The sequence below is a fragment of the Marinobacter alexandrii genome, assembly GCF_005871205.1.
Classification (GTDB): Bacteria; Pseudomonadota; Gammaproteobacteria; order Pseudomonadales; family Oleiphilaceae; genus Marinobacter; species Marinobacter alexandrii.
In genome coordinates, this window is record NZ_SWKM01000011.1 from 566,864 (window position 1) to 624,534 (window position 57,671).

The 57,671-nt window shown below is 57.9% G+C and carries 48 protein-coding genes, 1 tRNA gene and 1 other RNA gene (1 of these 50 cut by a window edge); 31 read left to right on the plus strand and 19 right to left on the minus strand.

Features of this window, described 5'->3' with window-relative positions; all coding sequences use genetic code 11:
- Positions 1–47: 47 nt before the first annotated feature.
- The 4 genes from FCS96_RS02945 (at position 48) to FCS96_RS02960 (ending at position 6,053) form a co-directional block, all read left to right on the plus strand.
- A complete protein-coding gene (locus FCS96_RS02945) occupies positions 48–1,280 on the plus strand; it encodes an ATP-grasp domain-containing protein (RefSeq protein WP_138438735.1) in 1,233 nt (410 codons plus the stop codon).
- A 54-nt stretch (positions 1,281–1,334) separates the two neighbouring features.
- Positions 1,335–3,359 carry a hypothetical protein gene (locus FCS96_RS02950; RefSeq protein ID WP_138438736.1) on the plus strand — a complete coding sequence of 675 codons (2,025 nt, stop codon included), beginning with the start codon at positions 1,335–1,337 and terminating at the stop codon, positions 3,357–3,359.
- A gap of 81 nt (positions 3,360–3,440) precedes the next feature.
- Positions 3,441–5,114, plus strand: coding sequence for an acetolactate synthase large subunit (locus tag FCS96_RS02955; RefSeq protein ID WP_138438737.1), 1,674 nt, complete (start codon positions 3,441–3,443; stop codon positions 5,112–5,114).
- Between the two features lie 57 nt (positions 5,115–5,171).
- Positions 5,172–6,053 (plus strand): SNARE domain-containing protein, encoded by an 882-nt coding sequence (locus tag FCS96_RS02960; RefSeq protein ID WP_138438738.1) that lies wholly within the window; start codon positions 5,172–5,174, stop codon positions 6,051–6,053.
- Here the strand turns inward: FCS96_RS02960 and FCS96_RS02965 are convergent, their stop codons facing one another.
- Positions 6,054–6,941: a chemotaxis protein gene (locus FCS96_RS02965; protein ID WP_138438739.1), complete on the minus strand. Its 888-nt coding sequence runs from the start codon at positions 6,939–6,941 to the stop codon at positions 6,054–6,056. It abuts the gene before it with no gap.
- A 198-nt stretch (positions 6,942–7,139) separates the two neighbouring features.
- Positions 7,140–7,736, minus strand: coding sequence for an exopolysaccharide biosynthesis protein (locus FCS96_RS02970; RefSeq protein WP_138438740.1), 597 nt, complete (start codon positions 7,734–7,736; stop codon positions 7,140–7,142).
- 427 nt (positions 7,737–8,163) lie between these two features.
- Here FCS96_RS02970 and FCS96_RS02975 point away from each other — a divergent pair, with 427 nt between their 5' ends.
- Entirely contained in the window at positions 8,164–9,858 is a 1,695-nt protein-coding gene (locus FCS96_RS02975; protein WP_138438741.1) for an EAL domain-containing protein, read from the plus strand.
- Positions 9,859–9,915: 57 nt separating this feature from the next.
- Here FCS96_RS02975 and ssrA read toward each other — a convergent pair.
- From ssrA to smpB, 3 genes are all read right to left on the minus strand, one after another.
- Positions 9,916–10,280, minus strand: a transfer-messenger RNA (tmRNA) gene (gene ssrA / locus FCS96_RS02980).
- 89 nt (positions 10,281–10,369) lie between these two features.
- Positions 10,370–11,800 (minus strand): WS/DGAT/MGAT family O-acyltransferase, encoded by a 1,431-nt coding sequence (locus FCS96_RS02985; protein WP_138438742.1) that lies wholly within the window; start codon positions 11,798–11,800, stop codon positions 10,370–10,372.
- Positions 11,801–11,940: 140 nt separating this feature from the next.
- A complete protein-coding gene (smpB, locus tag FCS96_RS02990) occupies positions 11,941–12,420 on the minus strand; it encodes an SsrA-binding protein SmpB (RefSeq protein WP_138438743.1) in 480 nt (159 codons plus the stop codon).
- A gap of 180 nt (positions 12,421–12,600) precedes the next feature.
- Between smpB and FCS96_RS02995 the strand changes: the two genes are divergently transcribed.
- From FCS96_RS02995 to FCS96_RS03005, 3 genes are all read left to right on the plus strand, one after another.
- Positions 12,601–14,223 carry a sodium-dependent transporter gene (locus FCS96_RS02995; protein ID WP_138438744.1) on the plus strand — a complete coding sequence of 541 codons (1,623 nt, stop codon included), beginning with the start codon at positions 12,601–12,603 and terminating at the stop codon, positions 14,221–14,223.
- Positions 14,224–14,289: 66 nt separating this feature from the next.
- On the plus strand, positions 14,290–14,733 hold the full coding sequence (locus FCS96_RS03000; RefSeq protein WP_138438745.1) for a type II toxin-antitoxin system RatA family toxin: 444 nt from the start codon (positions 14,290–14,292) through the stop codon (positions 14,731–14,733).
- The gene (locus FCS96_RS03005) at positions 14,733–15,014 is read left to right on the plus strand and encodes an RnfH family protein (protein WP_138438746.1); all 282 of its coding nucleotides are present in this window, start codon (positions 14,733–14,735) and stop codon (positions 15,012–15,014) included. The genes FCS96_RS03000 and FCS96_RS03005 overlap by 1 nt, the downstream gene beginning before the upstream one ends.
- A gap of 10 nt (positions 15,015–15,024) precedes the next feature.
- Here the strand turns inward: FCS96_RS03005 and FCS96_RS03010 are convergent, their stop codons facing one another.
- A complete protein-coding gene (locus FCS96_RS03010) occupies positions 15,025–15,351 on the minus strand; it encodes an outer membrane protein assembly factor BamE (RefSeq protein ID WP_138438747.1) in 327 nt (108 codons plus the stop codon).
- 122 nt (positions 15,352–15,473) lie between these two features.
- On the opposite strand from FCS96_RS03010, the gene fur reads away from it, so the two are divergent.
- The gene (gene fur, locus FCS96_RS03015; protein WP_138438748.1) at positions 15,474–15,884 is read left to right on the plus strand and encodes a ferric iron uptake transcriptional regulator; all 411 of its coding nucleotides are present in this window, start codon (positions 15,474–15,476) and stop codon (positions 15,882–15,884) included.
- Between the two features lie 88 nt (positions 15,885–15,972).
- Here fur and recN read toward each other — a convergent pair whose 3' ends face one another.
- On the minus strand, positions 15,973–17,652 hold the full coding sequence (gene recN / locus FCS96_RS03020; protein ID WP_138438749.1) for a DNA repair protein RecN: 1,680 nt from the start codon (positions 17,650–17,652) through the stop codon (positions 15,973–15,975).
- A 286-nt stretch (positions 17,653–17,938) separates the two neighbouring features.
- Here recN and grpE point away from each other — a divergent pair, with 286 nt between their 5' ends.
- The 7 genes from grpE (at position 17,939) to greA (ending at position 27,762) form a co-directional block, all read left to right on the plus strand.
- Positions 17,939–18,541, plus strand: a complete 603-nt coding sequence (gene grpE / locus FCS96_RS03025) for a nucleotide exchange factor GrpE (protein ID WP_138438750.1) — start codon at positions 17,939–17,941, stop codon at positions 18,539–18,541.
- Positions 18,542–18,631: 90 nt separating this feature from the next.
- On the plus strand, positions 18,632–20,548 hold the full coding sequence (gene dnaK / locus FCS96_RS03030; RefSeq protein WP_138438751.1) for a molecular chaperone DnaK: 1,917 nt from the start codon (positions 18,632–18,634) through the stop codon (positions 20,546–20,548).
- A gap of 79 nt (positions 20,549–20,627) precedes the next feature.
- Complete coding sequence (gene dnaJ / locus FCS96_RS03035; protein ID WP_138438752.1) at positions 20,628–21,761, plus strand: molecular chaperone DnaJ; 1,134 nt, start codon at positions 20,628–20,630, stop codon at positions 21,759–21,761.
- 25 nt (positions 21,762–21,786) lie between these two features.
- A complete protein-coding gene (gene dapB, locus FCS96_RS03040) occupies positions 21,787–22,587 on the plus strand; it encodes a 4-hydroxy-tetrahydrodipicolinate reductase (protein WP_138438753.1) in 801 nt (266 codons plus the stop codon).
- A gap of 250 nt (positions 22,588–22,837) precedes the next feature.
- Positions 22,838–23,968, plus strand: coding sequence for a glutamine-hydrolyzing carbamoyl-phosphate synthase small subunit (gene carA, locus FCS96_RS03045; protein ID WP_171040653.1), 1,131 nt, complete (start codon positions 22,838–22,840; stop codon positions 23,966–23,968).
- A gap of 91 nt (positions 23,969–24,059) precedes the next feature.
- A complete protein-coding gene (gene carB, locus FCS96_RS03050) occupies positions 24,060–27,278 on the plus strand; it encodes a carbamoyl-phosphate synthase large subunit (protein ID WP_138438755.1) in 3,219 nt (1,072 codons plus the stop codon).
- Positions 27,279–27,282: 4 nt separating this feature from the next.
- The gene (gene greA, locus FCS96_RS03055; protein WP_138438756.1) at positions 27,283–27,762 is read left to right on the plus strand and encodes a transcription elongation factor GreA; all 480 of its coding nucleotides are present in this window, start codon (positions 27,283–27,285) and stop codon (positions 27,760–27,762) included.
- Positions 27,763–27,837: 75 nt separating this feature from the next.
- Here greA and yhbY read toward each other — a convergent pair whose 3' ends face one another.
- Positions 27,838–28,149 (minus strand): ribosome assembly RNA-binding protein YhbY, encoded by a 312-nt coding sequence (gene yhbY / locus FCS96_RS03060; RefSeq protein WP_138438757.1) that lies wholly within the window; start codon positions 28,147–28,149, stop codon positions 27,838–27,840.
- Positions 28,150–28,555: 406 nt separating this feature from the next.
- Between yhbY and ftsH the strand changes: the two genes are divergently transcribed.
- From ftsH to pnp, 13 genes are all read left to right on the plus strand, one after another.
- The gene (gene ftsH / locus FCS96_RS03065) at positions 28,556–30,493 is read left to right on the plus strand and encodes an ATP-dependent zinc metalloprotease FtsH (protein WP_171040654.1); all 1,938 of its coding nucleotides are present in this window, start codon (positions 28,556–28,558) and stop codon (positions 30,491–30,493) included.
- 87 nt (positions 30,494–30,580) lie between these two features.
- Positions 30,581–31,411: a dihydropteroate synthase gene (gene folP / locus FCS96_RS03070; RefSeq protein WP_138438758.1), complete on the plus strand. Its 831-nt coding sequence runs from the start codon at positions 30,581–30,583 to the stop codon at positions 31,409–31,411.
- On the plus strand, positions 31,411–32,754 hold the full coding sequence (gene glmM, locus FCS96_RS03075) for a phosphoglucosamine mutase (RefSeq protein WP_138438759.1): 1,344 nt from the start codon (positions 31,411–31,413) through the stop codon (positions 32,752–32,754). The genes folP and glmM overlap by 1 nt, the downstream gene beginning before the upstream one ends.
- A gap of 75 nt (positions 32,755–32,829) precedes the next feature.
- A complete protein-coding gene (tpiA, locus tag FCS96_RS03080) occupies positions 32,830–33,594 on the plus strand; it encodes a triose-phosphate isomerase (RefSeq protein WP_138438760.1) in 765 nt (254 codons plus the stop codon).
- A gap of 18 nt (positions 33,595–33,612) precedes the next feature.
- Positions 33,613–33,993: a preprotein translocase subunit SecG gene (gene secG / locus FCS96_RS03085; RefSeq protein WP_138438761.1), complete on the plus strand. Its 381-nt coding sequence runs from the start codon at positions 33,613–33,615 to the stop codon at positions 33,991–33,993.
- A gap of 7 nt (positions 33,994–34,000) precedes the next feature.
- A tRNA-Leu gene (locus tag FCS96_RS03090) sits at positions 34,001–34,085 on the plus strand.
- Between the two features lie 319 nt (positions 34,086–34,404).
- Entirely contained in the window at positions 34,405–34,866 is a 462-nt protein-coding gene (gene rimP / locus FCS96_RS03095) for a ribosome maturation factor RimP (RefSeq protein WP_041339111.1), read from the plus strand.
- A 57-nt stretch (positions 34,867–34,923) separates the two neighbouring features.
- Positions 34,924–36,417, plus strand: a complete 1,494-nt coding sequence (gene nusA / locus FCS96_RS03100; RefSeq protein WP_138438762.1) for a transcription termination factor NusA — start codon at positions 34,924–34,926, stop codon at positions 36,415–36,417.
- An 18-nt stretch (positions 36,418–36,435) separates the two neighbouring features.
- Complete coding sequence (gene infB / locus FCS96_RS03105) at positions 36,436–38,985, plus strand: translation initiation factor IF-2 (RefSeq protein WP_138438763.1); 2,550 nt, start codon at positions 36,436–36,438, stop codon at positions 38,983–38,985.
- The gene (rbfA, locus tag FCS96_RS03110) at positions 38,985–39,410 is read left to right on the plus strand and encodes a 30S ribosome-binding factor RbfA (protein ID WP_138438764.1); all 426 of its coding nucleotides are present in this window, start codon (positions 38,985–38,987) and stop codon (positions 39,408–39,410) included. The genes infB and rbfA overlap by 1 nt, the downstream gene beginning before the upstream one ends.
- A complete protein-coding gene (gene truB / locus FCS96_RS03115) occupies positions 39,407–40,336 on the plus strand; it encodes a tRNA pseudouridine(55) synthase TruB (protein WP_138438765.1) in 930 nt (309 codons plus the stop codon). Before rbfA ends, truB begins: the two co-directional genes overlap by 4 nt.
- 78 nt (positions 40,337–40,414) lie before the next feature.
- A complete protein-coding gene (gene rpsO, locus FCS96_RS03120; RefSeq protein ID WP_041339122.1) occupies positions 40,415–40,684 on the plus strand; it encodes a 30S ribosomal protein S15 in 270 nt (89 codons plus the stop codon).
- Positions 40,685–41,044: 360 nt separating this feature from the next.
- Positions 41,045–43,159, plus strand: coding sequence for a polyribonucleotide nucleotidyltransferase (pnp, locus tag FCS96_RS03125; RefSeq protein WP_228264034.1), 2,115 nt, complete (start codon positions 41,045–41,047; stop codon positions 43,157–43,159).
- 202 nt (positions 43,160–43,361) lie between these two features.
- Here the strand turns inward: pnp and FCS96_RS03130 are convergent, their stop codons facing one another.
- The 10 genes from FCS96_RS03130 to FCS96_RS03175 form a co-directional block, all read right to left on the minus strand.
- Positions 43,362–44,252, minus strand: a complete 891-nt coding sequence (locus FCS96_RS03130) for an alpha/beta hydrolase (RefSeq protein ID WP_138438767.1) — start codon at positions 44,250–44,252, stop codon at positions 43,362–43,364.
- Positions 44,222–46,087: an Lnb N-terminal periplasmic domain-containing protein gene (locus FCS96_RS03135; protein ID WP_138438768.1), complete on the minus strand. Its 1,866-nt coding sequence runs from the start codon at positions 46,085–46,087 to the stop codon at positions 44,222–44,224. The genes FCS96_RS03130 and FCS96_RS03135 overlap by 31 nt, the downstream gene beginning before the upstream one ends.
- An 87-nt stretch (positions 46,088–46,174) precedes the next feature.
- Positions 46,175–46,639 carry a DUF3015 domain-containing protein gene (locus tag FCS96_RS03140; RefSeq protein WP_138438769.1) on the minus strand — a complete coding sequence of 155 codons (465 nt, stop codon included), beginning with the start codon at positions 46,637–46,639 and terminating at the stop codon, positions 46,175–46,177.
- A 244-nt stretch (positions 46,640–46,883) separates the two neighbouring features.
- Positions 46,884–47,324 carry a hypothetical protein gene (locus FCS96_RS03145; RefSeq protein ID WP_138438770.1) on the minus strand — a complete coding sequence of 147 codons (441 nt, stop codon included), beginning with the start codon at positions 47,322–47,324 and terminating at the stop codon, positions 46,884–46,886.
- 268 nt (positions 47,325–47,592) lie between these two features.
- Positions 47,593–48,294: an ABC transporter ATP-binding protein gene (locus FCS96_RS03150; protein WP_138438771.1), complete on the minus strand. Its 702-nt coding sequence runs from the start codon at positions 48,292–48,294 to the stop codon at positions 47,593–47,595.
- Between the two features lie 9 nt (positions 48,295–48,303).
- The gene (livG, locus tag FCS96_RS03155; RefSeq protein ID WP_138438772.1) at positions 48,304–49,059 is read right to left on the minus strand and encodes a high-affinity branched-chain amino acid ABC transporter ATP-binding protein LivG; all 756 of its coding nucleotides are present in this window, start codon (positions 49,057–49,059) and stop codon (positions 48,304–48,306) included.
- 6 nt (positions 49,060–49,065) lie between these two features.
- Positions 49,066–50,337, minus strand: coding sequence for a high-affinity branched-chain amino acid ABC transporter permease LivM (locus tag FCS96_RS03160; protein ID WP_138438773.1), 1,272 nt, complete (start codon positions 50,335–50,337; stop codon positions 49,066–49,068).
- Positions 50,337–51,260: a high-affinity branched-chain amino acid ABC transporter permease LivH gene (gene livH / locus FCS96_RS03165; protein WP_138438774.1), complete on the minus strand. Its 924-nt coding sequence runs from the start codon at positions 51,258–51,260 to the stop codon at positions 50,337–50,339. The genes FCS96_RS03160 and livH overlap by 1 nt, the downstream gene beginning before the upstream one ends.
- A gap of 161 nt (positions 51,261–51,421) precedes the next feature.
- The gene (locus tag FCS96_RS03170) at positions 51,422–52,534 is read right to left on the minus strand and encodes a branched-chain amino acid ABC transporter substrate-binding protein (protein WP_138438775.1); all 1,113 of its coding nucleotides are present in this window, start codon (positions 52,532–52,534) and stop codon (positions 51,422–51,424) included.
- 196 nt (positions 52,535–52,730) lie between these two features.
- On the minus strand, positions 52,731–53,651 hold the full coding sequence (locus FCS96_RS03175) for a tetratricopeptide repeat protein (protein ID WP_138439627.1): 921 nt from the start codon (positions 53,649–53,651) through the stop codon (positions 52,731–52,733).
- Between the two features lie 419 nt (positions 53,652–54,070).
- Between FCS96_RS03175 and FCS96_RS03180 the strand changes: the two genes are divergently transcribed.
- Positions 54,071–54,571: a MarR family winged helix-turn-helix transcriptional regulator gene (locus tag FCS96_RS03180; protein ID WP_138438776.1), complete on the plus strand. Its 501-nt coding sequence runs from the start codon at positions 54,071–54,073 to the stop codon at positions 54,569–54,571.
- Between the two features lie 44 nt (positions 54,572–54,615).
- Here the strand turns inward: FCS96_RS03180 and lon are convergent, their stop codons facing one another.
- Positions 54,616–57,066 (minus strand): endopeptidase La, encoded by a 2,451-nt coding sequence (lon, locus tag FCS96_RS03185; protein ID WP_138438777.1) that lies wholly within the window; start codon positions 57,064–57,066, stop codon positions 54,616–54,618.
- A gap of 242 nt (positions 57,067–57,308) precedes the next feature.
- Here lon and trxA point away from each other — a divergent pair, with 242 nt between their 5' ends.
- A protein-coding gene (trxA, locus tag FCS96_RS03190; RefSeq protein ID WP_138438778.1) for a thioredoxin crosses the window boundary here: on the plus strand, positions 57,309–57,671 show its 5' portion. 501 nt of this gene lie beyond the right edge of the window; only the first 363 of its 864 coding nucleotides appear in the window; its start codon is at positions 57,309–57,311; the stop codon falls past the right edge of the window.

Genomic DNA, 57,671 nt, shown 5'->3' on the forward strand with positions numbered 1-57,671 from the left:
AAGTAAAGCGTACTGTTAGGGAACACCCCACGCAAAGGAGAGAGCCTATGAGCGAGCAAAAGTACAATCCGGACAAGGGGTATGTTGCACTCCTCGGTTGGAGTCTGAATGCCGTTGAAGCCGCGGACAAGTTTGATCGACGCTATGTGGTCGTCGCTCCGGACTGGGCTGAGGCTTATTGCAAAGAGCACGATATCCCCTACGTGCCCTGGAATTTCGAACGCTTGAACGATCGCTCCGTAGAAATTGCCCAGACTCTGAAAGAGATGGGCGTAGACGTGTCCATCCCGTTGTTTGAAGAAACCGTCGAATGGGCGGGTGCGATTAACTCCGTGCTCATGGACAAGCCCAAGTTGTTTGGTCAGGCCATGCTTCTGCGTGACAAGGCCCTGATGAAGCGCCGCGCCCAGCTTGGTGGTATCCGAGTCGGCATCTTCGAAGAGGCGCACGACAAGGGTGACGTCATTCGTTTCCTGAAGCGGGTCAACCAGACCCTGCTCAAACTGGACGGTGACCCCAACGACCCGATTCACCTCAAAGCCTTCGATAAGGCGGGTTGCCTTGGCCACCGGGTTATTCGTACACCCGATGAAGTCGACACCATTCCGGAAGAAGAATTTCCGGTGTTGATGGAATCGCACCTTGATGGCTGGGAATTTGCGGTTGAGGCCTGGATCCACAACGGCAAGATCGCTTTCCTGAACATCTCCGAGTACGTCACTCTGGGTTACTCCGTGTTCGTTCCGGCGACACCGGACCTTGAGAAATACCGTGACCAGATCCGGGGCGAAATCGAGAAGCTGATCAAGACCTTCGACATCGATTTTGGCTTTATTCACCCGGAATACTTCGTGACCAGCGACAGCACCATGTACTTTGGCGAGGTGGCTTACCGGCCGCCGGGCTTCAAGGTCTTCGAACTGCTGGAACGGGCCTACGGTTTCAACGCCTACCAGGGGTTGATCCTGTCTTTCGATCCGAAGACCACGGCTGAGGAAGTCAAAGCGTTCTTCCCGAAAGAAGTGGTCGATGCCAAGGGTTATGCAGGTTGCTTTGGTGTTTACCCGCGTCGCCGGGTGGTCAGCAAACTGGAAATTCCCGAGGAGACCGAAAATCACGAGTATTTCGAGTCTCACGAGCTGACACCGCCGCTGGAAGAAACCGTGACCAAACGGACTGCCTTCGGTACCCACTGGGGCTTGGTGTACTTCTTCGGTGATGATCCTTACACCATGCGGGATCTGCTGAAACATCAGGAAGAACTCGATTTCTATGTATAATCCGGAGAGGTATTAACTACAAACGGGTTTGGTGCAGGCCCTGAGGAACGTCGTTTGAACGATCACCAACCGGGCAGCGCAGCGCCAGTCGTCAACTTTGACAAGCTGGTGCAAAAACTGGATGACTCAATCCAGGTATTGGAGGAGAGCCGGCCTTTTGCTAAGGCCGGCAAACTCCCGCGCGTGTTCGATATTGCCCGTCGAGTCTTGATGCAGCCGGAAGGCTGCCGTGTTATCGAAGAGCGCGCGCAACGTCTGGAGTTGGCAGGCGTGTACCTGGGCACTGACTGGGCGGAACCCGGCATTCTGCTTCCGACCCTCACCACGCATTCGTTGCAGAGCCAGAACGCCGATACGGTGGTCATCGAGGCTTTCAGCGAACTGCGTTTGCTGGCGGTTGCCAGGGGCTTCTACCTGCATCCGTCGGTGTCCGCAGAACAGGCTCACCATTACCTCACGCAGGTGCTGGCCATTAATCTGGGCTTGCTGTTTGGTATGGTCGGCGAAGCGGAGCGGGAGCAGGGCAAGCTGTCGAAAATCAGTCAAGCGGTGGTGCAGTACGTTGCCCACCATATTGGCTACGAGCACGTGATCGATAGCCTGATTGAGGAAATCTGGCGCATCCTTCAGCAGCGTCCGATCCAGGTTTCTGACGTGCGCAAAATGATTACCCAGATCGCCATCTGCCGGGCCGATCCCCAAGCGGATCTTGGCGGGGCCGGCCGGGGTGCCGATCGACTCATTTCCAGTCTCTACGGACCGACTCGCGCCTGCAGCGAGGATCCGGGCACTGTCGTTTACGAGCAGCGCCTGGAATCCATGGATGCCCAGGCCCTGCAGAACGAGGCAACGGGCTTTGCCCGAGCCATGCACGATACCGGTCTGGTGTCGCCTTACCACGCCACCTTTGTCCGCTTCATCCTGGACGATCAGGACGCCTTGCTGACTGAAGCCCTGGGCTTGTCGAGTACCGGGCGTGACTGCCTGTTGTGTTACCGGGAACTGGTTTGCACGCTGATACGGGAAGGCGTATACCCGGAAACCGCCCAGGGCCTCTACGGCATGGCGTTAATGCTGGAACGGGGCATTCTCTACCAGCCTCCGGTAGCCCCGGCGCTGTGGCGCCAGGCCCGGTTGTCGCTGTGTCCGGACGCCCGCGAGCGCTTGCAGTTGGCCTATGGCTATCACCCACAGCCCGGCGCCTGGCTGGTGCAGGGCGTATTGAATATGCTTGGCCAGCCTCTCGGGGTTGGGCAGGGCAACAACCCGACCTGCCAGTCGGCACGGGCGCTGTCCATGTGGGCCTACAATGATCCTGACTATCTGCTGCAGATGGTGGCCTGGGCCGCGCGGGACAATGAAATCATCATGCATTTCGAAGGCAAGCCGGTGTCGTCGGCGCATAGTCGGGGTGGTGTTGCCTCGGAGGTGACGCTGGATCTTGACCCAGTGTCGCTGGTGGTGGTGCCGCACCTGGACCGAATCTATGCCGAAATGGGGCGTATGGTTGGCGGCCGGGAGGGCGATCCGCACCGGTGGGTAAACCCCGAATTCCATGGCTGGTCCGCCGGCCGGGGCTTCGCCATCAACGTGGATGTGGCCACCGGCAAGCTGGATGATCTTGAAGGTTTCATCCGGCATTTCTACGCCAGCTACCACCCCTACTACAACGGCAATCAGCCGCTGATTCATCCTCAGCCTGCTGGTGTGGCCGTAACCGACAGTGCCGCACGTTTTATTGGCTGGCACGCCATTACCATTTTGCGGGTGGCACTGGATCCGGAAGGCCTGATGCGGGTCTATTTCTTTAACCCCAACAACGACAGCGGTCAGAACTGGGGTGACGAGGTGCGCGTAAGTACCGCCGGTTGCGGTGAACGCTTTGGTGAGTCATCGCTGCCGTTCGAACAGTTCACGTCCCGGCTGTATATTTTCCATTACGATCCGTTGGAGCGGGGCGAGCCTGCGGATGTCGGCGACGATGAGCTGCAACGGGTTGTGGAGAGTGTTCATCGTAGCTGGGGCGAGGATCGGGTGCCGGCAGAGGCCCTGCAGGCGCAGCCGCCGTTGACCCAGTAATCCGTGCACCTCCCGTGGACTTCCCAGGCACTTCCTACGTACTGCTAAGAGTGAGACCGGCAACACACGAAAGGGACAACCATGACAACCGAGCTAACCACGGAGGCGCGCAACGGGGCTGAACTGTTCATCCGCGCACTGGAGAATGAAGGGGTTCGTTACCTTTTTGGGGTTCCCGGGGAAGAAAACCTTGCGTTGTTGGAAGCGCTGCGGGAATCCAATATCCAACTGGTGCTGAACCGCCACGAACAGGCTGCGGGATTCATGGCTGCCACCTATGGCCGGCTCACTGGTCGGGTCGGCGTTTGTCTCTCCACCCTGGGCCCGGGTGCCACCAATCTGGTGACCGCAGCCGCCTACGCTCAGCTTGGCGCTATGCCCATGATGATGATCTCGGGCCAGAAACCGATAAAATCGTCAAAGCAGGGCCTGTTCCAGATTCTCGATGTGGTGGATCTGATGCGCCCGCTGACCAAGTACACCCGCCAGATCAGCAACGCCAACACCATTCCTGCCAAGGTTCGTGAGGCCTTCCGGCTGGCATCGGAAGAGCGGCCCGGCGCGGTACATCTGGAGTTGCCTGAAGACATCGCCGCGGAAACGCCGGACGCCGACACCCACATCTTCGAGTCCAGCGATGCGAGGCGCCCCTCTGCCAGTACCAAAAGCCTGGAAATGGCGTGCGACATGCTGCGCCAGGCCAAGCACCCGCTGATCATGATCGGTGCTGGAGCCAACCGGAAACGGGTGTCACAGGCGCTGATTCACCTGGTTAACGTGACCAATATTCCGTTCTTCACCACCCAGATGGGCAAGGGTGTGGTGGATGAGCGTCATCCCCGGTATCTGGGCAATGCGGCCCTCTCGTCGGGGGACTTCGTGCACTGCGCCATCGACCATGCTGACCTGGTGATCAACGTTGGCCACGATGTGGTCGAGAAGCCTCCGTTCTTCATGAAGCCCGGTGGCAAGCAGGTCATTCACGTGAACTTCAGCGGTGCCGACGTGGACCCAGTGTACTTCCCCCAACACGAGGTGGTGGGGGACATCGCCAACAGTGTGGAATACATGGCCGAGCACTGCGGCCACTGTGGCAGCCACGACTTCACCTGGTTCATGGAAGTGAAAGCTGCTGTGGACAGACATCTGCAAGACCGCGCCGACGACCCCCGGTTCCCGGTGATTCCCCAGCGCATCGTCAGTGACGTGCGTGCGGTGATGCCGGACGACGGCATCATTGCCCTCGATAACGGCATGTACAAGCTGTGGTTTGCGCGCAATTACCCGGCCTACGACAACAACACCGTGCTGCTCGATAACGCCCTGGCCTCCATGGGCGCCGGCCTGCCCAGCGCCATGATGGCGGCCATGCTGTACCCGCATCAGAAGGTGATGGCTGTTTGCGGCGACGGCGGTTTCATGATGAACAGCCAGGAAGTGGAGACTGCCGTTCGCCTTAACCTCAACCTGGTGGTACTGATCATCAACGACAGTGCCTACGGCATGATCAAATGGAAGCAGGCGCAAGAAGGCTTCCAGGACTTCGGCCTGGACTACCGCAATCCGGATTTCGTCAAATACGCCGATGCCTATGGCGCCACCGGCCACCGGGTAAACCGCACCGAGGATTTACGGCCAGTGCTGGAGACCGCCCTGGCGGCTGGCGGTGTGCATCTGGTGGACGTACCGGTGGATTACAGCGAGAACCGGCGGGTGTTTGATGAGGAACTTGCCGACCTGACCTGCCGGCTCTAGCCGTTGTATGATGGCCTCCTGATTTAGTCAGCTATTGAGTCATTAGGAGGTCACTGTATGAGTCAGTCCCTGTTTCGATGCGTGTTCGCAGCTATAGCCCTGTTTGTGCTGGCCGGTTGTAGCCAGCCGGAAACGCCGCAGCAAGTGGCCGAGGCATTCTGGCAGGCCGTCGCTGAAAACGACGCCGATGCCGTCGCCGAATTCTCGACCCTCAGTTCCCCCGACGACTTCGACGGTTTCCGCAAAGACTGGAGCGGCATTGAGCCGTCCTACGGCCGGGTGGTGATTGATGAACGGGAGGCCACAGTAGTTACCCGGCTGCCGCCGGAATACGGTAAAGAAGGTGAGCACCAGGAACTGATCACCTTTCTGATAAAAGAAGCCGAGACCTGGCAAGTGGATTATAGCCGCACCGAAGACGCACTCCTGCGGCCATCAATGTTTGGCAATCTCATGGGCGAGCTGAATAAGCTGGGCGAAAAACTGTCGAGCAGTTTCTCCTCGTCATCGGATGATATCGAAGCCAGTATGAATGAGTTTGCTCGTAACTTTGAGGCCTACTCGGCAGAAGTGGAGCGCAAGACCAAAGACGCGGTTGAGGATTTTGGTGCGCTGATGCAAGGGGCCATCGAAAAGCTGCGGGAGTCAATCAATGAAGCGCTGGAGCAGGGTGACCAGGCAACGCCTGAAGACCGCGTGATTCTGGAGCAGGCGTCCCGTAGCCTGAGCGAAGAAGTTAAGTCGCTGGAAGAACCCACCATGGAAACCCTGGCGGAAGCCAGCCGTACTCTGGCCGAGACCGGGGAGCGGTTCACGCGCCTGAGCGCGCAAACCTACAACCGCTACCGGGATGACTGGGAAGCCCAGTTGGAAGAGATTCGCACCGAAACCAACGCGTTCTTTGCAGACCTGCGCGATAGCCTGAATACCGAAAACTGATTACCGGGCCTGCTCGGCGCCCCGCAACATTGCCTGCAGCAGCTCTTTGGCATCGAACTTGGTGAGCGCCTCATTGGCGCCCACCTGGTTGGCGTAGCTCAGACTCATCTCACTGTTCAGTGAGGTGTGGAGAATCACATAGGGCTGTTTCACGGCCGAGTTGTCGCGAAGATTGAACGTCAGTTCGTAGCCATCGAGCCCAGGCATTTCAATGTCGCTGACCAGGATGTCGATAGGTTTGTTCAGCTCATCGTTGGTCAGCAGAATCTGCAAGGCATCATCGCCGTTGGACGTTACCTGGTAGGAGATGTCCTTGCTGTCCAGGGCATCCGACAGCTGCTTGCGAGCCACCTGGGAATCGTCCACCAGCAGGATGTTGAGTGCCTTCAGGGTTTCGCTCTGAACATCGGTGAGTGCCACATCCTCGACGTGCAGGGATTCCGGATACACCTTCGCCAGCAACAGCTCCACATCCAGCAGCTGGATAATATCCCCCTCCAGGTCCAGCAGGCCGGTGATGAAGGCCCGATCACCCAGCGCCTTGGGGGGTGGCATCACATGCTTCCAGTCAGCCTCGATGATCTGGTGCACACCCCGTACCAGAAAGCCGATTTCCTGGCGCTGTATGTCGGTGATGATGATTGAGGCCTTGGCCTGTTCGTCTGGGGTGAGTGGGGGATGCCCCACGGCGGCTGCCATATCGATGACCGGTACCGCAGAACCACGAAACATGGCGGTGCCGATGACGGCGTGGTGGCTGTGAGGCAGCTTGCTCAAGCGCATGAACGGCAGGATTTCCCGAATCTTCAGGGTACCAATCCCGAACAACCGGGTACCGGACAGCCGAAACAGCAGTAATTTTTGGGCCTGTTTCGTTTTAGTGAGCATAGAATCCAATCCTCAAAGCGACGAAAACCCGCAAGTACGGGCATTCTCTGGTGTAGTGGCGGCTGGTTGAATCGGTTGAGCACGGAGCGCCGATAAGCCAAGGGTATGTCGTCATAATAGCAGCATTGGCCTGGAGCCCGGTTCAACTGCTTTGTTTCAAATGGTGACTAGCTTCCAAGTGGTTATCGGCAGCCTGCGCTATCCCATTAGCCCGATCATCACGGCCCAAAGGGTGCCCCCGGTGATGGTCATGCCAAGTAAGGCCAGTAAGCCATCCTCCACCACCATGGCCATTCCGAACACCATCAGCGCCAGCGCGCCACCGTTGGCGCTGAAGGGCACCACTTCCATTGCTGGCATGGCAGCGGCAACCAGCATGCAAAACACCGCCATCAGGTATTTCCCCGGCCCTCGCACCAGCCAGGTCAGCCGTGGGCGGGTCCAGCGGTCCACAAAACAGGCCGGCTTCTGCATCCAGTCCAGGCCCTTGATCAGCGTTTCCCGAGCTACGCGGCGGTTGGACAGCTTGTTTGGAATCCACACCGATTGACGCTGGAACAACAGTTGCCCGAGTGTCAGCAGTACGACCAATCCCAGCAAAGTCGGCACGCCGGGAATGTCCCCGATCAGCGGGGCGATGGTGATCAGGCCTGCGATCAGCGCCACCGGTCCAAATGAGCGCTGGCCAACCGCCGCCAATAAATCGCCAATGGAGATGTGCTGTTGGCCCTCAGTATGCTCACGCAGGCGCTGGAGTACGTCGGTCAGGCTGGCGGGTGGCTGGGTCTGGTCCATCGCTGGGGTCCGGTTGCCTGTGCTGGTGGGAAAAATCAGAACCTGGTCGGAACTGTGGTTTCTTTTCATTAAATACCGGTGATTGCCTCGTTAACCATTGTGCAGAATTTGTGAAGGTTGCCAAGCGCAGGGTACGATCTCTCACGGAGAGAAACTTCAACACCGTTGCCAGGGGCGTTTGGCAGTGTTTGTTGGACGTCCCAGGCAGGTGTCCGCCACTCTCCCTTTTGGAAAGCAATCACTTACACCCAAAGTCATAGGGCGGTGAGGGCAAATTTCCACTACGCTTCCTTCGTTGCCTGATGATTCGTGTGCTCTGAAAATTAACAATAATCCGAGTTCAAGCCGTTCCCGAATTCTGGGGCCTCCGCCGTTCTGGGCACACGGATTTTTTGAAGAATGCGGGGGTAGTGCTTAGGGGTGAAAAATGAAGGCTCAAGATTTTGTCGTGGCGCCAAAGGAAAGAAAGGTGCTCAGTCTTGGCGGTCAGGGTGCGACTTCCGTAAACATCAGCAAGTTTCTGGTTGTATGTGGTTTGTTGGGCCTTAGTGCGTTCATTGTGTATACCACAGGCGGTACCAAGTACGCATATCCATACGTGATCTTCCTCCCCATCGTTTTAACAGCTGCTTGGTTTGGTTCTATTCCGGCAATCGTAAGCGCACTTGTTGCTGGCGTCCTCCTGGGGCCGTTGATGCCTCTCGATGCGAAAGCGGGCGTGATGCAGTCAACCGATAATTGGCTGATTCGAATTGGTTTCTTTTGCCTGATTGCGTTCTTCACCAGTTGGCTATTTCAGGCGCTTCGCAATTCCACTCTGCGCTTGCTGCGTGAGGTTCAGCTCGACAAAGACACCGGCCTGCCGAATAAAGCGGCGTTGAATGAAGATCTCAGAAGAGTGTTGTCTTTTGCTCGCTCTCAAAAAACGTCGAAGGCCTCGCCGGCGGTCATCCTGATACGCATGCAGGATCTGTGGGAAGTCATTGATGCAATGGGTTCCGAGGCCGCGGAAAAAGTCGTCAAGTCCGTCGCAGATAACATCCGTTCTGCGTTTCGCGCAGAGCACCGAATATATCGTTTCAGCAACTCTGAATTGTTGTTGCTGTTTTTCGCTGAATCGCGGGAAGACGTCGACTCAGCCGCCGGCCTTGTTAGTCGCGTCGGTGAAAAGGAATCAGAAGTCGATGGTCTGCCATTGAGGGTACAGTTAGTCGCTGGTAGCTATTTGGTGGATCAACATGATCTTGCCCCAGAGCTGGTCATCAATCGCGCGCGTACGGGGCTGGTTGCCGCCATTGAAACCAGTCAGTTCTATAAAGCCTATGATCCGGTCTTGGACCGGCAGACAGCAGGACGGGTTCAGCTAATCTCGCGGGTGAGAGATGGCTTGGCAAAGAATCAGTTCACGCTTTTCTATCAGCCCAAAATTTGCCTGAAAACAGGTGAGCATATCGGCAGCGAGGGGTTGCTTCGGTGGTTTGATGACGACGGTAAAATGGTGTTGCCTGGGGTGTTCATGCCAAAGCTTGAGAGCACCACGTTGATTGAGCCCGTTACCCGTTTCGTTATCAGAAAAGCCTGTGAGGATATTGAGCAGTTCAATTTGTCGGCCGTGAGTATTAATTTTTCCACCAAGAACCTGCGGGACGATGCGTTAATTCAGAATCTGGGCGAGATCGTCTCACTCTATGGCGTTGAACCCGGCAAGCTGGAGATCGAAATCACTGAAGGGGCGCTGATAAGTGATCCCGCGCATGCCAAGTTGTCCATTGAACGCCTGAGAGAGCAGGGCTTTCTTGTAAGCTTGGACGACTTTGGTACCGGGTATTCGTCGTTTCAGTATCTCTCCCAGTTACCGCTCTCAGGATTGAAAATCGATCGGGCCTTTGTGATGGAACTGGAGAACAGCGCCCGCGCCCGCACGGTGCTAAGTTCGATGGTGAAAATGGCCCATGCTCTGGACCTCACCGTTACTATTGAGGGCGTTGAGACGGCAGAGCAGTACGACATTGTGACTGAGCTTGGTGCCGACGTGGTGCAGGGCTTCTATTTCGCGAAACCGCTCTCTTGCAAGGACTATCAAGCCTGGGTGTGTGATCGAAAGGTGGACAGCCTGAACTGATTGCTGTCTCAGATAACGAAAAAAGCCCCTGAAATCAGGGGCTTTTTTCTGGGTAGTTGGTGGAGACGGCGGGAATTGAACCCGCGTCCGCCAGTACTCAACCTTGAGAGTCTACATGCATAGCGTCCTTCTATTAATTTAACTTCAAGCGACCCGAAGGTCAGGGTGCAAGAAGCGATCTCTTTATATCTTAGCCGTTAACCAGTGAGCTCTGGGTAACGGAGCATCCCGTAAGCGATGACGTCCTGAGATGTAGCTCTGGGCTACGGGCGACCCAGTCAGGACGACTAGCAGCTTACGCTGCTAGTGCGTAGTTTTCGTCGTTTGCGACTATTGCGTTGCAGCTTTGGATTAACGAGATTGGCTGCCATCTCGACATGCACTCAAGGGTTCGCCACCGGCGTCGAAGCCATGTCGTCCCCTTACCGACAGTATATGTGTCCGGTTTGCCGTACTTCAAGGTTTGTTTCTGTCCATCGCGATTTTGAGGCAGATACTTGTACCTATCCGGTTAGCTCGCCTTGCGTTCAACGGCACCCTGCCGACCAGCCAGGGCAACGTGGCTGAGGGCCTCAAAGCTTTCCTGGAAGTACGCCATGATCTCGTCCGGATCGGCGTGCACGTTCTTGTCCACGGTGATGCCAAACTGCACGGTGCCGGCGTAACTGAAGATGCTCATGCCTATGCCAATCGAGCCGCTCTGGGGTACCCAGAACATCGGCTGGGTGACTTTGCCACCGGCCAGGTACAGCGGCTCTTTCGGCCCGGGCACGTTGGTCAGCACGGCGGAGGCCTTGTTGCTGAGCAATCCGAGGGCGCGTCGCTCCAGCGCGTCGGGACCGCGGCCGAACAGGTCGAGCAGGCTGTAGGTCACCTGGGCCTGGTAGGAGCGCTTCAGGCGGTTCATGTTTTCCTGCACCTGCCGAAAGCACATGAAGGGATCCTGAACTTCCACCGGCAGGTTCACCAGCACCAGGCCGAATTGGTTGCCGAGTCTTTCAATCGGCTGGTTCAGTGGCCTCAGGTTGAACGGGACGGCAACCCGCAGGCCGCACTCGGGCACGGCTTCGCGACGGGCGGCGAAATGGCGCTGCAGGGCCCCGGTGGCGGTGCACATCAGGGTGTCGTTCACGGTGCCGCCGAGGGCTTTGGCGCAGGCTTTCACTTCATCCAGATCTAGCGGTTTGGCCCAGGCGACGTGTTTGCGCCCGCACAATGGGCGCCGCAGTCCGGTCTCTGGCTCGAACGGCGCAAGGCCCAGCTTGAGCAGATCGAATGCGACGCTGCCGGCGGTGGACGCCAGTTTGACAGGATAGTTCGGGTCTTCACGAACCGACTGGATGAAGAGCTTGGTCTGATAGGTTGCGGTCTGAATATTGTCCACAGCCCGGTGCAGGGTGCTTTGTAGCCATGACCGTTTTGGTGCTGGTCGGTTTGGGCTTGCGGCCACTTTCAGCAGCACTGGTTCCGGGGTTTTGTCGGTCAGCGACAGCATCACTCGCACCAGGGAAATACCATCGGCGATGCAGTGATGGATGCGGATCAGCAGTGCGCTACCGCCCTGGTAATTGTCGATGTAGTGCATTTGCCAGAGTGGCCGCCGGAAATCCATTGCGGTGCTGTTCAGATCGCCCACCAGTTTCTGCAATTGGGCCTGGTCCGCCTTGCCGGGCAGGGCAACCATGTGCAGATGGTTGTCCAGATCAAAGGACGGGTCGTCCTGCCAGTAAGCGCGGTCGCCGGTGTCGACTATCCGCTGGCGAAACTGACGGAAACGCAGGAGCCGCTCTTCGAGTGTGCGTCTGAGATGCTTAACGGAAATCGGACGGTCGATCACCAACAGGCTGCAGACCATCATCGGGTTTTCCGGGCTGTCCATGCGCAGCCATGCGCGATCGACGGCCGCCACGGGTGTTCGGGTATGAGAGGGGAGAAGAGACATTTGCACTCCCTTTGCAAGGCCTCGGGAACCCCCGAGTATAGGCCTGATTGAAAATTGTGCAAAGCGAGTGCGAATGCGACATACCTGAGTTGCCATTTAACGCTAGCGTCAGGTATGGAAGAGGCTGGTTTGGCCGGGGATCAGGCGTTGGCGTCGCGCAGAATACGCTGCTTCTGGCGATTCCAGTCGCGTTCTTTCTCGGTGGCCCGCTTGTCGAACTGTTTCTTACCGGTCACCAGGGCGATCTCGCACTTCACCTTGTTCTTCTTCCAGTACAGGGCAAGTGGGATGCAGGTGCGACCGGTCTGGTTCACCTTGCCAATGATCTTGGCAATTTCCTTGGCGTGCAGCAGCAGCTTGCGGGTGCGGGTCGGATCGGCGATCACGTGAGTGGACGCGGTGTTCAACGGCGTGATGTGCGACCCAAGCAGCCAGGCCTCGCCATTTTTCAGCAACACATAGGCGTCCACCAGTTGGGCCTTGCCAGCGCGCAGGGATTTCACCTCCCAACCCAGCAGGGCCAGGCCGGCTTCGAAGCGTTCCTCAATGTGGTACTCGTGTTTCGCCTTTTTATTCAGGGCGATGGTACTGCTCGGCGTTCCGGGCTTTTTCTTGCTCATGAATCAGTTAATCCGGGGTCGGACGAATGAACGAATTGGCCGGCATGGTCGCCGGCAAAACGGCCATTGTAGCTCAGGACTGCCAGACCGGTCACGAAATCGCCGCGATCGGCTTTGTCTGGTCGTGCGTCGGCGAGTCGATCAGCTACAATGTCAGGCCAGAATCGACCAGGGACGCGAATGCCTACGCCGTATCAGACACACATCGGGTCCTTCACCCGCAAATCGACGTTTTTCTGGGCCGCGTTGGGCGCCACTGTCGGGCTCGCCAATCTGTGGCAGTTTCCCTATCTTGCCAGTCTGCACGGTGGTGGGCTCTTTATCCTTATCTACCTGGCTTGCCTGCTGCTGGTGACCTTTCCATTGATGGTCACTGAGGCGGCGTTGGGCCGGTATTCCCGTCATGGCCTGGTGCTGGCGCTCGACGGCTTTGTCCGCACTGCCAAGGCGTCTAATGCCTGGCTCATCGTGGGTCGGCTCGGGATTCTTGCGGCGTTTCTGGTGTTGTCGTTCACTGCCGTGTTTGGCTCCATTGCGCTGGCCTACGTGTTCTATGGCGCGATAGGCAAATTCTCGGGCATTGATCAGGCCGGTGCCACTCAGATTCTTGCCGGACTGGTGTCCGATCCCCGTGAATACCGGATGTTCATGAGCTGGCACGCGCTTTTTCTGGTGCTGGTTATCTGGGTGTCGATCCAGGGCGTGGTCAAAGGGCTTGAGCGCGCACTGAGAGTGGTTGTGCCGGGAACTCTGCTGTTAATGGTGTTGCTGTTTGCGCTTGCGGTTTGGCACGGTCGGGTCGATGGTGCCATTGACCATATTCTGGCAGCCCACCCCGAGGATGTCAGCTTCGCCAGTGTGAAGGCGGCCTTGTTCCACGCCTTCTTCACCCTGGGCCTCGGCATGGGTGTGTGGGCGATCTTTGGAGCCTACACCGCACCGCAGACCCGGCTGAAGCGTTCCATCCTGGCAGTGGTGCTGATGGATACCTTGGTGGCCATCGTCGCCGGCCTGATGATTTTCTCGGTGGCGGCTGGCGGCACCAGCTTTGACGGTGAGCGCGGCTTTGGCTTGCTGTTTGTGTCGCTGCCGGTGACTCTGGCGGCGTTCCCCGCCAGTCAGTTCGTGATTGCGGTGGTCTTTTTGCTGACGGTAATGATTGTCTGGACCACCTCCCTGGCGTTAATGGAGCCAGTGGTGGGCTGGTTCCGGGAATGGACCGGCGCGCCCCGAGGCTGGTCGGCGCTGATCATCGGCCTCGCGGTCTGGTTTGCGGGCCTGGCGTCGCTGTTGTCATTCAATGTTTGGGCCAGTGACCGGATGGCCGGTGCCACGGTGTTTCGCTGGTTGGAGTTGATTACCGGTGGCCTGTTGATACCGGCCGTTGCTATCCTGGTGTCGGTGTTCACCGGTTGGCGGATTACCCGAAGCCTGTCGAGCCAGATGCTGGGCCCGGCGCCCAAGCTGTTTGCCGGTATCTGGTTCTGGGTGATGCGCCTGGTGTTGCCGGTGGTGGTGGCGTACATCGGCCTTCAATACACCGCCTTTTCTCTTACCAATTTGTGTGAATCCGGCAGCGATGGCATCTGGTGCAGTCAGCCTGCCACCGTGCTGTTTGAACCTGGTGAAGAAGCCCTGCTGGAGGAGTCGGCACCTACAGCGCAGCGTGAACCTGATGCGGCTGGTGAGATTCCCGAGGAGGCCGCGCCGGCCGGTGACACAGAGGGAGAAATGCCAGCGAAGGAGTCTGAGCCCGGCGAAAATGCCCCCAAAGACGGCGAGATCCTTTATCATAGCGTTTGATCAATCGTAGCTGGTTGGCTACGCGTATACCTTTTTGAATGTCTGCCAGCAGGACCGTCGGTTTCCATGCCCCATCAGATCGATAAAACAGCCCTTGTCATGCACTCGGCCGAGCGCATGTTCCACCTGGTAAACGATGTTGCCCGTTACCCGGAGTTTCTGCCGTGGTGTGCCAACACTGAAATCCATGAGCAGAATGCGGAGGAAATCACCGCGTCCATGGAGATTGCCAAGGGGGGCGTGCGCCATACTCTGACTACCCGCAATCAATTGCTGCAGCCTGAAGTTATCGAGATGAGCCTGGTGGATGGTCCGTTCCGGAATCTGGCCGGTCGCTGGCATTTCAAACCGCTGAGTGACAGCGCCTGTAAAGTGATCCTGACGTTGGAATTCGAGTTCACGGGTTCGCTGTCGCGCATGGCTTTTGGCGCGGTGTTCAGCCAGGCCGCCACCACCATGGTAGATGCATTCTGCAAGCGGGCGGACCAGTTATATCAGGGGGCGATGTAATGCCCCATGTGGAAGTGGCTTATGCTCGTCCGGATCGGCAGGAAATCGTCCCGGTGAAAGTGCCTGAGGGCACCACTGCGCTTGAGGCGGTGAAGCTGTCCGGCATTGTTGCAATCTTCCCGGAAATCGAGCCCGACGGCATCGACATGGGCATCTTTGGCAAGGTGATCAAAGATCCGTCCGCGCATCCGTTGCGGGAGGGTGACCGGGTTGAGCTCTATCGCCCGCTCCAGATCGATCCAAAGCAGGCGCGTCTGAACCGGGCCAAGAAGAAAGGCTGAGCGCTCCGGCTTAGTAGGCGGGTGTTTCTTCCAGCAGTTGGGCTTCGTAGTGGGAGAACTGGTCGTCGTTGTAGTACACGATGATGCGCTGTTCCTGGATGTCGCCGCCACCACGCTGGAAGGTATACACGTAATATTCCCTGGATGAGTCGATCGGATTCAGCATCAGGGGGGTTCCCATCACTGCATGCACCTGACTGCGGGGGATGCCCGCGGTCAATGCCGTCAGCTCTTCATCGGTCACAATGTTGCCTTGCTGGACGTTGATTTTATACACGCCAGGAAAGGCACAACCGGCCATAATGAGAGTGAGAATCAGAGCTGTGAGCTTTTGCATCGTGGGGGGAAATCCTCTATCTTAAAATCGCCCGCCAGAGGCGGGTGTGGCACGGGGTAACCGTTTCAAGGCGGCTTCATCATACCGGAAGCCGAGAGACACACCAAAGAGTGAATCGTAACATGTCATCTGAAAACACCGAATTACGCAAAGTCGGTCTGAAAGTTACTCTGCCGAGAGTGAAAATCTTCAATATCCTGGAAACTTCCGAAGAGCATCACCTCAGTGCCGAGGACGTGTACAAGAAATTGCTGGAGCAGGGCGATGATGTGGGCCTGGCGACGGTATACCGGGTGCTTACCCAGTTCGAAGCGGCGGGCCTGGTTTTGCGCCACAACTTCGAGGGTGGTCACGCGGTGTTCGAGATGGCCGGCGACGACCACCACGATCACATGGTCTGCACCCAGACCGGCGAAGTCATCGAGTTCGTTGACGAAGTGATCGAAGAGCGACAGCAGAAAATCGCGAAGGAGCATGGCTTCGAGATCGTCGATCACAGCCTGATCCTGTACGTAAAGCCGATTAAGTCGTAAGCAAAAAGTTGTAACCAAAAAAAGGGGCGGGTAATCAGCCCGCCCCAAACAGCTCTCAGGATCGAGAGGGGGATAGTGTGTCTGGTGCCTAGTGGTGGGTTGCCTGTCCCTTTGAAAACATCTCCCGGGCATGCGCAATGGTGTGCTCAGTCATATCCACCCCGCCCAGCATTCTTGCCACTTCATCAATTCTGCCCTGATCATTCAGTGTCTCGATTTTCGAGAAGGTCGCATCCCGTTCGGTGAACTTGCTGACAAACAGGTGCTGGTGGCATTGCGCCGCCACTTGTGGCAGGTGAGTCACGCACAGGACCTGACCGTTGCTGCCCAGTGTGCGCAGCAACCGGCCAACCACCTCAGCGGTACCGCCGCCAATGCCTACGTCCACTTCGTCGAACACCAGAGTCGGTGTAGTTGAGGTCTGGGCGACCACCACCTGAATGGCCAGGCTGATGCGTGACAATTCGCCACCGGACGCCACCTTGGCCAGGGGGCGTGCCGGCTGGCCGGGGTTGGCGCTGACCAGGAACTCAATATCCTGCTGGCCGTGGGGCGCGGGTTCATCATCTTTATTGCGATTCAAGTGAGTCACAAACTCCATATTGGGCATGCTCAGCTGCGCCAGTTCTCCGGCAATGCGCTGGTCCAGCTCCACGGCGGCGCGTTCGCGAGCGTCGGTCAATTGGGTGGCCAGTTCATCAAAGGTCGCCCGCTGGCTGTCCAGTTCCGCTTCCAGTTGCTCAAGGCTGCCGGCACCGCCGTCAAGTTCGGCCAGTTCCGCGCTCAGGCGCTGGTGCAGTTCAGGCAGCTCTTCCGGGCCGATCCGGTGTTTGCGGGCCATCTGGTAAATCGCGCTGAGCCGCTCTTCCACCTCGGCAAGGCGGGCCGGATCGGCTTCGTAATCGTCGACGAAGCGGCGCAGGTTATCGCCGGCTTCGCTGATCTGGATCTGGGCTTCGCTGAGCATTTGCAGGGTGTCGGCCAGCGCGGGTACTTCCACCGGCAGTTGCTCGAGCTGCTGCAGGGCCTGGCGTACCAGTCCGGCTGCACTGGTTTCCTCTTCGGTGCACAGCAGGGCGGCCTGATGGCTGCTGTGCAGCACGGCGTCGGCCTGGCTCAGTTGCGCCTGCTCTTCTTCCAGCTGTTCCTGTTCGCCGTCTTCCAGGGCCAGTCGGTCCAGTTCTTCAACCTGGTAGCGCAATAGCTGCAGCTTGGCTTCGGTTTCGTCGGCGTTTTGCTGGCGCTCAATCAGGCGTTGGCGAGTCTGGTTCCATGCCTTGAAGGCCGCGTGGGTGTCGGCGGCCAGCGGTTCCACGCCGGCAAATTCGTCCAGCAGTTTGCGGTGGGTTTCCTTGCGCAGCAGCGACTGGTGCTGATGCTGACTGTGGATATCCATCAACACGCCGCCCAGGTCTTTCAGGTGTGCAAGCGGGCAGGGCTGGCCATTGATATAGGCCCGCGAGCGACCGTCTTTGCTGATAACGCGCCGCAGGATGCAGTCGTTGTCATCATCGAGCTCGTGGGAGGCTAGCCAGTCGGCGGCTTCCGGAATGTCGGCTACGTCGAAGGTGGCGGTGATGTCGGCACGCTTGGCGCCATGGCGTACGGCGCCGGCGTCTGCTCGGCCGCCCATTGCCAGCCCCAGGGCATCCAGAACAATGGATTTGCCGGCGCCGGTTTCACCGGTCAGTGCTGTCATGCCTTTGCTGAACTGGAGTTCGACCCGTTCGGCAATGGCGTAATTGGAAACTGTCAGCTGTGTGAGCATGCAGGTAACCTCCGCGTCCTTCGAAATGCTGGCATGGCCCTGCCCGATGTTGGGTGCCTGCCGACTACTGTTGGTATATACAGTGACTGTGAATATATACAGGGTTTTTGCTGTTTGCAAACTGTATAGCCCTGAAAATCTGCCGGATTGAATGACGGGGTGGTTGAAACCTGCGAGCGGGGCCCCATATCGAATCGCATCTATATTTTTCCGGCTCGCTGCGGTCGGAAGCCATGTTCAATTGGCCGTCCCGTGATCGGCCACCGGATAGCTAGCAGGAGAACTCATGAGCAACGACGAGAACCGCAACGAACAGGTTGAAGACGAGCTGAAGGAAGCAACTGAAGCTGCGGCTGAAGAAGCGCAGGCCGAAAACGAGGTTGTAGAAGGTGAAGAGTCTGAAGTGGAGGTATTGAGGGCCCAGGTTAAGGAGGCGCAAGAGCAGATGCTGCGTTCACAGGCCGAGATGCAGAACGTGCGTCGTCGTGCCGAAATCGACGTCGAGAAGGCTCACAAGTTCGCCCTTGAAAAGTTCGTCAAGGAGCTGCTGCCCGTAGCCGACAGTCTTGAGAAGGCCGTCGAGAGCACCGAGGGTAAGGAGAACGACGGTGAGCTGGTTGCGTCCATTCGCGAGGGCGTCGATATGACCCTCAATCTGTTCATGAACAGCCTTGGCAAGTTCAACGTTGAGCAGCTTAACCCGGTGGGTGAGCCGTTTGATCCACAGCAGCACGAAGCCATGTCCATGGTGCCGTCACCGGATGCTGAGCCGAACAGCATCGTAGCCGTGGTGCAGAAGGGTTACCTGTTGAATGGTCGCGTTGTGCGTCCGGCCATGGTGGTCGTTGCCAAGGCAGAAGACGCACCAAAAATTGATGAGCAGGCTTGAAAAGCCGATTAAAGCGCCAATATAGCCAGTAACTGGTCAAAGCCGGGGTGATTTCCCCGGGAAAGCATTCAGAAGAATTGGAGTGATTCAATGAGCAAGATTATTGGTATCGATCTGGGAACCACAAACTCCTGCGTGGCCATCATGGATGGTGACAAGGTAAAGGTCATTGAAAATGCCGAGGGTGATCGCACTACACCTTCGATCATCGCCTACACCGACGATGGCGAGACCCTGGTAGGTCAGTCTGCCAAGCGTCAGGCGGTGACCAACCCGCACAACACCCTGTACGCCATCAAGCGTCTGATCGGTCGTCGTTTTGAGGACGACGTGGTTCAGAAAGACATCAAGATGGTGCCGTACAAAATCGCCAAGGCCGATAACGGCGATGCCTGGGTTGAGGTGAAGGGCGAGAAGATGGCTCCGCCGCAGGTTTCTGCAGAAGTTCTGAAGAAGATGAAGAAGACTGCAGAAGACTATCTGGGCGAGAAAGTAACCGAAGCCGTTATCACGGTGCCGGCTTACTTCAACGACAGCCAGCGTCAGGCCACCAAAGATGCCGGTAAGATTGCTGGTCTGGAAGTGAAGCGGATCATCAACGAGCCGACCGCGGCAGCCCTGGCCTATGGCCTGGACAAGAAGAGTGGCGATCGCACCGTAGCGGTTTACGACCTGGGCGGCGGTACCTTCGACCTGTCCATCATTGAAATCGCTGACGTTGATGGCGAGCACCAGTTCGAAGTACTGGCCACCAACGGTGACACCTTCCTGGGTGGTGAAGACTTCGATATGAAAATCATCGAATACCTCGCCGACCAGTTCAAGAAGGACAGCGGTATCGACCTGCGTGGCGATTCTCTGGCGATGCAGCGTCTGAAAGAAGCTGGTGAGAAGGCCAAGATCGAGCTGTCCAGCAGTCAGCAGACCGACGTGAACCTGCCGTACGTGACTGCCGATGCCAGCGGTCCTAAGCACATGAACGTCAAGCTGACTCGCGCCAAGCTCGAGTCGCTGGTAGAAGATCTGGTTCAGCGCAGCCTGGAGCCGTGTAAAGTCGCTCTGCAGGATGCGGGCATGAAGGCCGGTGAAATCGACGAGGTTATCCTGGTCGGTGGTCAGACCCGTATGCCGCTGGTTCAGGAAAAGGTTAAAGAGTTCTTCGGCAAAGAAGCTCGTAAAGACGTTAACCCGGACGAAGCCGTAGCCATGGGTGCTGCCATTCAGGCCGCCGTACTGTCTGGCGACGTGAAAGACGTGCTGCTGCTGGACGTAACTCCGCTGACCCTGGGTATCGAAACCATGGGTGGCGTAGCGACTCCGCTGATCGACAAGAACACCACGATCCCGACCAAGAAGTCGCAGACGTTCTCCACTGCGGATGACAACCAGACAGCGGTAACCATCCACGTGGTTCAGGGTGAGCGTAAGCAAGCCGCCCAGAACAAGTCGCTGGGCCGTTTCGATCTGGCCGACATCCCGCCGGCAGCGCGCGGTGTGCCGCAGATCGAAGTTACCTTCGACATTGATGCCAACGGCATCCTGAACGTGTCGGCGAAAGACAAGGCGACTGGCAAAGAGCAGTCCATCGTGATCAAGGCCTCTTCTGGTCTGAATGACGATGAGATCGAGAAGATGGTGCAGGACGCCGAGGCCAACGCCGAGGAAGATCGCAAGTTCGAAGAACTGGTGCAGACCCGTAACCAAGGCGACGCCATGGTGCACGCGGTTCGTAAGACTCTGACTGAAGCTGGCGACAAAGTCAGCGACAGCGAGAAAGAGTCTATCGAAGCGTCCATCAAAGAGCTGGAAGAAGCCCTGACCGGGTCCGACAAGGACGACATCGAAGCCAAGACCCAGAAGCTGACCGAAGTCTCTTCTGAGCTGGCTCAGAAGATGTACGCGGATCAGGCAGAGCAGGCCGAAGGGCAGGAAGAAGCTCAGGGCCAGCAGTCTGACGACGCCGTTGATGCCGAGTTTGAGGAAGTCAAAGACGACGACAAGCGGTAAATCTGACGTACATCAGGCAGTTGGAAAACGCGGGGGAGTCCCCCGCGTTTTCCGCGTTTAAAAAACAGGGTTTTAAAGCATGGCCAAGCGCGATTATTACGACATTCTCGGTATTTCCCGGGATGCGGACGAGAAGGAAGTCAAGCGAGCTTATCGCAAGCTCGCGATGAAGTATCACCCCGACCGTAACCCGGACGACACCGACGCCGAGAACAAGTTCAAAGAGGCCAGCGAAGCTTACGAGATTCTGGCCGACGATTCGAAACGCGCCGCCTACGACCAGTTCGGTCACGCCGGCGTTGATGGCCAGGCCGGTGGCGGCTTCGGCGGCGGTGGCGGTGGTTCCAGCTTCTCCGACATCTTCGGGGATGTGTTTGGTGACATCTTCGGTGGCGGCGGTGGTCGCGGCCGGACCTCCCGTGGTGCGGATCTGCGCTACACGCTGGAGCTGGACCTGGAAGAAGCCGTTCGTGGCAAGACCGTAGAGATCAAGATCCCGGGGCATCGCGAATGCGATACCTGTGACGGCAGCGGTGCGGAAAAAGGCTCAGCGCCGGAAGCCTGTGGTACCTGTAAGGGTATGGGGCAGGTGCGCATGCAGCAGGGCTTCTTCACTGTGCAGCAGGCCTGTCCGACGTGCCGGGGCTCTGGGCAGGTCATCAGAAATCCGTGCAAGTCCTGTCATGGACAGGGGCGGGTTCAGGAAGAAAAGACGCTGTCTGTGAAAGTACCCCCAGGCGTTGATACCGGTGATCGTATCCGGCTGTCTGGCGAAGGCGAAATGGGTATGGACGGTGGTCCTCCGGGCGACCTGTACGTGCAGATTGCCGTGCGCGAGCATTCGATCTTTACCCGTGACGGCCGCAACCTCTATTGCGAGGTTCCCATTAGCATCGTCGATGCCGCGCTCGGCGGTGAACTGGAAGTGCCGACCCTGGATGGTCGGGTCAAGCTGAAGATCCCGGCAGAAACCCAGACCGGTAAATTGTTCCGTTTGCGCAACAAGGGCGTGAGCCCGGTGCGCGGTGGTCCGTCCGGTGATTTGCTGTGCCGGGTGATGGTCGAAACCCCGGTCAACCTGACCAAGCGTCAGAAGGATCTGCTCGAAGAGTTCCAGCAAACACTGGACGGCGGCGATGGCAATCAGCATGCTCCGAAGAAGACATCCTGGTTCGAAGGTGTGAAAAGCTTCTTCGACGAGATGAAATTCTGACGGCGGATTAAAGGGAAGTGTGATCATGAGGGTAGCAATCATCGGCGCCGCCGGGCGCATGGGTAAGGTGTTGATCGAAGCCGTAGACGGTACCGAGGGCTTGGAGCTGGGAGCGGCGGTGGTCGAGCCGGGCAGCAGTCTGGTAGGTGCCGATGCCGGTGAGCTGTCGGGTATTGGCAAGACCGGAATCCGGTTGGTCGGTACCCTGGAAGACGTGAAAGAGGACTTCGACGTCCTTATCGATTTCACTTTCCCGGATCTGACCCTGGCCAATGCCGAGTTCTGCAAAGCCAATGGCAAGATGCTGGTGGTGGGTACCACCGGTTTGTCTGAAGCAGAAAAACAGCAGTTGGCCCTGGCCGCTGAGTCGGCGCCGGTGGTGTTTGCGCCCAATATGAGTGTTGGCGTTAACGTGGTGCTTAACCTGCTCCAAACTGCGGCGGCAACCCTGGGTGACGACTACGATGTCGAAATCATTGAGGCCCATCACCGCCACAAGAAAGACGCCCCCTCAGGCACCGCGTTGCGCATGGGCGAAGTGGTTGCCGATGCGCTCGGGCGCGATCTGAAAGAGTGCGCTGTGTACGGCCGCGAAGGCTTTACCGGTGAGCGCACCCGTAAGGAAATTGGCTTCGAGACCATTCGCGCCGGCGATGTGGTGGGTGATCATACGGTGCTGTTTGCCACTGAGGGCGAGCGCATAGAGGTGACCCACAAGGCCAGCAGCCGGATGACGTTTGCCAAAGGCGCCATGCGTGCCGCATTGTGGCTGGCCGACAAGCCGGCCGGGCTGTACGACATGCAGGACGTACTTTCACTGAAGTAGGCGCAAAAGCAGGGCCTGGCAATTGAACTGGCCGGTGATTATACATGGACAGAAAGCCGCATTTTTTTTACAATAAGGCGGTTTAACTGCACCAAGCGTGGTTTTAAAAATGCCCGGAGCGCCTAAGTCGTTCCCGGACAACAAAAAGCGGGACGGAGTTTTGACTCCCTCTCGCTTTTTTGCGACCTGAATTTGCGCTTGCGTTCCTGTTCGTGACGAACCGATACGCCACTCGATGAGGATACAAGCCTTGAGCACACCCGCAATCCTAGCACTCGCAGACGGAAGCCTGTTCTATGGCACTGCCATTGGCGCCGATGGAGAAACCAGCGGCGAGGTAGTGTTCAACACCGCCATGACCGGCTATCAGGAAATCCTGACCGATCCGTCCTACTCTCGCCAGATCGTAACCCTGACCTATCCGCACATCGGCAACACCGGTGTGAATGAAGAGGATGTGGAATCTGACCGGGTTCAGGCTGCCGGCCTGATCATTCGCGATCTGCCGTTGATGGCCAGTAACTGGCGCAGCACCGGCAGCCTGGATGAGTACCTCCGAGCCAATAACATTGTCGGCATCGCCGACATCGATACCCGTCGCCTGACCCGCATTCTCCGGGACAAAGGCTCCCAGAATGGTGCTGTGGTTGCCGGCGCCGGTGCCACCGCAGAGCGCGCGCTGGAACTGGCCAAGGCCTTCCCGGGGCTGAAGGGTATGGACCTGGCCAAGGAAGTTACCTCAGAGAAAATCTGGAACTGGACGCAGGGCGAGTGGACGCTCGATAACGGCTACGGTGAGCGCGGCGAAGCCCGGTTCAAAGTCGTGGCCTACGATTACGGTGTTAAGTTCAACATCCTGCGCATGCTCGCTTCCCGCGGTTGCGATATCACGGTGGTTCCGGCCCAGACGCCGGCTGCAGATGTGTTGGCGATGAATCCCGATGGCGTTTTCCTGTCCAACGGCCCCGGCGACCCCGAGCCCTGCGACTATGCCATCAAGGCCATTCAGGAAGTGCTGGAAACCGAAATTCCGGTATTCGGTATCTGCCTGGGGCACCAGTTGCTGGCCCTGGCCAGTGGCGCCAAGTCCATGAAGATGGGCCATGGCCACCACGGTGCTAATCATCCGGTGCAGAACACCGAAGACGGAACCGTAATGATCACCAGCCAGAACCACGGCTTTGCGGTGGACGAGAGTTCCTTGCCGGCTACCTTGACGGCAACTCACAAATCTCTGTTTGACGGCACCTTGCAGGGAATTCGGCGTACCGACAAGGCGGCGTTCAGTTTCCAGGGTCACCCGGAAGCCAGTCCCGGTCCCCATGACGTGGCGCCGCTGTTTGACGAGTTTATCCGGCTGATGGAAGCCCGGACTGCCTGAGGGCAGGTTTCCGGGCCTTGGGGCCCGGGAAAACACGCGCCGCCATTTGTGCTGCAAGAATTCTAAAAGTTGCTGACAGGTTTACCGAGACATGCCAAAACGTACTGATATCAAAAGCATCCTGATCCTGGGCGCGGGCCCCATTGTGATCGGGCAGGCGTGCGAGTTCGACTACTCTGGTGCACAGGCCTGTAAGGCCCTGCGGGAAGAGGGCTACCGGGTGATTCTGGTGAACTCGAATCCGGCGACCATCATGACCGATCCGGTCATGGCTGACGCCACTTACATCGAGCCGATCACCTGGAAAACCGTCGCCAAGATCATTGAGAAAGAAAAGCCGGACGCGCTGCTGCCGACCATGGGTGGCCAAACTGCCCTGAACTGTGCGCTGGACCTGGAAAAGCACGGCGTGCTGGCGGAGCACGGTGTTGAGATGATCGGCGCCAACGCCGACACCATCGACAAGGCCGAGGACCGGGACCGGTTCGACAAGGCCATGAAGAAAATCGGCCTGGAATGCCCCCGTGCCACCATCGCGCACACCATGAACGAGGCCTGGAAGGTCGCCGACGACATCGGCTTCCCCTGCATCATCCGGCCGTCGTTCACCATGGGTGGTTCCGGTGGCGGTATTGCCTATAACCGGGACGAGTTTGAAGAAATCTGTACCCGTGGCCTGGATCTGTCTCCGACCAACGAGCTGCTGATCGATGAATCGCTGATCGGCTGGAAGGAATACGAGATGGAAGTGGTCCGCGACAAGGCGGACAACTGCATCATCGTCTGTGCCATCGAGAACTTCGATGCCATGGGCGTGCACACCGGTGACTCCGTTACCGTGGCCCCGGCCCAGACCCTGACCGACAAGGAATACCAGATCATGCGGAACGCCTCACTGGCGGTTCTGCGTGAGATCGGTGTCGAAACCGGCGGTTCCAACGTTCAGTTCGGTATCAACCCGGACACCGGCCGCATGGTGGTGATCGAGATGAACCCGCGGGTGTCGCGCTCGTCAGCGCTGGCGTCCAAGGCCACCGGCTTCCCGATTGCCAAGGTTGCCGCCAAGCTGGCGGTGGGTTACACCCTCGATGAGCTGCGCAACGAAATTACCGGTGGCGTTACGCCGGCTTCGTTCGAACCCAGCATCGATTACGTGGTCACCAAGATTCCCCGGTTTACCTTCGAGAAGTTCCCCCAGGCCGACGCCCGCCTGACCACCCAGATGAAATCCGTGGGTGAGGTGATGGCCATTGGTCGCACCTTCCAGGAATCCCTGCAGAAAGCCCTGCGCGGCCTGGAAGTGGGCTCTGAAGGCTTCGATGAGATGCTGGAGGACCTGAGCACCGAAAACTCCAAGGAAACCCTGATCCGTGAACTCAACGTGCCCGGTGCCGAGCGTGTCTGGTACATCGGCGATGCCTTCCGGGCCGGTTACACCGTGGACGACGTGTTCGAGCACACCAAGGTTGACCCCTGGTACCTGGTGCAGATCGAAGATCTGGTTCGGGAAGAGCAGGCGCTGAAGTCGGCGGGTAAGGCCGATATTGATCAAGCCACTTTGTTCCGTCTGAAGCGCAAGGGTTTCTCCGATGCCCGCCTGGCTAAGCTTCTGGGTATTTCCGAAGTCAGCCTGCGCAAACTGCGCCACGACCTGAATATCCGTCCCGTCTACAAGCGGGTGGACACCTGTGCCGCCGAGTTTGCCTCCGACACTGCCTACATGTACTCCACCTATGAGGAGGAGTGCGAGGCGGACGCCAGCGATCGCGACAAGATCGTGGTGATCGGTGGTGGCCCGAATCGGATTGGCCAGGGCATCGAATTCGACTATTGCTGTGTGCACGCGGCCCTGGCCATGCGTGAGGACGGCTATGAAACCATCATGATCAACTGCAACCCGGAGACCGTGTCCACCGATTACGACACCTCCGACCGGTTGTACTTCGAGCCGATCACCCTGGAAGACGTGCTGGAAATCATCCACGTCGAAAAGCCCAAGGGTGTGATCGTGCAGTACGGTGGCCAGACACCGCTGAAACTGGCTCGTGGCCTGGAAGCCGCGGGTGTGCCGATCATCGGTACCAGCCCGGACGCCATTGACCGCGCTGAAGACCGTGAGCGGTTCCAGCAGATGATTACCCGCCTGGGCCTGAAGCAGCCGGAAAACGCCACCGTGCGTAGTCACGAAGAAGGCATTCTGGCGGCCCGGGAAATCGGTTACCCGCTGGTGGTGCGCCCGTCCTACGTGCTGGGTGGTCGCGCCATGGAAATCGTCTACGACGAAGAAGAACTGGTGCGTTACATGCGCAACGCTGTGTTGGTGTCCAATGACAGCCCGGTGCTGCTGGACCACTTCCTGAACGCCGCCATTGAGGTCGACATCGACGCCATCTGCGACGGCAAGGATGTGGTCATCGGCGGCATCATGCAGCACATTGAGCAGGCCGGCGTGCACTCCGGTGACTCCGCCTGTTCGCTGCCGCCATATACCCTGTCCCAGCAGGTTCAGGACGAAATGCGCGACGCGGTGAAGAAGATGGCCATCGAGCTGGACGTGGTGGGCCTGATGAACGTACAGCTGGCGTGGCAGGACGGTGAAGTCTATGTGATTGAGGTCAATCCAAGGGCGTCCCGGACGGTTCCGTTTGTGTCCAAGGCCATCGGTGTGTCTCTGGCCAAGGTGGCGGCGCGCGCCATGGCCGGTGTTTCGCTCGCTGATCAGGGCTTCACCAAGGAGATTATCCCGACCTATTATGCGGTGAAGGAGTCCGTGTTCCCGTTCAACAAGTTCCCGGCTGTTGACCCCATCCTCGGGCCGGAAATGAAGTCCACCGGCGAAGTCATGGGCCTGGGCGACAGCTTTGACGAGGCCTTTGCTAAGGCCGCGTTGGCCGTAGGTGAGCGTCTCCCAGTGCAGGGAACGGCCTTTATGTCGGTTCGGGACGTTGACAAACCGGAGGCGGTGAAAGTCGCGCGCGATCTGTCTGACGCCGGTTTCAAGCTGATTGCCACCACCGGAACGGCCAAGGCCCTGAAAGACGCCGGCATCGAAGTCGATCGGGTGAACAAGGTCCGCGAAGGTCGTCCACACATTGTGGATGCCATCAAGAATGGTCAGGTTCAGTTGATTATCAATACCACTGAAGGTCGCAAGGCAATTTCGGATTCGGCGCAGATTCGCCAGTCCGCATTGCAGACCAAGGTGACTTATACAACCACACTGGCGGGCGGCGAAGCCTTCTGTCGGGCCATCAAGTTCGGCCCGGAGCGCACTGTACGTCGCCTCCAGGATCTTCACGCAGGAAAGTAAGACTATGGCTGACAGAGTACCAATGACTACGGCGGGCGAGACCCGCCTCCGTGAGGAGCTTCAAAAGCTGAAGTCGGAAGATCGCCCGCGGGTGATCGCGGCCATCTCTGATGCCCGTGAGCACGGCGATCTAAAAGAAAATGCGGAATACCATGCCGCTCGCGAGCAGCAGAGCTTCATCGAAGGCCGCATCCAGGAAATCGAAGGCAAGCTGTCCGCGGCTCAGGTGATTGACGTCACCACCATGGACAACACCGGCAAGGTGATCTTCGGCACCACCGTGCATCTGCTGAACATGGATAGCGATGAGCAGGTGGTTTACAAGATCGTCGGTGAGGACGAGGCCGACATCAAAGGCGGCAAGATTTCCATTTCATCCCCGATTGCTCGCGCCCTGGTGGGCAAAAGTGAAGGCGATGTCGTGGCAATTCGTGTGCCCTCGGGCACCGTGGAATACGAAATCGAAGAAGTGGAATACGTCTGATCAGGCGCAGGTCCACAAAAAAGCCGGCCTGGGGTGATCCAGCCGGCTTTTTTTATGCCCGTATCGCGCCTGCGGTCAGTTCTTGTAGCGCTGCAGGTTGGACAGCTTCGGGTTCGGCTTCTTGGCCCGACGGAGGATAACCGCAATCTTGCCAATGGACTGAACCAGTTGTGCGCCAGCTGACTCACACAGGGCGTTGACGGCTTCCTGGCGAGCTTCACGATCCGGGTTGGCGATCTTGATCTTGATCAGTTCGTGGTCGTTGAGCGCGCGCTCGAGTTCTTCCTGAAGTCCTTCGGACAGGCCCTTGTCACCAACAATGATGACCGGCTTCAGGTTGTGGGCAATGGCCCGGTATTCCCGGCGCTGTTCCGGTGAAAGGCTCATGATGTAATCTCTTTATCGGTGCAATTAACAAAAGGTCAGCGTGATGACGCTGGCAAATTCGTACAATGTGGCGATTGTAACAGATCGCTATTGGGTAAAAATGGCTGTTAACACTTACGGAGCGCGGGTTGTGTCTCGAGTCGCCGGAGAAGTCGGGAAAACGCTGCATTTTTCCGGGCTGGCCGGTTGTTTGAAGGCGAGCCTGTTGTAATTTCAGATTCTGCGCCCACTATGTGGTTATGGCCAAATGTTATAGGGTCCAGGCGGCACAAACACTGGATTCTGGCGCGCCGGTCTGTGGTCGTTACGGATGGGCCGTTTCTGGTGGACCGGCGTACAATTGGTGTAAGGTGTCAGAAAAGGATGGTGTCTACGGGGCAGTCCTTCAATTCACAGGTGATGATCCTTGAACGATATGGCAAAAAATCTGGTTCTCTGGCTAATCATAGCCGCAGTACTGCTGATGGTGTTTCAGAATTTCTCTCCCACCCCCAGCGGACAACAAGTCAATTATTCGCAGTTTGTTGAGATGGTCCAGCAGGGCCAGGTCAACAAGGTGACGATCGATGGCCTGGAAATTCAGGGTACCCGTGGTGACGGCTCCCAGTTCCAGACAATCCGGCCCCAGGTGTCCGACAACAAGTTGATGGACGACCTGCTGGCCAACAACGTTGAGGTTATCGGTAAGGAGCCAGAGCGCCAGAGCCTGTGGACACAGTTGCTGGTGGCGGCGTTCCCGATCCTGATCATCATTGCGTTGTTCGTGTTCTTTATGCGTCAGATGCAGGGTGGCGGTGGCGGCAAAGGCCCCATGTCGTTCGGCAAGAGTAAGGCGCGTCTGATGAGTGAAGATCAGATCAAGACCACGTTTGCCGACGTAGCCGGTGTCGACGAAGCCAAAGAAGACGTAAAAGAGCTGGTGGATTTCCTTCGGGATCCCAGCAAGTTCCAGCGTCTGGGCGGAAGCATTCCGAAAGGCGTGTTGATGGTCGGTCAGCCGGGTACCGGTAAGACCCTGCTGGCGAAGGCCATTGCCGGTGAGGCGAAGGTGCCGTTCTTCTCCATTTCCGGTTCTGATTTCGTGGAAATGTTCGTGGGTGTTGGTGCCTCCCGGGTACGTGACATGTTCGAGCAGGCCAAGAAGCAGAGCCCGTGCATTATCTTTATCGATGAGATTGATGCCGTTGGTCGCCATCGTGGCGCTGGCATGGGTGGTGGTCACGACGAGCGTGAGCAGACCCTGAACCAGTTGCTGGTTGAGATGGACGGCTTTGAAGGCAACGAAGGCGTTATCGTGATCGCAGCGACCAACCGTCCGGATGTTCTGGACCCGGCGCTGCTGCGTCCCGGCCGGTTCGACCGCCAGGTTGTGGTTGGTTTGCCGGACATCATTGGCCGTGAGCAGATCCTGAAAGTGCACATGAAGAAAGTGCCTTTGGCGGACGGCGTTGAGCCGGCTCTGATTGCCCGTGGTACGCCTGGGTTCTCCGGTGCCGATCTGGCTAACCTGGTGAACGAGGCTGCACTGTTTGCGGCTCGTCGTAACCAGCGCCTGGTATCAATGGAAGAGTTCGAGCTCGCTAAAGACAAGATCATGATGGGCGCCGAGCGCAAGTCCATGGTGATGAGCGAGAAAGAAAAGCGGAATACTGCGTATCACGAATCAGGCCACGCCATTGTTGGCCGCCTGGTGCCGGAGCATGATCCTGTCTACAAGGTCAGTATCATCCCTCGCGGTCGGGCACTTGGTGTCACCATGTTCCTGCCCGAGGAAGACAAGTACAGCCACAGCAAACGCTTCCTGATCAGCTCTATTTGCAGCTTGTTCGGTGGCCGGATTGCGGAAGAGCTGACCCTTGGCTTCGACGGCGTCACCACGGGTGCCTCCAACGACATTGAGCGGGCGACCAGCCTGGCTCGCAACATGGTTACCCGCTGGGGTTTGTCCGAGAAGCTGGGTCCGCTGCAGTACGATACTGACACTGAAGAGCCGTTCCTCGGCCGTTCCGCCGGGCAGGCGCAGACTGTGTACTCGCCGGAAACCGCACAGCGGATCGACGAAGAAGTTCGCAACATCATCGACGAGTGCTACGAAAAGGCCCGTCAGTTGCTGATCGATAATCGCGACAAGCTGGACCTGATGGCGGACGCGTTGATGAAGTACGAGACCATCGACCGCTTCCAGATCGACGACATCATGGAAGGTCGAGAGCCTCGCCCGCCCAAGGGATGGGGTGACAGTGGCCCCACTGGTGGTGTGACGGCTGAGGAGCCGGCGTCTGAGTCCAAGGGCTCTGACGATGCTCGCCAGCCTGATGTTGGCCGGCCCGCCGGCGAGCACTGACGCCGCTCGCACGACCTCAAGTAAGACCCATGCGCCGCCCGGTTTCCGGGCGGCGTTTGTTTTTGCAGACCCCTGGCAGGATTTGTTATGGACATGAACTTCGCTGGCCGCAGGCTGGATATGGCTCGGTGCCACGTGATGGGTGTTCTTAATGTCACACCCGACTCCTTTTCTGACGGCGGGCAGTTCGATCGTCCAGAGGTCGCCATTGCCCGGGCAAGGCAGATGTCGGCAGACGGGGCCATGTTCATTGATGTGGGCGGCGAATCCACTCGCCCGGGCGCAACGCCGGTGTCGGTTCAGGAAGAACTGGACCGCGTGTGTCCGGTGGTTGAAGCTATTGCTCGAGAGCTGGATGTAGTGATTTCGGTGGATACCAGCGCCCCCGAGGTGATGGCTGAGACCGCCGGCCTGGGAGCCGGGCTTATTAACGATGTTCGCGGCCTGCAGCGAGCGGGCGCGCCTGAAGCCGTTGCCAAGGCGAATATCCCCGCCTGCATCATGCATATCCAGGGTGAGCCTGAGACCATGCAGGAGCGGCCGGAATACCGTAACGTCTGCCGCGAAGTGAGCTCCTTTCTCACGGAGCGCATGCGGGTGGCCGAGTCGGCCGGCATCCGGCCGGAAAATATTATCCTTGACCCGGGCTTCGGTTTCGGCAAATCCCTGGAGCACAATCTTCAGCTGCTGGCGGCCATGGAGCAGCTGCATGTTCTGGGTCACCCTCTTCTCATCGGTATGTCGCGCAAGTCCATGTTGGGGGCGATCACCGGGCGCGAGGTAAATGAACGGTTGCCCGCAAGTCTTGCGGCCGCGACAATAGCCGCCATGAAAGGAGCCAGCATCGTCCGGGTGCATGATGTTCGTGAAACAGTGGATGCCGTTAAGGTAGTGACGGCAATGAAGGAGGCGCGCTAATGTCCGACAGAAAATATTTTGGTACCGATGGTATCCGTGGCCGGGTCGGCGAGTCCCCGATCACGCCCGAATTCATGCTGCGCCTGGGCTGGGCTGCAGGTCAGGCGTTCAAGCGCGATGGTCAGCGCAACAGTGTGCTGATCGGAAAGGACACTCGGCTTTCGGGTTACATGTTCGAATCGGCCCTCGAGGCCGGACTTGCCGCCGCCGGTGTCGACGTGAAGCTGCTTGGCCCCATGCCAACGCCTGCTATTGCCTACCTGACCCGTACCTTCCGGGCGTCGGCCGGTATAGTGATCAGTGCCTCCCATAATCCGCACCACGACAACGGCATCAAGTTCTTCTCGGCGGCCGGCACTAAGCTCGATGATGCCCTTGAAACCGAAATTGAGCGCTGGCTCGATCAGCCGCTGGAAGTCTGTGCTTCCGGGGAGCTGGGTAAAGCATCCCGAGTAGACGATGCGCCCGGCCGCTATGTCGAGTTCTGCAAGAGCACGGTGCCGAATGAATTCAGTCTCGACGGCATGAAAATCGTCCTCGATTGCGCCCATGGCGCTACCTATCACGTTGCTCCTAAGGTCTTCCGTGAGCTCGGTGCGAATGTTTCGGTCATCGGTGGCGAGCCGGACGGGCTGAACATCAACCTGAATGTGGGTTCCACCGAACTGGGTGCGTTGAAGCAGGCCGTGGTCAGTCGCGGCGCCGATCTGGGTATTGCCTTCGACGGCGATGGCGACCGGGTGTTGATGGTGGATCGCGATGGTACTGAGGTGGACGGTGATGAGCTGTTGTACGTTATTGCCTGTCAGCGTTTTGCCGAGGGTCGGCTTAAGGGTGGTGTGGTTGGAACCCTGATGACCAATCTGGGTGTTGAGCTTGCGCTGCGGGAGCAGGGTATTGAGTTCGAGCGCGCAAAAGTGGGTGACCGCTATGTCATGGAACGCCTGATTGCGAATGACTGGGTGCTGGGCGGTGAGGGCTCTGGTCACATGGTGATTCGCGATTGCACCAGCACCGGTGATGGTATTGTCTCTGCGCTGCAGGTTTTGTTGGCGGTCGGCAAGTCCGGCAAGCCGCTGGCTGAACTGCGTCGCACCATGAGCAAGCTGCCGCAGACAATGGTGAATGTCCGGGTAGCCGAGCGCTTCGATCCCCATAGCCGAGAAGATATTGTCAGCGCTGTGCGCAAGGCCGAGTCCGAGCTGGGCGAGGCTGGTCGCGTGCTGCTGCGGGCATCCGGAACTGAGCCGCTGATTCGGGTCATGACCGAGGGTCAGGATGCACAGACCATTGCCCGCATCGCCAATGAGCTTGCCGTGGTGGTGGAGAATTCCTCCGCTTAATTTCGTATTTTCAGGCGGTTGTCTGTCGGGAGGGACTGCTGTATAGTTCGCCCTCCCTCACGTTTGGGATCTGTTATGCGTCGCAAGATCGTAGCCGGAAACTGGAAGATGAACGGGTCGAAAGACCTGGTACAGCAGCTCGTTGGCTCTGTCCGGTCCGAGGCTGAGTCGCTTGATAATGGTGTGGAGGTTGTTATTATTCCTCCCGCAATTTATGTCAGCGACGTTGTAGCGCGATCAGGCAATCGCCTGATGGTTGGTGTGCAAAACGTGGGGCAGTGGTCCTCGGGCGCCTACACCGGCGAAATCGCTGCAGGCATGGCCAAGGATCAGGGGTGTTCTTACGCACTGGTCGGGCATTCCGAGCGTCGGCAGCTGTTTGGCGAAACCGATGACGAAGTTGCCGCCAAGGTTGAGAGCCTGGTTGCTAGTGGTCTGACTGCCGTTGTATGTGTTGGCGAGACTCTGGAGCAGCGCGAAGCTGGCCGTGCAGAAGCTGTTGTGGCTTCACAGGTTAAGGCCGCTCTGGACAATGTGGTCGCAGGTCAGTGGGACCGAATCGTAGTGGCGTATGAGCCGGTCTGGGCGATTGGTACCGGAAAAACCGCTACCGCGGAAGATGCCCAGGCCATGCATGCTTCGATTCGTCAGGTGCTGGCTGAGATCGGCGCACCGGCCGAAAGCATTTCACTGCTTTACGGCGGCAGTGTAAAAGCGGATAATGCAGCCGCTCTTTTTGCCGAGCCGGATATAGACGGCGGTTTGATCGGCGGGGCGTCACTGAAAGCAGACGATTTTGTGAGTATTTGCCAGGCAATGCCGGCGAGTACCAATAGTTAAAGGTTCGCGAGAGTCGATATGGATTGGATGGAAACACTGGTAGTCGTAGTGCACGTGGTTATCGCCGTGGCACTGGTGGGTCTTGTGCTGATCCAGCAGGGCAAGGGTGCAGACGCCGGTGCAGCGTTTGGTGGCGGTGCCTCGCAGACGGTGTTTGGTAGTCAGGGTAGCGGAAGCTTTCTGACGCGCCTCACCACGATTCTGGCAATCGTGTTCTTTGTAACGAGTTTTTCGCTGGCGGTATTCGCCAAGCAGCGTGCAGAAGTGGCCGGTGAGGCAGGTATTCCTATGGTTCAGGAATCCAGCGATTCGTCTCCGGCAGAGCAGGCGGCTGAGGCAGATTCAGTGCAGTCCAGCGAAACCGAGAGCGGGGAGTCTGATCTCCCCGAGCTCGAGTAAGAGTGTTGCCCGGGTGGTGGAACTGGTAGACACGCTATCTTGAGGGGGTAGTGGCGAAAGCCGTGCCGGTTCGAGTCCGGCCCCGGGCACCATATTGAAGAAAAACGGCTTGGATTTTCCAGGCCGTTTTTTTTGGTCAGTCCTTGACCAGTCCGTCTGGCGTCTCTATACTCCGGCGGATATTGGAGCCGGTGCGCGTGAGCATGCCGGTTTCTGGCAGGCCAGGTGTCTGTCAGCAGGAAGCGGTTCACCGGTTTGCTTCCTGCGAGTTCTTGCAACAAAGAGCCCCATTTTTAGGGGCTTTTTGATTAAGGGGCCTGGCGCATCAGGCCCTGGTGCGTAAAAAGGGCTGATTAACAGCCCTTTTTTTGTTTTTGGGGCCGGTAAATTTGAAAACGGAGACGGCATAACTTGTCAGCCAAGCTTAAGCAACTGGAAGACATTCTTCGGCCGGTGGTCGAAGGCCTGGGGTTTGAATACTGGGGTATTGAATATCGGTCCCAGGGTCACCATTCGAAGCTGCGGGTGTTTATCGAAGATGTTGAAAACGGCATCTCGATTGAAGACTGCGAAAAGGTCAGTCGGCAGATCAGCGGCGTGATGGATGTGGAAGACCCCATCCAGTCCGAATACACCCTGGAGGTGTCTTCCCCGGGTATGGATCGGCCGCTGTTTCGCCTGGAACATTACGAAGCCTTTGCTGGCCAGCAGGTCCAGATCCGTTTGCGCATGGCCTTTGAGGGGCGTCGCAAGTTCAACGGTTTGATCAAGGGCGTAGAGGGCGACGATGTAGTTGTGATCGTTGATGATCACGAGTATCTGCTGCCGTTCGATAGCATCGAGCGGGCGCACATCGTCCCGGTATTTGAATGAACACATCTGAACGCACGTCAGTGGACGCACAGTTTAATTTGAGGGCAGGGTAATCGAATGAGTAAAGAGATCTTGCTGGTGGTTGAGTCCGTCTCGAACGAGAAGGGAGTCGAGAAGGATGTGATTTTTGAGGCGATCGAGCTGGCACTCGCCACTGCCGCCAAGAAGCGGTATGAGGACGAGGAAGCCGATATCCGAGTGGCTATCGATCGTCGCACCGGAGAATACGAAACTTTCCGCCGTTGGCTGGTCGTCGACAACGACGCCGTTCCGGCACTGGGCACCGAGCTCACGTTCCAGGAAGCGGAAGAGATTTCCAGCGAGCTGCAGCCCGGCGACATTCACGAAGAGAAAATCGAATCGGTGGCCTTTGGCCGCATTGGCGCCCAGGCGGCCAAGCAGATCATTTTCCAGAAAGTACGTGAAGCCGAACGCACCAAGATCGTTGATAGCTACCGCGATCGCGTCGGTGAGCTGGTGTCCGGTACGGTCAAGAAAGTCACCCGTGACAACGTTATCGTTGATCTGGGCGCTAACGCCGAAGCCTTGCTGCCGCGCGAAAACCTGATCCCCCGGGAAACGTTCCGGATGGGTGATCGTGTTCGTTCGCTGCTGTTGGAAATTCGCACCGATCACCGTGGCCCTCAGCTCATCCTGAGCCGGGGCGCTCCGCAGATGCTGATCGAACTGTTCCGCATTGAGGTGCCGGAAATCGCCGAGGAGCTGATCGAGATTCGTGGCGCCGCCCGTGATCCCGGTTCACGCGCCAAGATTGCGGTTAAGACCAACGATCGTCGGATCGATCCGGTGGGTGCCTGTGTCGGTATGCGCGGCTCGCGTGTGCAGGCGGTATCCAACGAGTTGGGCGGTGAGCGCGTTGATATCGTGCTGTGGGACGACAACCCTGCCCAGTTGGTGATCAATGCCATGGCACCGGCAGAAGTCGCCTCGATCGTGATGGATGAAGACCGTCACACCATGGACGTTGCGGTTGCCGAAGATAACCTGGCCCAGGCCATCGGTCGTAACGGACAGAACGTCCGTCTGGCGACCGAACTGACCAGTTGGACCCTGAACGTCATGACCGAAGAAGAAGCCGGTGAGCGTCAGGAACAAGAGTACAATCGTCTGGTGGATCACTTTACCAGCAACCTTGATGTCGACGATGAGTTCGCAGGCTTCCTCATTGAGGAAGGCTTCACATCGCTTGAAGAAGTGGCCTATGTGCCGATGGAAGAAATGCTGGCCATCGAAGGCCTTGATGAAGACACGGTGACCGAACTTCGCCGCCGGGCCAAGGACGTCCTGTTGAACCAGGCGTTGGCCAGCGAAGAAGCACTCGAGGGTTCGGAGCCGGCAGAAGATCTTCTGGGAATGGACGGCATGGACCGTGGCCTGGCCTTTAAGTTGGCCGGCATGGGTGTGCGCACCATGGAAGATCTCGCTGAGCAGTCCGTCGTGGATCTGCTTGATATTGAAGGAATGGATGAAGAGCGTGCCGGTCAACTTATCATGACTGCACGTGCCCCCTGGTTTGAAGACCAGGCCTAATTCGGGAGGAGGACCAGTATGGCTGAAGTAACGGTAAAACAACTGGCCGAAGACGTAGGCGCTCCCGTGGATCGTTTGCTGAAGCAGATCGTTGAGGCGGGCCTGAAAGCCCGTTCTGAGAACGATTCTGTGTCCAGCGATGAGAAGCAGCAGTTGCTGGCCTATTTGAGAAAGACTCACGGTGAAGCGGATTCTGAACCCCGCAAGATCACCCTGAAGCGCAAAACCACGACCACGCTGAAGGCAGGTAAAGCCAAGACGGTGAACGTGGAAGTTCGTAAGCGCCGCACCTACATCAAGCGTGCAGAAACTCAGTCGGACGCGGAAGTACCAAAGGCTGAGGGCGTTGAGGAAGAAGTTAAACAGGCAGCGCCAGCGGTCGAGGAAGCTCCGAAGGTAGCGGCTGAAGCAGCACCGAAGGTCGAGGCGGAAGCGCCTGCAGAACCGAAGGCGGAGCCGGCCACAGATACAGCTGAGCAGCCGATTGCCGAAGACAAGGCCAAGAAGGTCGAGGAGCCGGCACCAGTTCCTGCGCCGGAAGACATTCCTATTCCTCCGCCTGAAGGTGAAGGGAAAGACCGCAAGCCGAAGAAAAAGAAAGCTCGCGAGCGCGGTGATGAAGTTGAAGAAGGCAAGCCGAAGAAGAAATCGGCGGGCCATCGTGGTCCACGCAGCCGCCCGGTGGATGAGCCTCTGGTGATTTCCGAGGACGAAGAAGATACCACCCTGCGTAAGCCGCTGCGTGCGAAAAAGAAACCCAAAGAGAAGCGTCATGGCTTCGAGAGGCCGACCAAACCAATGGTCAGAGAAGTAGAGATTCCCGAAACGATTTCCGTGGGTGACCTTGCCCAGCGCATGGCAGTTAAGTCTGCCGATGTGATCAAGACACTGATGGGTATGGGCGTAATGGCCACCATCAACCAGGCACTGGATCAGGAAACTGCAGTGCTGGTAACTGAAGAGCTGGGCCACAAGGCCAAGACCGTCAGCGACGACGCCTTCGAAGAAGAAGTTCTGAGCGAATTCTCCCTTGAGGGCGGCGAGAAAACCAAGCGTGCACCTGTGGTGAGCGTGATGGGTCACGTTGACCACGGTAAGACGTCACTGCTGGACTACATCCGTCGCACCAAGGTTGCTTCCGGCGAGTCCGGTGGTATTACCCAGCACATTGGTGCTTACCACGTTGAGACCGATCACGGCATGGTGTCCTTCCTGGATACCCCGGGCCACGCCGCGTTTACCGCGATGCGCGCTCGCGGTGCCCAGTGCACCGACATCGTTATCCTGGTGGTTGCGTCTGACGACGGCGTTATGCCGCAGACTAAGGAAGCGGTTCAGCACGCCCGTTCCGCCGGTGTTCCTCTGGTAGTTGCCATCAACAAGATGGACAAGGAAGGCGCCGATCCGGACCGGATCAAGAGCGAGCTGGCAGCCCTGGAAGTGGTTCCGGAAGACTGGGGCGGCGACGTTCAGTTCGTTCCTGTGTCCGCCCACACGGGTGAAGGGATTGAAGCGCTGCTGGAAGCGGTCCTGCTGCAGTCCGAGATCCTCGAGCTGGAAGCTTCTACCGATGCGCCGGCGAAGGGTGTAGTGGTTGAATCCAGCCTTGAGCGCGGACGTGGTTCTGTGGCGACGGTTCTGGTTCAGAACGGTACCCTGCGTCAGGGCGACATGGTTGTTGCCGGTTCTTACTTTGGTAAGGTCCGGGCCATGACTGACGAAGCGGGCAAGCAGGCGAAAGAAGCCGGTCCGTCGATTCCGGTCGAGATCCTGGGCCTGAACGGTACGCCTGATGCCGGCGATGAGTTCTTTGCCGTAGCCGACGAGAAGAAGGCCAAAGAATTGGCCGAATTCCGTCAGTCACGTGAGCGTGAGCAGCGTCTTCAGCGTCAGCAGGCTGCCAAGCTTGAGAACCTGTTTGAGAACATGGGCAAGGACGAGGTCAAAACCCTCAACGTTGTGCTCAAGACCGATGTTCGCGGTTCCCTGGAAGCCATCACCAAGGCGCTTCAGGACCTGGGTAATGACGAAGTGCAGGTCAAGATTGTGTCCTCTGGCGTCGGCGGTATTGCTGAAACCGACATCAGCCTGGCCATGGCGACCAACGCGGTCATCTTCGGCTTCAACGTTCGTGCGGATACCGCGTCCAAGCGTCTGGTCGAGCAGGAAGGTCTGGACCTGCGCTACTACAGCATCATCTACAACTTGATCGATGACGTGAAAGCGGCCCTGACCGGCATGCTGGCACCGGAATTCCGCGAAGACATCGTTGGTATTGCCGATGTACGCGACGTGTTCCGTTCGCCGAAGTTTGGTCAGGTGGCTGGTTGCATGGTTACCGAAGGCAACGTGTACCGGAACAAGCCCATCCGCGTCCTGCGGGACAACGTTGTGATCTTTGAAGGCGAGCTGGAATCCCTGCGTCGCTTCAAGGACGACGTGCCTGAGGTTCGTAACGGCATGGAATGTGGTATCGGTGTTAAAGGCTACGACGTGAAGGTCGGTGACCAGATCGAAGTGTTCGACCGTGTACGGGTTGAGCGCAAGCTCGAATCCACGGGGGCCTAATGCCTAGAGAGTTCAGTCGTATTGATCGCATCGGCGATCAGATGCAGCGTGAACTGGCGCAGCTGATCCAGCGGGAGGTCAAAGACCCGCGGATCGGCCTGGTCACGGTCAATGCTGTCAAGGTGAGCCGTGACCTTGGTTACGCCGACGTTTACGTGTCTTTGCTGTCCACGGAGGAGCTCGATCAGGACTCCCCCGAGGTGAAGGACTCGCTCGCGGTGCTGAGCAAGGCCTCTGGGTTCTTGCGCGGTCAGGTCGGGCGCGCCATGAAGCTGCGGGTGATCCCCCAGCTTCGCTTCCACTTCGATACCCTCCAGGGTTACAGCCGCAAAATGGACAGTCTCATCAAGGAGGCCGTGGGCGATAAGCCGGCGGTCAGTCGTGATGACGACGACAGTCAGGAAGAGCCGGAGCAAAACGTTTGAGCCGCAGACGCAAAGGTCGTGACGTAAACGGAATTCTGGTGATTGATAAGCCCCTGGGTGTCACCTCCAATGGCATCCTGCAGCAGGTGAAACGCCTGTATGGTGCGGCCAAGGCCGGCCATACCGGCGCACTGGATCCCTTGGCCACGGGCGTGTTGCCGTTGTGCTTTGGTGAGGCCACCAAGTTCTCCCAGATGATGCTGGACAGCGACAAGGCTTACATCGCCACTGCCAAGCTGGGCATCCGGACCGAAACCGGAGACAGTGAAGGTGCCGTGGTTGAAGAAAAGCCAGTACCGTCAGAGCTGTCAGCAACGTACCTGGAATCGGTGTTTGACGATTTCCGGGGCGACATCCAGCAAGTTCCCTCCATGTATTCCGCCCTCAAGCACAAGGGGCGTCCCTTGTACGAATACGCTCGCGAAGGTATCGAGGTGGAGCGTCCGGCCCGGCCGGTCACCATCTATGAGCTGACCTTGCTGGACGTGCGTGACGACGAGCTCGATATCGCCGTTAGTTGCACCAAGGGTACGTACATTCGCTCACTCGTTGAAGACATCGGTGAGGCGCTTGGCTGTGGTGCCCATGTGTCAGCATTGCGTCGCACCATGGCTTCCGGATTTACCCTGGCGGATGCCCAGAGTGTCCCGGAAATGGAGGCCATGCGCGAGCGTGACGAAAGTCTGGACGGCCTGCTGGTAGCGCCGGATGCGGCGCTGTCGATGTTCCCCGAGGTTAAGTTGTCGGGGCCGTCGCTGGTGTCGATATTGAATGGACAACCGGTTAGAATAACCGGTCAATCCCTCGAAGGATTCGTGCGCGTTTATGGCAACGAAGGCTTCGTAGGATTGGCAGAAGCAACACCGGAAGGTGAGGGGATCAATCTGGTCCCGCGCCGTTTGGTGAAGACCAGCGACCAACGCTAAGCGTGGCGCTGATTAGCCGGGCTGTAGAGATGCGCGGTTCGGCCGTATTCGAGAGCATCGCAAACAAAGAGGTGTAAAATGGCACTTTCTGCCAGTGAGAAGTCACAGATCGTTAAGGATTTTCAGCAAGGTGAAGGCGATACCGGTTCTCCTGAAGTTCAGGTTGCACTGCTGAGCGCCAACATCAACAAGCTGCAGGATCACTTCAAGACCAACAAGCAGGATCACCATTCCCGCCGTGGTCTGATCCGGATGGTAAACCAGCGTCGTAAGCTGCTGGACTACCTGAAGCGCAAGAACGCTGACCGTTACCTGGAGCTGATCCAGCGCCTTGGTCTGCGTCGCTAATCCGGTCTTTTCGACCTGAAGGCTGCTCCGGCTTCGGCCAGAGCACGCCGGCAGCCGGTAGAATCTTACGAGGTTCTGCCGGTTGTGCTTTTCTCACCAAGTAAGACTGCAGTGACTGTGTCAGTGAGTTCGACGGATACCCTGTCGTAATGGAAAGCCGAAATCGATAGCAGGTTGTTGAAAAGCCCGGGTGGGTCTACTTGAACACCCATTGCTCTCCGGGGTTTTGCAACAGCCTGTTAGCTTTCAGGCGGGTTGCCTTTCGGACCATGTGACTGACACCTGCAGACCAACGACCGCACGCATGGGCGTGTTGGTTGAATCTAGCTGAAATAGAGTGATCAGGAGTTTTTTGTGGATCTGAAACCTGTAAAGAAAACGTTTGAGCTGGGCGGCAAGACCGTCACTCTCGAAACCGGTCGTATTGCCCGTCAGGCCACCGGTTCAGTTCTGGTAACTATCGATGACGTATCCGTACTGGGTACCGTGGTAGGCGCCAAGGAACCGAAGCCGGGTCAGGGTTTTTTCCCGCTGACCGTTAACTACACTGAAAAGACCTACGCTGTTGGCAAGATCCCGGGTGGTTTCTTCAAGCGTGAAGGTCGTCCTTCCGAGAAGGAAACTCTGACTTCCCGCCTGATCGACCGTCCGATTCGTCCGCTGTTCCCGAACGGCTACATGAATGAAGTCCAGGTTGTGCTGACCGTTATGTCTGCCAACAAGACTCAGGATCCGGATATTGCCGCGATGCTGGCTGCTTCTGCAGCCCTGTCAATTTCCGGTATTCCGTTCGACGGCCCGATCGGTGCATCCCGTGTTGCGTTCACCAATGAGCGTGGTTACTTCCTGAACCCGACCTATGAAGAGCTCGAAACCTCGCTGCTCGACATGGTTGTTGCCGGTACTGAAGACGCAGTTCTGATGGTTGAGTCTGAAGCCAAAGGCCTGACCGAAGACCAGATGCTGGGTGGTGTTCTGTTCGCCCACCAGGAAATGCAGGTTGCTGTCAGCGCGATCAAGGAATTTGCTGCCGAGATTGGCAAGCCGCGTTGGGAGTGGACTCCGGAAGTTGAGAACACTGAGCTGCTGAACGCCATCAAGGGCGAATTCGCTGGCGCCATCGAAGAGGCCTACAGCATCCGTGACAAGATGGAGCGTTACGCTCGTCTGGGCGAGATCAAGAGCGCTGCCGTTGAGAAGTTTGCCGGTGAAGAGGAAGGCCAGCCTTCCGGTGATGAGGTCAAGAAGTACTTCGGCAAGATCGAGAAGTCGGTTGTGCGTCAGCAGGTAATTGATGGCAAGCCGCGTATCGATGGCCGTGACAACAAGACCGTTCGTCCGATCGAAATCGAAGTAGGCGTGCTGCCCAGCACCCACGGTTCGGCACTGTTCACCCGTGGTGAAACCCAGGCCATCGTAACGACTACTCTGGGCACGGCTCGTGACATGCAGATCATCGATGCCCTGCACGGTGAGCGTAAGGACCCGTTCCTGTTCCACTACAACTTCCCTCCGTACTCGGTTGGTGAAGCTGGTCGTATGGGCAGCCCGGGCCGTCGTGAGATTGGTCACGGTCGTCTGGCGAAGCGCGGTATCTCCGCGGTTATGCCGACCATCGAAGAGTTCCCGTACACCATCCGTGCGGTTTCCGAGATCACTGAATCCAACGGCTCGAGCTCTATGGCGTCGGTCTGTGGTTCCAGTCTGGCCCTGATGGATGCGGGTGTTCCGCTGAAGGCGCCGGTTGCTGGTATCGCGATGGGTCTGGTCAAGGAAGGCGACAAGTTTGCAGTCCTGACTGACATCCTGGGTGACGAAGACCACTTGGGCGACATGGACTTCAAGGTTGCTGGTACCAAAGATGGTGTTACTGCCCTGCAGATGGACATCAAGATCAACGGTATCACCGACGAGATCATGGAGCTGGCTCTGGAGCAGGCACAGGAAGCGCGTCTGCACATCCTGGGTGAGATGAACAAGGTAATCGCCGAGTCCCGTTCGGAGCTGTCCGCACGTGCACCGAGCATCACCACCGTCAAGATCAACCCGGACAAGATCCGTGATGTTATCGGTAAGGGCGGTGCTACCATCCGTTCTATCTGTGACGAAACCGGTGCGTCTATCGATCTGGACGACGACGGCAACGTGAAGATCTACGCCGACAACCAGGAAGCTGCCCAGGCGGCGGTTAACCGGGTCAAGGAGATCACTGCGGAAATCGAAGTTGGCGCGATCTACAAGGGTCGTGTTGAGCGCATCGTTGATTTCGGTGCCTTCGTTAACATCTTGCCTGGCAAGGATGGTCTGGTGCACATTTCCCAGATCTCCGAGCGCCGTATCGAGAACGTAACTGACGAGCTGAGCGAAGGTCAGGAAGTTCTGGTTAAGGTTCTGGATGTCGATAACCGTGGTCGCGTTAAGCTGTCCATGAAGGAAGTTCAGGAAGGCGAGCAGCCGACTGACTTCTCAGCCTGATAGCTAAAAGCTAGAAGGTCTCGAAAAACCCGCCTTTCCTTTGGATTGGCGGGTTTTTTGTTTTTTGGCGTCTAGCGCTGGAGTCAGCGTCTATTGAAAGACCTTTTTCAAAACACGCTACGAGCACATCCATGTGCGCTTGTTTCGGGCCGTCCTTGGCCCTCAACAGTTTTGAAAAAGGTCTTCCAATAGCCGCCCAGATTTATCGAGTGGCGTCTGAGAGGAAATTCAGAAGGGTTTGTTTGTAAGCCGGGATCACGAACGTAGATGCGTGTGGGGTATCTGTTTGCAGAAACGTTTTTGGCTCCTCTGCAGCCTCATACAGATCCTTGCCGTGATGGAAGGGGATGATGCCATCGCGAACACTATGGATGACCATGACCGGCACAGGGCTTATGTCGTCGATACGGTCGATGCCTTCGTATTCCGCCGGGATGGTCCAGCTCAGGGGGACCTGCAGCAGCCAGGTTAACCAGACGCTGCCCAGTTTTTCCCGGGCAATTCCGCGAAAACCGGAGAAGGTGCCGTCCAGTATTACGCCGTCGAGCCCAGGCTCCTCGCCACGTTCTACCCATTCGCCCGCCAAGGGTATGCCCAGTGCTCCGCCCAGACTCTGTCCCAACAGAAACACGGGGCCATCCCGAACCTCAGACTTAGACCCAAGCCAGCGCATGCCGGTCTCTACATCGTGCAGGGCGCCTTCGATGTCTGGTGCGCCGGTGGACCGGCCGTAGCCGCGATAATCCAGGGTGAAGATGTTGTAGCCCTCGGCCGGCAGCCAGGCCACGTTGAAGATGTGGCTGCTGATGTTCTGGGCGTTGCCATGGAGAAAGTAGACGGTGCCTTTGGCCGTCCCAGGGTCTTTGGCAGGCAACCACCAGCCGTGCAGGGTTTCGCCGTCCGCCGTTTCCAGATAGATATCTTCGTACTTGAGGTTGAGTCGGTCCGGGGTGACGTAGGTCACGCTGTCCGGAAAGAAGAACACACCGCTGCACCCGGTTTGCAGGAAAACCGCACACAGCAATATCAAGGCTGTGCGCATGCTTCTGGCGGGCAGTGTGTTTAAAAGTAGGCGTGCAGTCCGGTTTGCCATGTGCTCTGGTACCTGTCGTAGTGGTCTTCCCGGGTGAATTCGGCGAACAGGCTAAAGGCGCGGCCAAGATGCCAGTTACCTTTAATGTAGACCTGATCCTGCCGGTGCTGGCTGCTGACTATCCAGGCTTTGGTCTTGGCGCCGGCGATGAAGCTGAAGCGGTTGTTCTGATGCAGCAGGCCGATGTCGGCTCCGGGGGCGGCGTCGTAGCCGCGGCGCAGGTCGTCATCGATTTCCACATCGGCGGTGGCGATGGCAAACGCCTGCAGGTGATTACCCAGCAACCAGCTGCCACCGGCGCCTCCTTCAAGGTACGGCGAGAGAACCCGTTTGGCGCCATTATCGGTGCGCCGGCCACCGAAGCCTACCTGCCAGGACAATGGCGAGAAGAACTGGTCTCTGGGGCTCAGAGAGCGGATCTCGACGCCGATCAGCTGCTCCAGTTGTAGCTCGTCGTTGTCGGTGTAGTAACGGGCGTCCAGTCGCAGGAATTGGAGCTGGGCACCGGGACGGTAACCGGCGGGCGGATCCAGTACATCGTGGTAGGCAGGGCGCAGGGTCAGTTCGGTGAATTCACGATGCGCCAGCTGACCGGAACTGATGCTGCCGCGGAAGGTGTTATGGCCCTGGTCGTCCCGGATCTCCGGTTGCGGTGGCGACTGGGGAGCTGGTGCTTCGTCGATATCGCTACGTGCCATCAGCAGGTTGTGGGACAGGGGCGCGGCAACTTCCCGGGGCCAGCCGTCGGCTTCGCTCTGGTAGCGCACGTAGTCGTAGGTGGCATCGAGGATATGGGCCTGTTGTTTGGGCGCGAGCTGTTGGATTTCCTGGGACTCGGGGTCGACATAGCCGTTGGCGATGGCGGCGGCCAGGGTTTGCTGCTCCTCCGGCAATGATTCCAGGCTGTAGGCCACGGAAGTGGCTGCTGAAGGCCGGTAGTAGACTTCGCTGACCAAGTCTTTGTCGACCACCCAGCGCACGGTGTCAGAGGGGATGGCGTGAGTGCTTACTTCGTCCAGGAGGTGGGTGCCCGGGCGAGCGACATCAATCAGCGCCAGTAGCCGGTAGGCGCAGTTCTCGTCAAAGAAGTAGTAATCGAAGTTGTGGTCGCGGATTTCCCAGGCGTGCGCGATCAGCAGATCAACTTCGGCCTGGGTCAGGTTGAGCCGGTATTCCCAAAGATCCCGGTGTTCGATATCCGAATACAGGCGAATTTTCTCGTAGTAAGGCTGAACGCTGGTAATGCCCGGATAACCGCCAAAGATCCCTTTGTAGGCAAACAGGATCTCGCTGTCGTGGGCGGCCGCGTCGGCCGCGTAGGAGATGGTGTTGGCCAGTAGCAGGTTTGTTTCGTCATCGTCCTGGGGTGGGTCCAGCCGCAGGAAAGTGTGCCCGAACATGGATGAGGGGCTGTTCAGATAGGATGCCGCGAACACCAGGGTTACCGTTTCGGTGTTCAGGGTCTCGGTCCATGCCTCGTATGCAGGGCAGTCTACCGCCGGCAATGAGAGATCTAGCTGTCCCTGAAGCCAAGCTGTGCGGGCGGGGAATCGGCATTGGGCGTGGCCACCGCCGCTGCCGGGTTGCTGGATGGCGGATAAGGTTGCCTCCAGCTCTCGTTCGGGCGCCTGTTTGCCCTGGTCGCTGAGAAAGAAATCGGGATCGTCAGCCTGGCTGGTAAAGCCGCCGCCGAGGGTGTCCTGCTGGTAGTGCATCAGCGTCAGCCAGGCCGGATCCAGGTAAAGGTCTTGAGTGGTCGGCGAAGTATCTGCCAGGGCAGGTGCCGAGAGGGCTAGCCAGCACAGTGCTGGCCCGAGGCGAAGCGAATGGCCCATGGATGATGTAGTCGTCCGGATTTGAGTGCGAGTGAAGCGGGATGGCGCGCCGTCCTTGGCACAAGAGCATCCCTGTACGGCGCGGTGTTACGCGGCTACGTACTTGCTCAGAGACTGATCTTTCTCCAGCAGAGCAACAATGGCATCCACTGCTTCACCAGAGGTAGTGTCGGAGCTTGGGAAGATAGTGGCGAAGTTGTCCTGTAGTACCTTGCGGAAGGTATCGCGGTCTGCGGCGTCAACACCCAGAAGAACAGCCAGGGTGTCCAGATTTTCTCCACTGCCGCGGGACATGTCACGGGCAACCTTGTCGATGTTGCTGTCCATGTACAGGGCCATTGATTGCACGGACTGATTAGTCTGGCAACCCAGGGTGCCGGTGGTCATGCCGAAAGTCTGGTTGCCGAAGGTGCCATTGGTGGTGGCGGCCAAAACGTGGGGGGCAATACCGGACTGTCCTTTCCAGATCATGGCACCAACACCACAGCCAGGCTGTGCGAAAGCCATGGAGGAAGCGCCCAGAAGAATTGCACCTGCGATCAGTTTTTTCATTATCCACTCCTTTGTGTGGTTTTTTGCTGTCGTCGCATGCCTTGCGTCAGTCGGGAACGACATAGGTGAGCAGCGTACACCGGCCCGTAAACCGGTTGAAGCGCCGTCGGGATTGAGTATAGCTCAATCAAATCAATAGCAAGCGATTCTGTAGAAAGGAGTGTGAGGTGAACGAAAAGGGGCCCTCTTGATGAGAGCCCCTTTCCTGAGATCCAACGCTATGGGAGCGTTCGAGCTTCGTCGCTTAGTACGCGGAATACTTTTCTTCGATTTCGCGTTTCTCTGCGATGAACTTCCTGTTGTCGATTGAATCGAGCATCAGCTTGTCTTCAAGGCGCGCCATTTCTTTGTCTTCAAGCTTTTCAACTTTGTGCTTGGTTGCATAGTAGTTGATGCTTTGGGCGCCTTCGTAGCCGCTAACCGGATCCCACAGTACAGAGGCAGGCCATAGCAGCAAGTTAACAACGCCAGCACCGTACTCACGAACGTAGAACGAGCCGAATCCAGGCAGGATGCCCAGGGCGGCAGCTGCGCCAGGATTTTTCTCTTCAACAGCGAGTCCTTTAGCTTGGTAGCCACGGAGCTCTTGCTTTTGGTTAGAGTTTAGCGGCGTGGCACAGCCTGAAATGAGAGTAATGCTTAACAGAAGGCCCAGGGCGAGGGTTTTGGAACTCTTGAACGACATGCTTTTTTCCTTATTGAGAGTGTTGCTCCATATGTGAAAAAACCGTAATGGGTTATCACGGCGCAACATTACCAACAAAGCAAAACCTTGTCTCCGTAAGTTACCGGGAAATCAGCAAAATGTTGTTAAAGCCGTGAAACGGTCTGTAAACGGAGTGGGCTGCTTAGAGAGGTCACATATGAAGGGAGGTCATATATGCAGGGAGATCGAACAGAAACCGCCCTGGAACCTCTGTGCCAGGGCGGTTTTGGGGCCTGAGTTGCACTTGTTAGCCGCCCAGGTAGGCGTTCTGAACTTCCGGATTGGCGAGCAGGTTCTTGCCGGTATCCTGCAGCCGGATCTTTCCGGTTTCCAGCACATAGCCGCGGTCCGCCAGGTTCAGGGCCTGATGGGCGTTCTGCTCGACCAGGAACACGGTAATGCCCTCGTCGCGCAGGTGGCCGATGATCTCGAAGATCTGTTTGATCACCAGTGGTGCCAAGCCGAGGGATGGCTCATCGAGAATGATCATGTTCGGCTTGCTCATCAGGGCACGGCCGATGGCCAGCATCTGTTGCTCACCGCCGGACATGGTGCCGGCACGCTGGTGTTCACGCTCCTTCAGGCGCGGGAACAGCTCATAGGCGTGGTCCTGGCTCTTACGAATCTCGGCTTTGGTGTTGAAGAACCCACCCATGTGCAGGTTCTCTTCCACGGTAAGGCCAGAGAAAATTCTCCGACCTTCCGGAACGATGGCGATGCCGGAACGCATGATGTTGGCGGTTGGATCGCGGGTAATGTCGCGGCCGTTCAGAATAACCCGACCTGAGCTGGCCTGTGGGTTGCCGCACACGGTCATCAGCAGGGTGGTCTTGCCGGCGCCATTGGCCCCGATCAGGGACACAATCTCGCCTTTTTTGACCTCGACAGAGACGCCATGCAGCGCCTCAATCTTGCCGTAGTGGGTATGGACATCTTCTAGTACAAGCATGGTTCTTCCTCAGGCCTCGCCCAGGTAGGCTTTGATCACGTCGTCGTTCTGGCGGATTTCTTCCGGCGTACCGCTGGCCAGGGGGCGGCCCTGGTTGATCACGTTGATACGGTCGGAGATGTCCATCACCAGGCTCATGTCGTGCTCAATCAGCACCACGGAAACGCAGTAGTCCTCTTTCAGGCTGACGATCAGCTGGTTGAGGTCTTTGGTTTCCGCCGGGTTCAGGCCGGCTGCCGGCTCGTCGAGCATCAGCAGCTTGGGTTCGGTGACCATGCAGCGGGCGATTTCCAGGCGCCGCTGCTGGCCGTAGGCCAGGTTGCCCGCTTCCCGGTTGGCCAGGTCCATCAGACCAACCCGGTCCAGCCAGTAGGCGGCCCGGTCCAGGGACTTCTGTTCCCGTTCCCGGTAGCTGGGTGTCTTCAGCAGACCGGCCACCAGGTTGGTGTTCAGGTGCCGGTGCTGGGCGACCAGCAGGTTCTCGACCACGGTCATCTGGTTGAACAGACGCACGTGCTGGAAGGTTCTCACCATGCCCAGGCGCGAGATCTTGTAGTCCGGCCTGCCCTGGACTTCCTGACCCTCAAAAAGGATCTGGCCGCCGGTGGGCTGGTAAAAGCCACTCATGCAGTTGAACACGGTGGTTTTGCCGGCACCGTTTGGGCCAATGATCGAGACAATTTCCCGTTCTTGTACGTCCAGCGACACCTGGTCCACGGCCAGCAGGCCGCCAAAGCGCATGGACAGATTCTTTACTTCAAGCATCGTCCATCACTCCTGCTTTTTCAGTTCAATGTGAATGCGGCGCATCGGCATGAGGCCCTGGGGGCGCCACACCATCATCAGCACCATGGCGGCACCGAAGATCAGCATGCGGTATTCCGAGAATTCACGGGCCAGCTCTGGCAGGATGGTGACCGCAATGGCCGCCAGAACCACGCCAATCTGAGAGCCCATGCCGCCCAGTACCACGATGGCGAGGATGATGGCGGATTCCAGGAAGACGAACGATTCCGGGCTGATAAAGCCCTGCTTGGAGGCAAACACGGTACCGGCAAAACCGGCGAAGAAGGCGCCAATGGTGAATGCTGACAGCTTGACCGCGGTACGGCTCAGGCCAAGGGAGCGCGCTGCGATTTCGTCCTCACGAAGTGCTTCCCAGGCGCGACCCACCGGCATGCGCATAAAGCGGCGGATGACCAGCGCGGTGAACACCGCCAGTACCAGGGCAATCAGGTACAGGAAGATGACCTTGTGCTCGCCGCTGTAGGCGATACCGAAGGTTTCATGGAACGAGGTATTGCCTTCTTCCTTCACACGCCGGCCGAATTCCATGCCGAACAGGGTCGGATCGGGGATGCCGCCGATGCCGTTCGGGCCACCAGTGAGGTTGGTCCAGTTGTTGAGTAGGATCCGGATGATCTCGCCGAAGCCAAGGGTCACGATGGCCAGGTAGTCCCCGCGCAATCGCAGCACCGGAAAGCCCAGCACCAAGCCGAAGGTGGCGGCCAGCAGGGCGCCGATCGGCAGAGCAAACCAGAAGGAGACACCCAGGTACTGGGACAGCAGCGCGAAGGTGTACGCACCGACGGCATAGAACGCGACGTAACCCAAGTCGAGCAGGCCGGCAAGGCCAACCACCACGTTCAGGCCGAGGGCGAGCATGATGTAGATCAGGACCAGGGTGGCCAGATCCACCGCGCCCCGGGACATGAAAAACGGCCAGAACAGCGCCAGTATGACAATGCCGGTCAGCACCCAGGATTCAATCTTGGCGCGCCGGTTCTCGGCCATTGGTTCCTTGTGCTTGCCAGCGGTCAGGCTGGTGAGGTCACCGACCCGCCCCATGATCTGGTCGCGGAACAGCTGGAACAGAAAGACCACGACCGCGGCGAGCAGTACGCCGAGGATGGTCGTGGTGTCGGCACCAGTGATGGTGATGTTGATGCCCTGGGCCTCAAGGTTGAAACCGAGGATCGGGTAGGAAATGAGTAGGGTAATGAACGCGCAGAAGAGTGCGTGTTTGAAGTTATGAGCAGCCATCAGATCTTCTCAACCTCCGGTTTGCCGAGCAGGCCGGTGGGTTTGAACAGCAGAATGAGGATCAGCAGGCCAAAGGAGACCACGTCCTTGTATTCGCCACTGAGGTAGCCGGAGGTCATGCTTTCGGACACGCCCAGGATCAGCCCGCCCAGCATCGCACCGGGAATACTGCCGATACCGCCGAGTACCGCTGCGGTGAATGCCTTGAGGCCGGCAATGAAGCCGAATAGCGGATCAACCGAACCGTAATACATGCCCAGCAGTAAGCCGGCAACGGCGGCCAGCGCGGCGCCGATCACGAACGTGGCGGAGATGATGCGGTTGGTGTCGATGCCCAGCAGATTCGCCATCCCAAGGTCTTGGGATACTGCCCGGCAGGCGCGGCCGGTGCGGGAGCGGGCAATAAACAGCGACAGGGCGGTCATGCAGATCAGCGTGGTGATGAAGATGGTGATTTGCATGTAGGACAGGGACATCTGGAAGGCGCCGTCGGAGCCGAAGGTGAAGCCACCTTCAATCAGGGCCGGGAAGCCAATGTTGCGCGAGCCCTGGGCCAGGTGCACGTAGTTCTGCAGGAAGATCGACATGCCGATGGCGGAGATCAGCGGAATCAGTCGATGGCGTCCGCGTACCGGCCGGTAGGCCACCCGTTCCACCGCCCAGCCCATGGAACTGGACACGATCATGGCGCATACCAGGGCAACGATCAGGATCAGGGGGAGCCAGACAACACCGAGTGAGGCGAGGCCGGTAATGGCGATCAGTGCGGTGTAGGCACCGATCATGTAGATCTCACCATGGGCGAAGTTGATCATGCCGATGATGCCGTAAACCATCGTGTAACCAATGGCGATCAGGGCGTAGGTGCTCCCGATCGTCAGCCCGTTAATGAGCTGCTGAGAGAAATAAAGGAGGTCTTGCATGGTTGGAAAACTCCGAAAGCCTGCTCCCTCCGCTTCCGCACGCTGAACCCGGGATAACCGAACCGAGAGTGGGGGAGGATCAACAGGAGCCTAGAAAAACACCTTCTCCCGGATCGCGGTGAGAAGGTGCTCTAAAAATTACCGTTTGTTAACGATTTGGCTTAGTTTACCGGAGTTTTGCTTCCATCTGAATGCCATTCGTACACAACAAACTCGAACGATTTCATATCGCCGGCTTTGTCGTATTCAACGGTTCCGATGGGGGTTTCATAGGCGCCGCCGCGCAGGGCTGCTGCTACGTCGAACGGATCAGTGGATTCGGCCTTCGCGATGCCGTCGGCAATCAGCTGTACGGCCGCGTAAGAGGTCAGTACGAACGGGCCAGACGGATCCTCGCCCTTGCTTTCGAATGCCTTAACCAGCTTCTGGTTCTCGGCTTTCTGGTCGAAGCTCGGCGGCAGGGTTACCAGCAGGCCTTCGGCGGCTTCACCAGCAATGGTGTTGATGTCTTTGTTACCAACGCCTTCAGGGCCCATGAACACGGCATCCAGGTCACCCTGGCGCGCCTGGCGCAGGATCAGACCCAGTTCCGGGTGATAACCACCGTAGTAAACGTAGTCCACGTCAGCCTGCTTCAGCTTGGTGACCAGGGAAGAGAAATCCTTGTCACCAGCGGTGATGCCTTCGAACATGGCGATTTCAACGCCCTTGTCCTTCAGGGTGTCACGCACGGCGGTGGCGATACCTTCACCGTATTGCTGCTTGTCGTGAACAATCGCAACGCGCTCAGGGTTAAGGCTGGCAATGTAGTTGCCGGCAACCGGGCCCTGCATGCTGTCCAGACCGATGGTGCGGAATACCAGCTCATAGCCACGCTCGGTGATTTCCGGGCTGGTGGACGCCGGGGTAACCATCAGGATGCCTTCGTCTTCGTAGATGTCAGACGCGGGCTGGGTGGAGCTGGAGCACAGGTGACCAACCACAAAGCGAACGCCGTCGTTCACCAGGTTGTTGGCAACGGTCACGGCCTGCTTGGGGTCACAGACGTCGTCGTATTCCACGCCAACGAGTTCTTCACCCATAACACCGCCATTAGCGTTGATCTGTTGAATGGCCATGCGGGCGCCGGAAAACTGCATGTCACCGTATTGGGCGACAGGGCCGGTCATCGGGCCGGCGATGCCAATCTGGATTTCGGCGGCGGCGTGACCGGCGCCCATCAGTGCGATAGAAGTGCTAACAGCGGTTGCGAGTTTTTTTACTGAGGTTCTCATTAGGTCTGTCCTGTTTGGTTCAGGGTTATTCTTGTGTTCTCAGAGAGTTAAACAAACACCACACCCTTGTGCTTGTCAAGCAGATCGGGCCAGAGTTTATCCGAAAACACAGGGCTGCAAGAACTGGCTGATCTGAACAGCCGGTAGCTTCCAGTCGCACAGCTTGCAAGCAAGCCCTGTGCCGCTCCGGGTAGTGTCACGCGTCCGTGCTGTCGTCCTGGTTGTTAAAAACCAGTGTGCGGAAGCTTTCATGCTCACGCAGGTGTTCGAAACTGAGGTCTACCGAGGCATCGTCACGGTAAGCTTCTGAAATGTCTATAGCTTTTTGTAAAGTTGCCACGGCGTCCTCCCACCGACCAATCTCAGCGTAGGCGCAGGCGAGTTGGTAATGGGCATGACCATTGTCCGGGGCCAGCTTGAGCGCTCGTTGGCATAGGCTAATGGCCCACAGCGGTTCCTGGATCTCCAGAACGGCGTCGGCCTTATAACTGAGGGCCTCAACATCATCGGGCCGGAGTTCGAGAATCTGGTCGTAGGCCGCGATCTTGTTCTGCTGCGACGTCTCCTGGCTTGCCTTTAACCAGAGCGAATGCACTTCGTTGGTGCGCTCAATCTCTGCCTGGTTCTGGTGAATGATGTCGGATTTCTGCTTCAACTGGTCCTCAATGCCCTCCAGCCGTCTCTCGTATTCCACCACCAGTTCGTTAACGCGCTTCTCGGCCAGGCTGGTGAGCTGGTTACGCATGTCACGGATGGAGTTCCAGCCGATAACGACGAGAATAGAAGTGGCGCCGGCGATCAGGTAAAAGAAGTAGGTGACCGTGTCGGTGGCGTAGGACATGGTCTTGTCGGCTACCGACAGCTCCTTATCAACCACCTTTTCGATCAGCTCGGCCCGGGTGTTCTGCATCTCCTTGCGCAAGGCCTTGCTTTCTTCCAGCAGGTAAAGCTCGATGAACGGCGTGTACATTGGCTCTTCAAGGTCCGCCAAGGCGGCGGCGACATCGTCTGCGGTCACGTCTTTCCGGCCATTGGGGCCGGTGGTTTCCGGATCCTGGGCCTGAGCCGGCGCGACCAGCGTCATGATCAGTGCGAGGGCCACAAACGCCATAAGCATGGCGCGGATTTGACCCAGGCGGAGTGAACCCAGAGAGGTGCCGGAGGTCGGGCGGCTGGAAAGGAACCGGTACAGGTTTCGGCTGATCATGGAGCGACTTCCATTATTCGGTTTTTCAGAAAGTTGCTGACCATAGCATAGTGGCCGCTGGAAAAAATGCCCTAAGGCTTCAATTGGCAGGGGTGAAGTGGTGCCCGCTGGCCGCTAGGTGGAAGTGGCCACTTGCAATTTGCGTTGCAGAGACCTCTAATAGTTAGTGTTATAAACAAATCTGGTGTTTTCAGTGGCTCAGCCTTGGCTGAGCTTTCGTTTGAATGAGGCCAACGTCAATGGTGAGCACGAAGGGTGCGACCCCCAACTCCCTCGACACTCCCGATTCTAAACAGACCGGAGCATCTGCCCCGGACCGGAGCAGCACAGTGCACAATTACGAGCAGGTACTGGTCGCTTTGCGGCGGGTTATCCGCGCAACAGATCTCCATTCCAAGCGTCTTAGCAAGCACGCCGGCTTAACCGGTCCCCAGTTGCTGATCATGCGAACCATCCGCGCCCTGGGCGAAGTGACCATCGGCACCATTGCTGACAAGGTCAGTCTTAGTCAGGCGACGGTCACGACCATTCTGGACCGGCTGGAACAACGGAATCTGGTGTATCGGGTGCGCAGTACCCAGGACAAGCGCAAGGTGCACGCGCACCTGACGGAGCAGGGCGACGAGATTCTGGCCCGCGCCCCCAATCCGTTGCAGGAAGATTTCATCAAGAAGTTTCAGAGCCTTGATGAGTGGGAGCAGACCATGATCCTGGCCTCCCTTCAGCGAGTGGCCAACATGATGGACGCCGACGATATCGACGCCTCGCCGGTGCTGCACGTAGGCCCGGTGCTGCGTGAAGACGGCTGGAAGTCTGAGACCAAATCCTGAGCCTGGCCTCAGTGGGCGCCAACCACGCCCACTGAGCGGCGGGGTTAGTGAACGCTTGCCCCTCTGGCCGATTTGGTGCCAAAGCAAACCTGGAACACATCGTTATAGTGCCGGGCAAAGTTCACAGTCAGGCCTTCGCGCAGATATTCCGGTAACTCCTCGTAATCGCCGCGATTCGCTTCCGGCAGAATCAGGTTGCTGATCTTCTGCCGGCGCGCGGCAATGACCTTTTCCCGGATACCACCCACGGGCAGCACCTGACCGGTCAGGGTGAGTTCGCCGGTCATGGCGATGTTCTGCTGGGGCGATTCCCGGCGAGCGATGGACAGCAAGGCCGTTGCCATGGTGACGCCAGCGCTGGGGCCATCCTTGGGTGTCGCGCCCTCCGGAACGTGCAGGTGCACAAACGACTTGTCGAAGAAGGTTGGGTCACCCTTAAACCGTTTCAGGTTAGACGACACGTAGCTGTAGGCGATTTCCGCTGACTCCTTCATCACCTCACCGAGCTGACCGGTCAATTTAAAGCCGCGTTGGTTGGTGTGGATGCGCGAGGCCTCAATGCTCAGAGTCGCGCCGCCCATGGCGGTCCAGGCCAGGCCGGTGACGACGCCGATGCCTTTCAGTGACTTCTCCTTGCGGAAGGCCGGTTGGCCGAGATACTCGGTCAGATCCGAAACGCCGACCTTGATCGGGGTGTCGGGCTCTTCCAGTAATTTCACAATGCCCTTGCGGATGATCTTGTGCAGCAGCTTCTCCAGGCTGCGGACCCCGGCTTCCCGGGCATAGCCCTCGATTACCTGTTTAATAGCCGCGTCGGTCAGGTTGAGCTGCTTTTTCAGCAGTCCGGCCCGCTTCAACAGGCGCGGCAACAGGTAATGCTTGGCAATGGCCAATTTCTCCTCGGCGATGTAGCCGGACAAGCGGATAACATCCATGCGGTCCAGCAGAGGCCGGGGAATGGTGTCCAACTGGTTGGCGGTGCAGATGAACAGGACCTTGGACAGGTCCATACGCACGTCCAGATAATGGTCGAGAAATTCCCGGTTCTGCTCCGGGTCCAGGGTTTCCAACAGGGCCGAGGCCGGGTCGCCCTGGAATGAGGCGCCGATCTTGTCGATTTCGTCGAGCATGATGACCGGGTTGGCCACCTTGGCGTCCTTCAGCGCCTGCACGAACTTGCCTGGCATGGCGCCAATGTAGGTGCGCCGATGGCCCTTGATCTCGGCCTCGTCCCGCATGCCGCCGACACTGAAGCGGTAGAACTTTCGCCCCAGGGCATCGGCCACGGAATGGCCGATGCTGGTCTTGCCCACGCCCGGCGGCCCGACCAATAGCAGGATGGAGCCACTCACTTCGCCTTTAAAAGTGCCTTCGGCCAGGAACTCGACAATGCGGCTCTTCACATCGTCGAGGCCATCGTGGTCGCGGTCCAGAATGCGTTTGGCCTCGGCCAGGTCGAAATGGTCTTGCGAGTGCACACCCCAAGGCACCTGGGTCAGCCAGTCCAGATAGTTCCGGGTAACGCCGTATTCCGGGGAGCCCTGTTCCAGTATTTGCAGTTTCTGCACCTCGTCCTGAAAGCGCTCCTGCACCGATTCGGGCGGGTCCAGTTGGGCCATGCGCTGTTCGAAGCGTTCGACATCGGCGGTCTTGTCGTCTTTGGCCATACCCAGTTCACGCTGGATGACCTTGAGCTGTTCCTTCAGGAAGAACTCACGCTGGTGCTTCTGGACCTTGGCGTTTACCTCTTCACTGATTTCCGATTGCAGTCGAGCCACTTCCTGCTCTTTGCGCATTAGCAGCAGGACTTTCTCCATGCGCCGGAGCAGAGGCACGGTGTTGAGCACGTCCTGCAACTCCTGGCCCGGAGCGCTGGTCATGGAGGCGCCGAAGTCAGCCAGCGGTGAGCTGTCGTCCGGGCCGAATCGGGACAGGTACTGCTTCACGTCCTCGCCGTAGAGCGGGTTGGTGCGCAGCAGTTCCTTGATGGTGCTGATGATGGCCAGGGTGTAGGCCTTGAGTTCGTCCGGGTCTTCCTTCGGCTCTTTCGGGTATTCGACCTCCACCAGGTAGGGCGGTTTGCGGCGCAGCCACTGCACAATCCGGAACCGCTGCAGACCCTGGGCGATAAACTGCACCTTGCCACTCTCGTGCTGGGCCTGGTGTACGCGCACGGCACAGCCCATGGTTTCCAGTTCCTCGCTGCCGGGAATGTCCTGCTCGCTTTCCTGTTCGTCCACAAAACAGATGCCGAGTACCTTGTGGTCGGTCTCGCCAACACGTTTCAAGGTCTCCTGCCAGGGGTTTTGATTAACCATGATTGGCTGGACCTGGGCCGGGAAGAACGGACGATTGGACACCGGCAGCACATACATGCGCGTCGGCATCATCTGCTGGGGCAGGGCGAGGCTCTTGCTGTGCTCATCCTTGCCAATGTACTCGGTCAGGTCCTCTTCGAACTCTTCAAATGAGCCTGTGCGGTTTTCGTCATTCATGCCGTGAAACATCCCCGGGAAAAGAGTGTGGTATCGTCCGGTCATTATCAGCGCGGGTGCGACCGGAATGACGTGTTCTTTCCTATGTGACGGCAGATACGGCTATTTCAAGGATTCAGCCTTGTTCGCCAGTCGCTTGCCGGTTACGCGCTGAGCGGTCGCTAGCGCCTTGATTTACTGGGTTGTGCCCCCATGATTTTTGGCATCCCGAATGATTCATCCGATTTTTGCAGGTGCAATGCATGAGCAATTCTCCGTACGTTTTTGAAGCTACGATGGAAAACTTCCAGCAGCAGGTAATGGAGGCTTCGGCCAACACGCCCATTCTGGTGGATGTCTGGGCCGACTGGTGTGCGCCCTGCAAGCAACTGACGCCGGTGTTGGAAAAGCTCGCTGACGATTACGAAGGTGGTTTTCTGTTAGCCAAGGTCAATGCGGATGAGCAGCAGGAGCTCACCTCCAGTCTGGGTGTCCGCAGCCTGCCCACCATCATCCTGGTCAAGAACGGTCAGGCCGTTGATGGCTTTAACGGTGCCTTGCCCGAGGGTGAAATCCGCAAGGTGCTCGACAAGCATGTAGAGGCGCCGGAGGAAGACCCGTATGAC

Bases quoted from the DNA above. Each gene is read 5' to 3' on its own strand.
- FCS96_RS02945 (WP_138438735.1), top strand. From the start codon at position 48: ATGAGCGAGCAAAAGTACAATCCGGACAAGGGGTATGTTGCACTCCTC.
- FCS96_RS02955 (WP_138438737.1), top strand. From the start codon at position 3,441: ATGACAACCGAGCTAACCACGGAGGCGCGCAACGGGGCTGAACTGTTC.
- FCS96_RS02960 (WP_138438738.1), top strand. From the start codon at position 5,172: ATGAGTCAGTCCCTGTTTCGATGCGTGTTCGCAGCTATAGCCCTGTTT.
- FCS96_RS02965 (WP_138438739.1), bottom strand. From the start codon at position 6,941: ATGCTCACTAAAACGAAACAGGCCCAAAAATTACTGCTGTTTCGGCTG.
- FCS96_RS02970 (WP_138438740.1), bottom strand. From the start codon at position 7,736: ATGGACCAGACCCAGCCACCCGCCAGCCTGACCGACGTACTCCAGCGC.
- FCS96_RS02975 (WP_138438741.1), top strand. From the start codon at position 8,164: ATGAAGGCTCAAGATTTTGTCGTGGCGCCAAAGGAAAGAAAGGTGCTC.
- FCS96_RS02985 (WP_138438742.1), bottom strand. From the start codon at position 11,800: ATGTCTCTTCTCCCCTCTCATACCCGAACACCCGTGGCGGCCGTCGAT.
- smpB (WP_138438743.1), bottom strand. From the start codon at position 12,420: ATGAGCAAGAAAAAGCCCGGAACGCCGAGCAGTACCATCGCCCTGAAT.
- FCS96_RS02995 (WP_138438744.1), top strand. From the start codon at position 12,601: ATGCCTACGCCGTATCAGACACACATCGGGTCCTTCACCCGCAAATCG.
- FCS96_RS03000 (WP_138438745.1), top strand. From the start codon at position 14,290: ATGCCCCATCAGATCGATAAAACAGCCCTTGTCATGCACTCGGCCGAG.
- FCS96_RS03005 (WP_138438746.1), top strand. From the start codon at position 14,733: ATGCCCCATGTGGAAGTGGCTTATGCTCGTCCGGATCGGCAGGAAATC.
- FCS96_RS03010 (WP_138438747.1), bottom strand. From the start codon at position 15,351: ATGCAAAAGCTCACAGCTCTGATTCTCACTCTCATTATGGCCGGTTGT.
- fur (WP_138438748.1), top strand. From the start codon at position 15,474: ATGTCATCTGAAAACACCGAATTACGCAAAGTCGGTCTGAAAGTTACT.
- recN (WP_138438749.1), bottom strand. From the start codon at position 17,652: ATGCTCACACAGCTGACAGTTTCCAATTACGCCATTGCCGAACGGGTC.
- grpE (WP_138438750.1), top strand. From the start codon at position 17,939: ATGAGCAACGACGAGAACCGCAACGAACAGGTTGAAGACGAGCTGAAG.
- dnaK (WP_138438751.1), top strand. From the start codon at position 18,632: ATGAGCAAGATTATTGGTATCGATCTGGGAACCACAAACTCCTGCGTG.
- dnaJ (WP_138438752.1), top strand. From the start codon at position 20,628: ATGGCCAAGCGCGATTATTACGACATTCTCGGTATTTCCCGGGATGCG.
- dapB (WP_138438753.1), top strand. From the start codon at position 21,787: ATGAGGGTAGCAATCATCGGCGCCGCCGGGCGCATGGGTAAGGTGTTG.
- carB (WP_138438755.1), top strand. From the start codon at position 24,060: ATGCCAAAACGTACTGATATCAAAAGCATCCTGATCCTGGGCGCGGGC.
- greA (WP_138438756.1), top strand. From the start codon at position 27,283: ATGGCTGACAGAGTACCAATGACTACGGCGGGCGAGACCCGCCTCCGT.
- yhbY (WP_138438757.1), bottom strand. From the start codon at position 28,149: ATGAGCCTTTCACCGGAACAGCGCCGGGAATACCGGGCCATTGCCCAC.
- folP (WP_138438758.1), top strand. From the start codon at position 30,581: ATGGACATGAACTTCGCTGGCCGCAGGCTGGATATGGCTCGGTGCCAC.
- glmM (WP_138438759.1), top strand. From the start codon at position 31,411: ATGTCCGACAGAAAATATTTTGGTACCGATGGTATCCGTGGCCGGGTC.
- tpiA (WP_138438760.1), top strand. From the start codon at position 32,830: ATGCGTCGCAAGATCGTAGCCGGAAACTGGAAGATGAACGGGTCGAAA.
- secG (WP_138438761.1), top strand. From the start codon at position 33,613: ATGGATTGGATGGAAACACTGGTAGTCGTAGTGCACGTGGTTATCGCC.
- nusA (WP_138438762.1), top strand. From the start codon at position 34,924: ATGAGTAAAGAGATCTTGCTGGTGGTTGAGTCCGTCTCGAACGAGAAG.
- infB (WP_138438763.1), top strand. From the start codon at position 36,436: ATGGCTGAAGTAACGGTAAAACAACTGGCCGAAGACGTAGGCGCTCCC.
- rbfA (WP_138438764.1), top strand. From the start codon at position 38,985: ATGCCTAGAGAGTTCAGTCGTATTGATCGCATCGGCGATCAGATGCAG.
- rpsO (WP_041339122.1), top strand. From the start codon at position 40,415: ATGGCACTTTCTGCCAGTGAGAAGTCACAGATCGTTAAGGATTTTCAG.
- FCS96_RS03130 (WP_138438767.1), bottom strand. From the start codon at position 44,252: ATGGCAAACCGGACTGCACGCCTACTTTTAAACACACTGCCCGCCAGA.
- FCS96_RS03135 (WP_138438768.1), bottom strand. From the start codon at position 46,087: ATGGGCCATTCGCTTCGCCTCGGGCCAGCACTGTGCTGGCTAGCCCTC.
- FCS96_RS03140 (WP_138438769.1), bottom strand. From the start codon at position 46,639: ATGAAAAAACTGATCGCAGGTGCAATTCTTCTGGGCGCTTCCTCCATG.
- FCS96_RS03145 (WP_138438770.1), bottom strand. From the start codon at position 47,324: ATGTCGTTCAAGAGTTCCAAAACCCTCGCCCTGGGCCTTCTGTTAAGC.
- FCS96_RS03150 (WP_138438771.1), bottom strand. From the start codon at position 48,294: ATGCTTGTACTAGAAGATGTCCATACCCACTACGGCAAGATTGAGGCG.
- livG (WP_138438772.1), bottom strand. From the start codon at position 49,059: ATGCTTGAAGTAAAGAATCTGTCCATGCGCTTTGGCGGCCTGCTGGCC.
- FCS96_RS03160 (WP_138438773.1), bottom strand. From the start codon at position 50,337: ATGGCTGCTCATAACTTCAAACACGCACTCTTCTGCGCGTTCATTACC.
- livH (WP_138438774.1), bottom strand. From the start codon at position 51,260: ATGCAAGACCTCCTTTATTTCTCTCAGCAGCTCATTAACGGGCTGACG.
- FCS96_RS03170 (WP_138438775.1), bottom strand. From the start codon at position 52,534: ATGAGAACCTCAGTAAAAAAACTCGCAACCGCTGTTAGCACTTCTATC.
- FCS96_RS03175 (WP_138439627.1), bottom strand. From the start codon at position 53,651: ATGCTTATGGCGTTTGTGGCCCTCGCACTGATCATGACGCTGGTCGCG.
- lon (WP_138438777.1), bottom strand. From the start codon at position 57,066: ATGAATGACGAAAACCGCACAGGCTCATTTGAAGAGTTCGAAGAGGAC.